We start from the raw sequence: 56,773 nt of genomic DNA, 5'->3' as shown, positions 1-56,773 counted from the left end.
CGTGTGGGAGCCGGGCGAGCACAACGGCACCTTCCGCGGCAACAACCCCGCCTTCGTCACCGCCACCGCCGCCCTGGAGACCTACTGGACCGACGCGTCCGTCATCGAGAAGCAGACCCGGACCCGGGGCGAGCAGGTCGAGCAGGCACTGATCTCCATCACCGAGGAGAACCTCGCCGACGTACGGGAGTACCGCGGACGCGGGCTCGTCTGGGGCCTGGACTTCCACGACACGACACGGGCCGAACGGGTCGCCCGCCGCGCCTTCGAACTCGGGCTGCTCGTCGAGACGTCCGGGCCGGAGGGGCAGGTCGTCAAGTTGCTGCCCGCCCTCACCATCACCCCCGACGAGCTGGACGAGGGCCTCAGCATCCTCGCCCGCGCCGTCCGCGAGACCACCTGACCCGCCCCCACCACGACCCCTCACCCCTCACCCTCACCCTCACCGACCGAACACCCCCGATCCAGGAGGCAACGCACCGTGATCGTCCGTTCGTTCAAGGAGATCCAGGACACCGACCGCCATGTGAAGGCCGCGTCCGGCACCTGGGAGAGCAAGCGCATCGTGCTCGCCAAGGAGGGCGTCGGCTTCTCCCTGCACGAGACCACCGTCTACGCGGGAACCGAGACGACGATGTGGTACGCCCACCACATCGAGGCCGTGCTGTGCGTCGAAGGGGAGTCGGAGCTGACGAACGAGGAGACCGGGGAGAAGCACTGGATCACCCCCGGCACCATGTACCTCCTCGACGGCCACGAGCGGCACACCCTGCGCCCCAAGACCGACTCCCGCTACGTCTGCGTGTTCAACCCGCCGGTCACCGGCCGGGAGGACCACGACGCGAACGGCGTCTACCCCCTGCTCACGGACGAGAAGGCGGCCTGAGATGGCGACCGCGAGGGCCAAGCCCGTCTTCCGCACCCCGACCCCGGACGACGGAATCAAGGTGTGGGAACTGGTCGAGAACACCCCCGGCCTGGACTCCAACAGCCCCTACGCGTACGTCCTGTGGTTCCGCGACTTCGCGGACTGCTCGCTGGTGGCCACCGTCGACGACGAGATCGTCGGCTTCCTCACCGGCTACCGCCGTCCCGAGGAACCGGAGACCTACTTCGTCTGGCAGACCGCGGTCAGCCCGCGGCACGGCATCCCGTTCCTCGGCGTGAAGCTCTTCGAGGAGGCGGCCGAGCGGCAGCGCGCCCGCGGAGCGCGCTTCGTGGAGGCGAGCGTGTCCGCCGAGAACCGTTCCATCCTCATGGTGCTGCGGCAGTACGCCCGCCGCCGGGCGGCCGACATCACCGAACAACTGCTCTTCCCCGGCGACCTGCTGGGCGAAGGCCATCACGACGAGATCCTCCAGCGCATCGGGCCACTGGCCGCCGAGGAGCCGGCCCCGACCCTCCGGCCCGACGCCGACACCCTCCCCTCCCCCGCGAAGGAGACCGCCGCATGAGCACCACCGTGCGTCCCGACCTGTACCCCACCCGCGTCGCCGGCGAAGCCGTCCCGCAGCCGCGGGTCGACCCCACCGTGTGGGGCCAGGGTCCCGGCCCGCTCGGCACGGAACAACTGGCGTCCTACGAGTCCAGCGGCTACCTGGTCCTCGACAACCTGCTGTCCGCGGACGAGGTCGAGACCTACCGTGACGAGCTGCAGCGCCTGGGCCGGGACCCGCAGCTGCGCGCCACCGAGCGGGTCGTGCTGGAACCGGACTCCGACCGGGTCCGCTCGGTGTTCGAGGTCGAGAAGGTCAGCGAGGTCTTCGCCCGGCTGCTCTTCTCCTCCCGGCTCACCGACATCGCCCGGCAGGTGCTCGATTCGGACGTCTACGTCCACCAGAGCCGGGTCAACTACAAGCCCGGCTTCGGCGGTGCCGAGTTCGACTGGCACTCCGACTTCGAGACCTGGCACGCCGAGGACGGCATGCCCCGGCCCCGCGCGTTCAGCGTCTCGATCGCGCTGAGCGAGAACCACCCGTTCAACGGACCGCTGCTGGTCATGCCGGGCACGCACAAGACGTTCATCCCCTCGGTCGGGGAGACGCCGCCCGACTTCCACAAGGAGTCGCTGCGCGTGCACCGCATCACCGTCGGTTCCCCCGGCCCGGAGCACCTGACGCGGATGGCGGAGCGGCACGGCATCGAGCAGATCACCGGCCCCGCCGGATCCGCGGTGATGTTCGACTCGAACCTGCTGCACGGTTCCAACGGCAACATCACCCCGTTCCCGCGCTCCAACATCTTCATCGTCTACAACAGCGTGGAGAACACGCTGGAGGAGCCGTTCGCCGCGCCCAAGCCGCGTCCGCAGCACCTCGGCAACCGCGAGTTCCGGCGCTAGCCGTCCGTTCAGTTCCCTCGCGTGGGGCGGCCGTTCCCGGCCGCCCCACGCCGCGTCATGCCGCGGTACCGGGTCCGCGGAAGGTGGCACGGTAGGCGCTGGGCGAGGTACCCAGCGCCGCGTGGAAGTGCTGCCGCAGATTGGCGGCCGTGCCCAGCCCCGCCTGCTCGGCCACCTGCTCCACCGGCAGATCCGACTCCTCCAGCAGCTCCCGGGCCCGCTCCAGACGCTGCTGGGTCAGCCAGTTCATCGGAGTGGTGCCGACCTCGTCCCGGAAACGGCGGGTGAAGTTCCGTACGCTCATGGCCTCCTGGGCGGCCAGCTGCCCCAGGGTGATCGGCTCGCCCAGCCGCTTCAGGGCCCAGCCGCGCGCCGCGGCGGTCGACGGCGACGACGGCTCCGGCACGGGTTGCCGGACGAACTGCACCTGCCCGCCCTCCCGGTGCGGGGGTACGACGGTGCGGCGGGCGACGTCGTTGGCGACGGCCATGCCGAAGTCACTGCGGATCATGTGCAGGCACAGGTCTATCCCGGAGGCGCAGCCCGCCGACGTCAGCACCTCGCCGCCGTCCGTGTACAGCACATCCGCGTCCAGCTCCACCTGCGGGAACAGCCCCGCGAAGCGGGCGGCGTAGCGCCAGTGCGTCGTGGCGACGTGCCCGTCGAGGAGGCCGGCGGAGGCGAGGACGAAGGCGCCGGTGCAGATCGAGGCCACCCGGGTGCCCGGCCTGATCCGGGCGAACGCGTCGGCGAGCGGCCCCGACAGACCGGGCTGCTGCTGCTCGTAGTCGTCGTAGGAGGACAGCACGATCACGGTGTCGGCCTGCGCCAGTGCCTCGGGCCCGTGGCCGACGTTGAGGGTGAAGTCCCCGTCGGTGCGGACCTCGCCGGGCCCGAGGGCGCAGGTCACGACCTCGTACAGGGGCTCTCCGTCCGCGGACGCCCCGGCCCGGGCCTGTCCGAACAGCTGGTGGACGATGCCCAGTTCGATGGGCAGGGTCATCTGGCGGGCCAGTACGGCGACGCCGTGACGTGCGGGGTGCGAGAAGACTGTCCTGTCCGGCATGGCCACATTCTTGCGCATCATGGCCATCCAGACACTCGCTGGGTGATCGGGATCCGGACAGGCTGGAAGCATGGTTCAGCACGCGCAGACCCCTGTGACCTCACCCCCCACCACCGCGCCGGCCGGCTCGCGTCCGGCGGGGCGCCGGGCGTGGGCCATCGCCGTCGTCGCCGGCGCGGCCATCGTCACCGCCGGTGCCTTCACCACCGTCCCGGGCCTGCTGGTCACCCCCCTGCACCAGGAATACGCCTGGGACCGCGGCCAGATCGCGCTGGCCGCCTCCGTCAACATGGTTCTCTTCGGCTTCACCGCCCCGTTCGCCGCCGCGCTGATGGAACGCGCCGGCATCCGCCGCGTGGCAGCCGGTGCCATGCTCCTCATCGCCGCGGGCGCCCTGCTCACCAACGCGATGACCGCGCCCTGGCAGCTGACCCTCTACTGGGGCGTGCTGATCGGCCTGGGCAGTGGCTGCCTGACCATGACCTTCGCCGCCCTCGTCACCAGCCGCTGGTTCGTCCACCGACGCGGCCTGGTCACCGGTGCGCTGAGCGCCTCCAGCCATCTGGGCCAGCTGCTCTTCCTGCCGCTGCTCGCCTGGGCGGTCGACCACTACGACTGGCAGCCCCCCGTGGTCACCCTCGCGCTCGCCGCCCTGACCGTGTCGGGCCTCGTCGCGCTGTTCCTGCGCGACCATCCGGCCGACGTCGGCGCGCGGCCGTACGGAAGCGAGGAGTTCGTCGCCAAGCCCGCTCCCGCGCAGGGCGCCGCCCGCCGCACCGTGACGGTCCTCCTCGCGGCCGCCCGGACCGGCACCTTCTGGCTGCTGGCCGGCATGTTCGTCATCTGCGGCGCCTCCACCAACGGGATCATGTGGAGCAACTGGGTTCCGGCCGCCCACGACCACGGCATGCACGCCACCGTCGCGGCGTCCATGCTGTCCCTGATCGGTGTCTTCTCCGCCCTGGGCGCGGCCGTCTCGGGCTGGCTCACCGACCGTTTCGACCCCCGGCGGCTGCTGACCGTCTACTTCACCGTCCGCGCGCTCACCCTGCTCGCCCTGCCCCTGGTCTTCACCGCCTCGGCTCAGCCCTCCATGATCGCCTTCGCCGTCGTCTACGGTCTCGTCGACGTCGCGACCGTCCCCCCGGTCATCGCCCTCAGCCAGCGGACCTACGGTGACGACGGCCCCATCGTCTTCGGCTGGACCAACTCCGCCCACCAACTGGGCGCCGGCGTCTCGGCGTTCCTGGGCGCCACCGCACGGGACGTCTTCGGCAGCTACGACACGGTGTGGATCACCCTCAGCGCGGTCTGCCTCGTGGCCGCCCTGCTGGCCATGGTGGTCCGGATGTCCGACGGCGCCCGCGGACTCGCCCCGAAGGCCGAAGCCGCGCGCTGACGCCGGCGCCGTCAGGCGGCCCGGCGCGGCTCGTCGCCCTCGGCCGTGGTGTCGGGCAGCCGGGCCGCGAACTCCTCGAGCCAGCCGGTGAACTCGGGGCCGAGGTCCGGGCGGGCACAGGCCAGGCGTACCACCGTGCGCAGATAGTCGGCCTTGTCACCGGTGTCGTAGCGCAGCCCCTCGAAGACCACCCCGTGGACGGTGCCGCCCGCCGCCAGTTCCCGCAGGGCGTCGGTCAGCCGGATCTCGCCGCCGCGGCCCGGCGGGGTGCGCTCCAGGACGCCGAAGACGGCCGGATCGAGGACGTGGCGGCCGATGACCGCGTACCGGCTCGGCGCGGTTCCGGGTACCGGCTTCTCCACCAGTCCGGTCACGCGGACCACGCCGTCCTCGCCGGCCGGTTCCACCGCCGCGCAGCCGTAGCGGTGGAGCTGCGCCGGGTCGGCCTCCATCAGCGCGACCACACTGCCCTCGTACCGGTCACGGACCTCCAGCATCCGGCTCAGCAGCGTCTCGCGCGGGTCGATCAGATCGTCGCCGAGGAGGACCGCGAAGGGCTGGTTCCCGACGTGGTGCCGGGCGCACAGCACGGCGTGGCCGAGGCCCAGCGGGTCGCCCTGCCGGATGTGGTGGATGTCGGCGAGCCGCGCCGGGTCCCGCACGGTGTCCAGCCGCACGGTGTCACCCTTGGCCGCCAGCGCCTGTTCCAGCTCGAAGGCGTGGTCGAAGTGGTCCTCGAATGCGCGCCATGCCGGGGCACCCGGATGAGAGAACCCCCGGAGCGGCGTGGGAACCCGCTGTGGGCGCGCCCCGGCCGCGGCCCCGGAAGCCGGAGAGCACGGATGTCGTCCGACGGCCATCGCACCGCCGTCGCAGGGAAGTTGAACCGCCGGAACGGACACGCCACGGGGATACCGCCGGTAACCATTGAGCGGTAAACCGGATGTGCCCGGCGGGGCATTCCGACTTCTTGTTTCCTGTGAGTCGTTTGTGCCAAGGTGAGCCTCCCGCAGGAGGGCAAAGGCGGACCTCGACGTCCATGCCGGCCCTTTGGGTAGGCACCCATCAGGCACTGCTTTTCCGATCAGGCACCGCTTTCCGACAGGACGGCCCCGTGCATGCGGACCTGCGGCTGGAAAGGAATCGGTTCCGTGCAGTCCCCCCACCCCCCACGCCCGCCACATCCGCCCCCGCCCGGCCCGGCCGGCGAGTCCGATCGCCACCTCGTCGCCCTGCTGAGCGGCCCCGGTGACGGTCATCACCACGCCGTCGCCCAACTGCTCGCCCGGCACTGGCGGGCCACGCGCGACTACGCCGTCGTCTGCCTGGCCACCGCCACACCGGCTGCCCAGCTGGTGGCCACCGCCGCCTTCCACCGGGTCCTCGGCGGCACGACGGGCGGAGTCCTGGGGGTCGCCCTGCGCCCGCACCTGCTGGTCGCCGTCCGTGACGTCGTCCGCGCCTGGGCCGCGGACGACGCGGCCCGCGTCGCCCTGCCGGAATTGCACAAAACCACCGGTGGTCGCGGGCTGCGCGCGACAAAACCCGGCCCGCCGGAAAACAGGCGGATCGCCGCCCGCGCATTCCGGGCCCTGCCCGGCGCCTCGCAATGCCTTCTCTGGCACACGGAGGTGGAAGCCGAACCCATATCCATACCGGCGGGTCTGCTGGGGGTCGACGTGGCCACCGCGACGACCGCCCTGGAACAGGCGCGTGAGCAATTCCGCGCCGGTTGTGTACGCGCCCACGGCGAACTCGCGCCCACCGAGGAATGCCGCTTCCACAACCGGATCCTCGACGTCCCCATCCGCCGTGGCAGCGCCCCGCTGCCGGACGGGCGGCGGCACCTGACGGTCTGTGGCCACTGCCGGCACGCCGCCGAACAACTCGGTCACTTCGACGGCGGCCTGCCCCTCCTGCTCGCCGAGGCCGTGCTCGGCTGGGGCGCCCGCCGTTACCTCGACTCGCGCCCCGGACCCGGACCACTCGCGTCCGGGCCGGGTGCCCCGGCCGCCGGCACCACGCGGCCCGGGGGCGGCGGGGGCGGTCGGGGTGCCGCGTTCCGGAGGCGCGCCGGAGAAGGGGGCCGGTGAGCGGGGAGGCCGGGGGAGCGGAGGGCTTCAAGGGCCGGGGGCGGCGAGTGCCCCCGCGCCGCGCGTCGAACGGCGCCGAGTGTCCCCGCGCCGCTCGCCGAACGGCTGCGAGTGCCCCCGCGCCGCCCTGGCCGTATCCCGTCGGCCCGGTTCGCGCCACCGGGGCGACGCCATGGGGAATTTACAGACCGCGCCCGGATGTCCCGGCGCATGGCGCGAGCGCGAGTGCCGGACGAGGCGAGCGTACGGTTTGACACGCTTGTAGCGGTATGTCGTGCGAGGGTGGACGGCCCTCCCTGCGCGCCTGCGCAAGGGAATCGCTGGATTTACCGCGCCTTGCGACGAATTCGACGGGCTGGCCGAATCAGCGCCACCGTACGGGGAAAGGCTGCGGCGTTATTGACCCGCGAGTAATGACCTCGCTAGTTTCCGGTGCCCCGCACCAGAGTGTCTCGCCGCGCATACCCCCCACCGTGCAGTCTCGCCGATCGTGCCGGAGCATCATGACCTCCCCTGTGCGTGCCCATGACCTGATCCTGTGTCTCACCCCGTTCGGAGAACCCGACGCCGGCCTCGCCGCCGCCGCCTCCGCTGCCGGCGCGCTCGGCGTCCTGGACCTGGGCGCCGGCGACCGAAGATCCCGTGAACAGCTGTCCCGGTTGAGACGGGCGGCACCGGGCGCCTTCGGCATCCGGGTCACCGGGCGCTGCGCCCTCACACCCGCGGAGCTGGGCGGCCCCGTGGACACCGTGGTCCTCACCCCCGACGCCACCTGGAAGCCCCATGAACTCCCATCCGAAAGCCGGGTGTTGGCCGAAGTCACCGACCTCCGGCAGGCCCGGGCGGCCGTGCGCGCCGGTGCGCGGGGGCTGATCGCCCGAGGCGGTGAGAGCGGCGGCCGGGTCGGTGAACTGAGCACCTTCGTCCTGCTGCAACAGCTCCTGGCGGACCCGGAGTCGAGCGGCGTCCCCGTATGGGCCTGCGGCGGCATCGGCCCGCGCACGGCGGCGGCCGCCGTGGCGGGCGGGGCCGCCGGTGTCGTCCTCGACAGCCAACTGGCCCTGCTGGCCGAGTCGGAGCTGCCCGAGGCGGTCCGGTCGGGCTTGCGCTCCCTGGACGGCTCGGAGACCGTGGTGCTGGGCGGGCACCGGGTACTGCGGCGACGCGGACCCGATGCCCCCCAGCCGCCCGCCGACGACCCCGAAGCGGTCGCGGCCCTGCTGGGCGCCCGCGAACCGCGTGGCCGGCTGCTCCCGGTGGGCCAGGACGGCTTCCTCGCCGCCCGGTTCGCCGAGCGGTGGCGGGACGTCCGCGCAGTCGTGCGCGGGCTCTCGGCGGCGATACGGGAGGCGACCGGAACGCCGGTGCCGACGCCTGCCGCGGATGCGGCAGCACCCGGGGCGGCGGTGCCGACGCCGTCCGCGGGCACGGCCCCGGACCCAGGCGCCACGATGCCGACGCCACGCCCGGACACGGCCCTGCGGCCCGGGGCGGCCATGAGCCGTGCGCTGGGGACCCGGCTGCCCGTGGCCCAGGGACCCATGACGCGGGTCAGTGACCAGGCCGGATTCGCCGCCGCCGTGGCCGAGGACGGGGCGTTGCCCTTCCTGGCGCTGGCCCTGGCCGACGGTGAACGCACCCGCACGATGCTCACCGAGGCGCGCGCCGTGCTGGCCGGCCGGCCGTGGGGTGTCGGCGTGCTCGGCTTCGCTCCGGAGGACGTCCGAGGCGCCCAGCTGGACGCCGTACGGGAGCTGCGGCCCACGCACGCGATCATCGCGGGCGGCCGGCCCGCCCAGGCCGCCGCGCTGGAGCGGGCCGGGATCCGCACCTTCCTGCACGTGCCGTCGCCCGGACTGCTGCGGCAGTTCCTGGACGCCGGCGTGCGCCGGTTCGTGTTCGAGGGGTCCGAGTGCGGCGGGCACGTCGGGCCCCGGGCCTCGTTCCCGCTCTGGGAGGCGCAACTCGGCGTTGTGGCGGACTTCCTGGCGGACGCCGAGGACGGGACGGCGCGGCGGCTGGAGGTGTTCTTCGCGGGCGGCGTCCACGACGAGCGGTCCGCGGCGATGGTCGCCGCCCTGGCCGCCCCGCTCACCGCGCGGGGGGCCGCCGTCGGCGTACTCATGGGCACCGCCTACCTGTTCACCGAGGAGGCCGTCGCCCGCGGTGCGGTCCGTCCGCTGTTCCAGCGGCAGGTCATGACCGCCACCGAGACCGCTCTGCTGGAGACCGCGCCCGGTCACGCCACCCGCTGCGTGCCCAGTCCCTTCACCCGGAACTACCGGGAGCGGGAGGCCGCGCTACGCGCGCAGAACGTGCCCGACCGGCAGGTCTGGGAGCAGCTCGAACGACTCAACGTCGGCCGGCTGCGCATCGCCAGCAAGGGCGTCTCGCGCGCCGACGACGGGGAGCTGCGGGACGTCGACGAGGAACGGCAGCTCGACGACGGGCTGTTCATGGCGGGCCAGGTCGCCGTCCTGCGCTCGGCGCCCACCACGGTGGCGGACCTGCACCGCGCGGTCACCGACGGCGCCGCCGACTTCCTGACCGCACGGGCCGCACAGGCCCCCCAGGTCACACCGACCGCGCCGGCCGCACGCCTCTCGGGAGCCGCGACGGCGGCACGAGCCGCTCGGACCGCGGACACCGCCGCGCAGGCCCCGCCTGCGCCCCCGCCGCTCGACATCGCGATCGTCGGCATGGCGTGCATGTTCCCCCAGGCACCCGACCTCGCCGCCTTCTGGGCGAACATCGTCGCCGGACGCGACGCCGTCACCGAGGTCCCGCCCGACCGCTGGGACCCCGACGTGCACCACACCGCCGGCACCACCGCGTCGAAGTGGGGCGGGTTCCTGCCACCCGTCCCCTTCGATCCGCTGCGCTACGGCATCCCGCCCGCCTCCCTCGGCAGCATCGAACCCGTCCAGCTGCTCTCCCTGGAGGCGGCCCGCAGGGCACTGGACGACGCCGGATACGGTGAGCGGGGGCGCGCGTTCGACCGGTCCCGCACCTCCGTCGTCTTCGGCGCGGAGGCCGGCAGCGACCTGTCCAACGCCGTCACCCTGCGTGCCGTCCTCCCGTCGTACTACGGCGAGGTCCCCGACGGACTGGAGGAGCAGCTGCCCCGGCTCACCGAGGACTCCTTCCCCGGCATGCTGGCCAACGTCATCTCCGGCCGGATCGCCAACCGCCTGGACCTCGGCGGCGCCAACTACACCGTCGACGCCGCCTGCGCCTCCTCCCTCGCCGCCCTCGACGTGGCCTGCAAGGAACTCGTCTGCGGCACCAGCGACGTCGTGCTGTGCGGCGGCGCCGACCTGCACAACGGCATCAACGACTACGTCCTGTTCTCCTCCGTCCACGCGCTCTCCCCGACCGGCCGGTCCCGCGCCTTCGACGCCGCCGCCGACGGCATCGCCCTCGGCGAGGGCGTGGCCTGTGTGGTCCTCAAGCGGCTCGCGGACGCCGAACGCGACGGCGACCGGATCTACGGTGTGGTCAAGGGCCTCGGCTCCGCCAGCGACGGCCGTTCCCTCGGCCTGACGGCACCCCGTCCCGAGGGCCAGCGGGCCGCGCTGCAACGGGCGTACCGCAACGCCGGTGTCCCGCCCGCCGCCGTGGGCCTGCTGGAGGCGCACGGCACCGGCACCGTCGTCGGGGACCGCACCGAACTCGGTGTGCTCGGCGAGGTGTTCGCCGAGGCGGGCGCGACGGCCGGCGGCTGCGTGCTCGGCTCGGTCAAATCGCAGATCGGGCACACCAAGTGCGCCGCCGGACTCGCGGGCCTGATCAAGACCACCCTGGCGCTGTACACCGGCGTCCAGCCGCCCACCCTCCACCTGGACCGGCCCAACCCGGCCTGGGAGGAGGAGAACAGCCCGTTCGTCTTCCACACCCGCGCCCGCCCCTGGGCCGCGCCGGCCGCCGAACGCTTCGCCGGGGTCAGCGCGTTCGGCTTCGGCGGCACCAACTTCCACGCCGTACTGGCGGCGTACGGTGACGCACCGCCGCCCCGGCAGACGCTGGACGCCTGGCCCGCCGAGCTGTTCCTGTTCCGGGGGCGGGACCTGGCGGCGGCCCGCCGGGAGGCCGAGGAGATCCTCCGGGCCGCCGAGACCCCCGGCAGCCCCTGGCGGCTGCGGGACCTCGCCCTCGCGGCGGCCCGCCGCGCCGACACCTCGCACGAACCGGTACGGGCGGCGGTCGTGGCCCGGGACACCGGGGAACTCACCGGGCAGCTGCGGCGCGTCCTGGCCGGGGAGCACGACCCCGGCGCCGGGCTCCACCTCGCGGACCCGGACGACGCCCGCGACCACCCGGACACCGCCGACGGCCGGCTCGCCCTCCTCTTCCCCGGCCAGGGCAGCCAGCGCACCGGCATGCTCGCCGACCTCCTGATCACCCTGCCCGAGCTGCGGCACTACCTGCACCTCGGCCGCGCCCACGCGGACCGCCTCTTCCCGCCGGCCGCCTTCGACGACACCGCCCGCGAGCGCCACCGCGCCGCCCTCACCGACACCCGGACGGCCCAGCCCGCCCTCGGCATCACGGGCCTCGCCGCCCACGCCTTCCTCACCTCGGCCGGCGTCCGACCGGACCTGGCCGCCGGACACAGCTACGGCGAACTGGTCGCCCTCGCCGCGGCCGGCGCGCTCGACCCGGAGACCCTGCTGGAGCTGAGCGCCGAGCGGGCCGCCGCGATCCTCGCGGCGGCCGGCGACGAACCCGGCACCATGGCCGCCGTGGGCGCCCCCGCCGAGGCCGTCGCCCATGCCCTGCGCACGGCCGGGGCACCCGAGTCCGTCGTCGTCGCCAACCGGAACTCGCCGGAGCAGACGGTGATCTCGGGACCCACGGCGGACGTCGACACCGCCGTACGGGCACTGCGCGCGGCCGGGTTCGGCGCGCGCCGCGTCCCGGTGGCCTGCGCCTTCCACAGCCCGCTGGTGGCCGCCGCGGGGGAACGGTTCGCCAAGGTGCTCACCGACAAACCGGTCCGGGCACCCGAGTTCCCCGTGTGGTCCAACCGCACCGCCGCGCCGTACCCGGCGGACCCCGACGCCGTGCGTGCCGGACTCGCGGCCCAGATCGGCGCCCCGGTGGCCTTCGCCGCGCAGATCGAGGCGATGTACGAGGCAGGGGCCCGGATCTTCGTCGAGGCGGGGCCGGGCACCGTCCTCACCCGGCTCGTCGGCCAGATCCTCGGCGACCGCCCGCACCGCACCGTCGCCTGCGAGCCACGGGCCGACAGCGGCCTGGCCGGCTGGCTCGACGCCCTCGCCCGACTCGCCGTCGCCGGGCAGCCGGTGCGTACCGCCTGGCTCTTCCGCGGCCGTGACGCCGTCGACGCGCTGCGCACCCCCGCGCCGAAGCGGCCCGGCTGGACGGTCGACGGACACCTCGTCCGCACGGCCGACGGAGCACTCCTGCCCGGCGCCCTGGCGCCGGCCCGACGCGTCGTGGAGACCACTGTGACGAGCGACCAGCCGAACGGCGCCCCGGCCGACCGGGACGCGCTGATCTCCGAATTCCTGCGCACCAGCCGGGAGATGATCGCGGCCCAGCGGGACGTGCTGCTCACCTACTTCGGCGCGACGGGGGTCTCGGGCGCGGCGGGGGCCGCAGACGCCACGGGTGCGACGGGTGTGACGGGTGCCATGACACCGGGGCCCGTCGTGCCTTCCGCGCCTCTCGCGTCTCCCGCGCCGCTTCCGGCCGTGCGGCCCGCCGAGCCGGTACCCCTGCCCTCCGCCGAGCCGCGGGCGCCCCGGCCGACCGAGGCGGAAGCGACCGTCGACGTCGAACGAGTCGTACGGGAGATCATCAGCGAACGCACCGGCTATCCCCTCGACATGATCGAGCCCGACCTGGACCTGGAGGCCGACCTCAGCATCGACTCCATCAAGCGGGCCGAGATCGCGGGCGAACTCGCCCAGCGCCTGGGCCTCACGGGCGGCGCGGAGCTGCTGGACGACGCGGAACTGGAGGAACTGGCCAAGGCGCGCACGACGGCGGCGGTGACGCAGTGGCTCACGGCACGGAGGGACACGGCCACCGACCACAGCGCGCACCCGGCACGGGACAGCGCCGAGGAGCCGACCCGGGCGGCCATCGGTACGGACATCCCCCTCGGTGTCGCCCCCCAGCGCTACGAGCTGCGCCCCGTACCGCTGCCGGACCCGGACCCGGCCACCGGCCTCGCCGGGAAACGGTTCGTGGTCGTCGGCGACGGCGACGGCGGTGACGACGACCACACCGGCGCGGCGGCCGTGCTCGCGGCACGGCTCGCCGCTCACGGCGCCGACGCCGTGATCCTCGACCGCGGTCACCTCCTGAGCGCGGCCGACGGCCCGGTCGACGGCGTCGTGTACCTGGCCGCGCTGCCCGGCCCGGACCTCCCGGTGCTGCCGGACGCCTTCCCCGTGCTCCGCGCGGCGCTGGCGTGCCGCCCCCGCCTGCTGCTGGCCGTGCGCGCCGCCGACGGCGCCGGAGCGCTGCGGTCGGCGGGCCTGGACGGGCTGTTCCGCAGTGTGGCCCGCGAATACCCGGACCTCCTCGCCCGGGTGCTGGCGGTGGACGACACCCGTCCGGCAGCCGTCACCGACGCGGTGATCGCCGAACTGCACGCCCCGCAACCGGCCCCCGTCGTGCGGCGCACGGCCGCCGGCCGCCGTCACGGCCTGGAGCTGGTGCCCGCGCCCCTCGGCCCGCTCGGCACCACCGGTGCCGGGCCCGCCGGAGACGGAGCGGCGGAGGCCGCCGCGCTCGGACTCGACCGGGACTCCGTGATCCTGCTCGTCGGCGGGGCCCGGGGGATCACGGCGAGGTTCGCGGCCACGCTCGCCGCCGCCTCCCGGTGCCGCCTCGAACTGCTGGGCCGTACCCCCGCACCCACCGCCCCCGAACCCCCGCACACCGCCGCCGCCCGCACCCCTGTCGAACTGCGGGCCGCGCTCGCCGCGGGCCCCGGCGCCCCGCAGCCCGCCGAGATCAACCGGACCGCCGAACGCGTCCTCGCCCAGCGGGAGGTCACCGCCACGCTCGCCGAACTGGCCGCTCTGGGCAGCCCGGCGCGCTACCGCTCGGTCGACTTCCGGGAGCGGGACGCCGTCCTCCAGGCCGTCAAGGAGATCCACGCCGAACACGGCCGGCTCGACGGAGTGGTCTTCGCCGCCGGGGTGATAGAGGACCGGCTGATCGCCGAGAAGACCCCCGAGTCCTTCCAGCGGGTCTACGGTACGAAGACGGCCGGGGCCGGCGCCCTCTTCGCCGCCCTGGACGACCTGTCCGCCGCACCGGCGTTCACCGTGCTGTTCGGCAGCGTCGCCGCCGTCCTCGGCAACCGGGGGCAGGCCGACTACGCCGCCGCGAACGACGCCCTGGAGGCGCTCGGCGCCCAGCGGGCCGCGCGCACCGGCCGGCGCACACTGACCGTCCACTGGGGCCCCTGGGCGCCGGCCGACGGCCACACCGGCATGGTCGGCGCGGAACTCGGCCGCGAGTACGCCCGGCGCGGCGTCTCGCTCATCGATCCGGACGAGGGCACCGCGGCCCTGCTCCGCGAACTGGCCTGGGGCGACCCGGCGGTCCGCGCCGTCGTCTACACGGCGTCGGGCTGGTGAGATGCCGCAGCCTCAGACACCCGTCGCCATCGTCGGGATGGCGGTGCTGCTGCCCGGCGCCCCCGGACTGGACGCCTACTGGCGCAATCTGCGGGACGGCACCGACGCCATCACCTTCGTCCCCGCGCACCGCTGGGACGCCGACTACTACCACCCCGGCTCGGCCACCGGCCCCGCCGTCGCCGGCCAGGTGTACTGCCGGCGCGGCGGATTCGTCGACGGACTGGCCGAGGTCGAGGTCACCCGCCACGGCATCATGCCCGCCTCGGTGCCCGGTACCGAGCCGGACCAGCTGATCGCCCTCGATGTGGCCGCCGCCGCGCTCGACGACGCGGGCGGCACACAACGGCTGCCCGAACGGCACCGGGTCGGGGTCGTCCTGGGCCGCGGCGGCTATCTCACCCCCGGCCTGGCCCGGCTGGACCAACGGGTGCGCACCGCCCACCAACTCGTGCGCACACTGGGGGAGTTGCTGCCCGACCTGGCACCCGGGCAACTCGACCGCGTCCGTGCGGCGTTCACCGAACGGCTCGGCCCCGACAGCCCCGACGCCGCGATCGGCCTCGTGCCCAACCTCGCCGCCTCCCGCATCGCCAACCGTCTCGATCTGCGCGGCCCCGCCTACACCGTGGACGCGGCCTGCGCCTCCTCCCTGGTCGCCGTCGACCAGGCGGTCACCGCGCTCACCGCCGGCCGCTGCGACCTGATGCTGGCCGGGGGAGTGCACCACTGCCACGACATCACCCTGTGGAGCGTCTTCTCCCAGCTGCGCGCCCTGTCCCCGTCGGAGCGCATCCGTCCCTTCCACCGCGACGCCGACGGCATCCTCATCGGCGAGGGCACCGGCGTCGTCGTACTGAAACGGCTCGCGGACGCCGAACGCGACGGCGACCGGGTGTACGCGGTGATCCGCGGCACGGGCGTGGCCGGCGACGGCCGTACGGCCGGGCTCGTCTCGCCCGATCCGGGCGGGCAGACCCGGGCCGTGCGCCAGGCGTGGCAGGCCGCGGGACTCGACCCCGCCGCACCGGACTCGGTCGGCCTGCTGGAGGCGCACGGCACGGCCACCCCCGCCGGTGACAGGGCCGAACTCACCACACTGGCCGAGGTGTTCGGACCGCCGACGGACCGGGGCCGGGGCCGGGACGTGGGGCCGGTGCTCGGCTCGGTGAAGTCGATGATCGGCCACACCATGCCGGCGGCCGGTGTGGCGGGCCTGGTCAAGGCCGCGCTCGCCCTGCACCACCGCACCCTCCTGCCCACCCTCCACTGCGACGACCCGCACCCCGCCCTCGCCGCCACCCGCTTCCGGCCCCTGGACCGGTCCCGGCCCTGGGAGGCCGGCACCGCACAGCCGCTCCGCCGGGCCGCGGTGAACGCCTTCGGGTTCGGCGGCATCAACGCACACGTGGTGCTGGAGGAGCCACCACCCCGACGCCCCACCCGAACCGGCAACGCCGGTCACCCGGTGTCGGGGGCCGAGGGTGTCGATCATCCAATGCCGGGGGTCGGGGGTGTCGAGGCCTCGACCTCGGCCGGTTCCGCTCCCGCCTCAGCCCCAGCCTGTACCACCCCCGCCTGTCCCGCCCCCGCGCGCGTCGCCGGAGCCGAGCGCGTCCTGCTGCTCGCGGCCGACGACGTGCCCGGTCTCGTCGCTCTCCTCGGTGCCGACGATTCGGCCGTGCTCGCCGCCGGGCTCGACCCCGCCCGGCCGCACACCGATGCAGGTCCCGTCCGGCTCGGTGTCGTGGACCCGACCGCCAAGCGGCTCGCCCTCGCCCGACGCGCGGTGGCCAAGGGCGGCGCCTGGCACGGCCGCAGCGACGTGTGGTTCCGGCCGGCGCCCCTGCTCGGCCGCTCCGGCGGCAGGCTGGCGTTCGTCTTCCCCGGCCTGGAGGCCGACTTCGCGCCCCGCACCGACGACATCGCCGCCCACTTCGGTCTGCCCCCGGTCTCCGGCCCCGGCCCGGACGTCCGGGTCGGCGACATCGGACGGCACGGCTTCGGGGTCGTCGGCGTGGGCCGGCTGCTGGACCAGGCCCTGCGGCGCATGGGTGTCGTACCGGACGCGGTCGCCGGGCACAGCGTCGGCGAATGGACGGCCATGGCCGCGGCCGGGCTGTACTCGGCCGCGCAGGTGGACGCGTTCATGGCCGGTTTCGACCCGGACTCGGTCACCGTCCCCGGCCTCGTCTTCGCCGCCGTGGGCACCTCCGCCGCCCGCGTCCGTGCCGTGCTGGCCGGCTCCGGGGCGGGCTCCGGGATCGTGCTCTCCCACGACAACGCGCCCCGCCAGTCCATGGTCTGCGGCCCCGGTCCGGCGGTGGAGGAGTTCGTCCGGTCCCTCCGTGCCGAGGGTGTGCTCTGCCAGGTGCTGCCCTTCAGATCCGGCTTCCACACGCCGATGCTCGAACCGTTCCTCGCCCCCATCCAGGAGGCCGCCGACCGCTTCCGGCTCCATCCGCCGACCGTGCCGGTGTGGTCGGGCACGACCGCGGCACCCTTTCCCCGGGACGAGTCGGCCGTGCGCGAGCTGTTCGTGCGGCATCTCCTGGAGCCCGTCCGGTTCCGCGAACTGACCGAGGCCCTGTACGCCGCCGGCCACCGCGTCTTCGTCCAGACCGGCCCCGGCCGGCTGACCTCCCTCATCGGCGACACCCTCGGCGACCGCGATCACCTGGCCGTCGCGGCCAACTCGCCCCACCACAGCGGCCTCGGCCAGCTCCGGCGCACGGCCACCGCGTTGTGGACCGCGGGGGCGGCCGTGGCACCGGCGGGACCGGCTGGGGCACCGACGGGGGCGACCGTGGCGTCGGCGGGACCGGCCGTGGCACCGGCGGGACCGCCCCGGGCCCGGACGTCCTCACCCCCGGCCCCGGCGGCCCGTCCGGTTGGCGCCCGTCCGCCCGTCCGCCTCGACCTCGGCAGCGCCCTGGTGTCCTTGGACGGACCGACCCGCGACGCGCTGCGCGCGCAACTGGGGGCAGGAGAGCGGCACGTACGGCCCGCCGTGGCCCTCCCGGCGACGGAAGTCCCGACGGACGTCCCGGCCCTCTCGGCGACAGAAGTCCCGACGGACGTCCCGGCCCTCTCGACGACGGAAGTCCTGGCCCTCCCGGCCACAGAGGTGCCGGCTCTCCCCGTGACGGCAATCCCCTCATACCAAGCCGAGTCGGCCGCCCGCTCCGTCACCACACACGCGCTGGACGACCTCGCACAGCGCCACCCGGCCGCGGCCGAACTCACCGCCCTGCTGAGGGAGACCGCGGACACGGCGGCGGAGCTGATCGCCGCGAGCCGTCACCCCGGCGGCCCCACCACCACGCTTCCCACGGTCCCCACCGCACCCCCGTCCACCGTCCTCCCCGCAGCCGCACCCCCCGCTCCCGCCCCCACCACCCCCGCCGTCCCCGCCCCCACCACCACGACCCTCCACGTCTCCCCCCGGTCCATGCCCCACCTCCTGGACCACTGTTTCTTCCCGCAGCGCCCCGGGTGGCCGGACGTGGCCGACCGGTGGCCGGTCGTGCCGGCCACCACGATCGTCCGGCACATGATGGACGCGGCGGAGCACGCGGCCCCCGGTCTGCTCGCGGTCGCCGTGCACGGCGCCCGGTTCGACCGGTGGCTCACCGCGACGCCGCCCGTCGACGTCCCCGTCACCTTCGGCCCGGCGCCCGGCCACCCGGACCGGGTCACCGTCACCTTCGGCCCCACGGCCCGCGCCGTGGTCGAACTCGCCCCCCGGCACCCGGCCCCGCCCCCTCCCGGCTCCCTCCCGGACGCCCCCGAGCGCGTCCCCGAGCACACCGCGGCCCAGCTCTACCGCGACCGCTGGATGTTCCACGGCCCGCGGTTCCAGGGCCTGACCGAGCTGACCGCGATCGGTGAGCGGCACATCCGCGGAGTGATCACCGCACCCGCGGCCCCCGGTGCCCTGCTCGACAACGTGGGCCAGCTGCTCGGCTACTGGATCATGGCGACCCGTACCGAGCGGACCGTCGTCTTCCCGGTGCAGTTACGGGAGGCCCGGTTCCACGGAACGCACCCCGCCCCCGGCACCGCGGTCCACTGCCTGCTGCGGATCACCTCGCTCACGGACACCGTGCTGGAGGCGGACGCGGAGCTGACCGCCGGCGGCCGGGTCTGGGCCCGGCTGACCGGCTGGCAGGACCGCCGCTTCGACAACGATCCCACCACCCGGCCCGTCGAACGCTTCCCCGAGCGCCACACCCTCTCCGCGGCCCTGCCCGGCGGCTGGGCCCTGGTGCACGAGCGGTGGCCGGACCTGGCCTCACGCGAGCTGATCATGCGCAACTCGCTGGGCGGCGCCGAGCGCGCCGAGTACGCCGGCCGCCCGCCGCGCGGCCGGCGGCAGTGGCTGCTCGGCCGGATCGCCGTCAAGGACGCCGTACGGCAGTGGCTCTGGCAGCACGGTGAGGGGCCCGTCTTCCCGGCCGAGATCCGGGTCCGCAACGACGGACTCGGCCGCCCGTACGTCACCGGGGTCCACGGCCGCTCCCTGCCCGAGCTGGACGTCTCGCTCGCCCACCGGGCCGAGGCGGGGGTGGCGATCGTACGGCCGCACACCCCGCGGCCCGGTCCCGGTATCGACATCGAGGAGGTCACCGAGCGCGACCCGGCGACCCTCACCACCGCTCTCGGCCCGGCGGAACTGCGGCTCCTGCGGGGCCGGTGCGCGGACGGCGGGGACCCGGAGGCACTGTGGTTCACCCGCTTCTGGGCCGCCAAGGAAGCGGTCGCCAAGGCCGAGGGCGTCGGCTTCGGCGGCAGGCCACGGGACTTCGCCGTACTGCAGGCCGCCCCGGACGGCAGCCGCCTGCTCGTCACCGGCCGCCTGGAACGCGCCTACACCGTGCGCTGCGCACCGGTGACCAACCCGCCCGCCCTGCCGGACCGCCGCTATGTGGTGGCCTGGACGACCGGGCCCGGAGCCGACGACGGACCACACGACCCAGCAGCCGAGGAGTACGCCCGATGAACCCCACCCAGCCGGCCCCGGCGCAGCCCACCGCCGACACCGTGCTCGCCGACCTCTCCGGCATGCTCCGCACGGTCCTGGCGGAGTACGGCGACGACGACGTGGTGATCGGCATGTCCACCACCTTCAACCGCGACCTGGAACTGGAGAGCATCGACCTCGTCACCCTCGCCGGCCTGCTGGAGGAGCGGTACGGGCAGCGGGTCAACCTCGCCGAGTTCCTGGCCGGCATGGAGTTCGACGAGATCATCGAGCTGACCGTCGGCCGGCTCGTGGAGCACGTGGTGTGGAGCCTGAAGACCACCCAGGCGGGCTGAGCCGTGGCGATGCTCGACGCCGGCGGCATCCGGCTGCACGTCCAGCGGACCGGCCCCACGGACGGCCGCGGCCCGCACGCCACCATCGTCCTGGTGCACGGGCTGCTCACCGACAGCCTGGCCAGCTACTACTTCACCGTCGCGCCCGCGTTCGCGGCGGCCGGACTCGACGTCGTCATGTACGACCTGCGCGGCCACGGCCGCAGCGAGCGCCCGCCGCACGGCTACACCCTGGACCACAACATCGACGACCTGGCGGCGCTCCTCGACCGGCTGGCCGTCACCGGTCCCGTGCACCTCGTCGGCAACTCCTACGGCGGCACCATCGCCTTCGGGTACGCGGCCCGCCACCCCGGCCGCGTGGCCAGCCTGACCCTGATCGAATCCGAGCCGGCCACCGCCGCCTGGGCCGCGAAACTCGGCCGCATCCTGCGCCGGGTGGTGACCGAACTCGCACACAACGAGCCGGACGCCGTCGCCTGGATCACCGCCCACCGCGGCCACAACACCGCCCGCCTCGCCAAGGGCGCGGCCCGGCTCGCCCGCGAGACCACCCTGGGCCGGGACATCCCCGCCAGCAGGGTGCTGACCGAGGCGCAGATCAGAGCCGTACGCTGCCCGGTCCTCGGCGTGTTCGGCGGCGACTCGGACCTCGCGGACCAGGTGCCCGTGCAGCGGGAGCTGCTGACGGACTTCCGCGCGGTCGTCCTGCCGGGGCACGAGCACTCGGTCCTGGTCGAGGCGCCCGGCACGGTCGGCGGCCACATCCTGGACCTCGTCCGGACGGGGGCGGGCGTCCGGTGAGCCGCTTCCTCTTCGTCGTCCCGCCGCTCACCGGGCACATCAATCCGGCCGTGGGCGTCGCCGACCGGCTCACCGCCCGCGGGCACCGCGTGGCCTGGGCCTGCGCCGACCCGGCGCTGGTGCGGCGGCTCGCGGGCACGGACGCCGTGGTGTTCGCGTGCGCGGGGCCGGTACCGGGCGCCCCGGGAGTCGTACGGCCGCCGGACCTGCGGGGCGCGGAGGCACTGCGGTTCCTGTGGGAGTGGTACCTGCTGCCGCTCGCCGACGCGATGGCACCCGGGGTCCGCGCGGCCGTCGCGGCGGTCCGCCCCGATGTGGTCGTCGCCGACCAGCAGGCGTTCGCCGGTGCCCTGGTGGCCGAGCGCCTCGGGCTGCCCTGGGCCACCTCCGCGACCACCTCCGCCGAGTTCAGCGGCGCCTACGACGGCCTGCCCAAGGTCGCCGACTGGCTCCGGCAGCGCCTGGCCGAGCTGCGCGCCCGGATCGGGGACCCGGCCGGTACCGCCGACCCGCGCTCCTCACCGCACCTGCTGCTGGTGTTCAGCACGCCCGAACTCATCGGCCCGCAAGCGCCGTCGGCACCGCACATCCACTACGTCGGCCCCTCGCTCGCCGGCCGCCCGGCCGGGCCGGGCTTCCCCTGGGAGCGGCTGGACCACGGCCGGACCAAGGTCCTGGTCACCCTCGGCACGGCCAACGCGGACGCCGGCGGCCGGTTCCTCGCCCAGGCCCTGGCCGCGCTGCGGGACCGCGCCGACCGGATCCAGGCGGTGATGGCCGACCCGGGCGGCACCCTGCCCGTGACGGCGGACGACAAGGACCTGCTGATCCTGCCGTCCGTGCCCCAGCTCCCGCTCCTGCGACGGATGGACGCCGTCGTCTGCCACGCCGGCCACAACACCGTGTGCGAGGCGCTCTGGCACGGCGTCCCGCTCGTCGTCGCGCCCATCAGGGACGACCAGCCGGTGGTGGCGGGCCAGGTCGTGGACTCGGGCGCGGGACTCCGGGTCAGGTTCGGCCGGGCCACCGCCGCCCGGCTGGGCGAGGCCCTCGACACCGTCCTGCACGACCCCGCCCACCGGGCCGCCGCCGCCCGGATCCGTGCCGCGTTCCGTGCGGCGGGCGGCGCCCGGACCGCGGCGGCCCACCTCGAACGAATGGCAGCGGAGAGCCGATGAGCGACGCCCGAGACACGACCGCCCGCATCGCCGCCCTGCGTCCCGCCTACCAGGCCGACCTGGACGCCGGCACCGACCGCTTCCTCGCCCCCCGGCGCACCACCTGCCCCTGGTGCTCGTCCGGCCGGCTCACCCCCCGTCTGCACACCACCGACCTGCTCCAGCACAAGCCCGGCCGCTTCACCCTGGACGCCTGCGCGGACTGCGGCCACATCTTCCAGAACCCGCAACTGACCCCCGAAGGACTGGAGTTCTACTACCGGGACTTCTACGACGGCCTGGGCGAGCAGCGGATGAGCGGCACCTTCGGCGGGCGCGGCGCGATGTACCGGGGCCGGGCCGAGGCGATGCTGCCCCATGACCCCGCGCCCAAGACGTGGCTGGACGTCGGCACCGGTCACGGTCACTTCTGTGCCGCCGCCCGCACCGTCCTGCCCGGCACCGCCTTCGACGGGCTCGACTTCACCGACGGAGTCGAACTCGCCGCGCGCGAGGGCCGCGTGGACCACGCCTACCGCGGCGCCTTCCCGGAGCTGGCCCCCGACCTCTCCGCCCGCTACGACGTGGTGAGCATGTTCCACTACCTGGAGCACAGCACCGACCCGGACCGCGAACTGCGCGCCGCCCACGAGGCCGTCCGCCGCGGCGGCCATCTCCTCATCGAGGTGCCGGACCCGGAGAGCCGCTACGCCCGGCTCCTCGGCCGCTGGTGGCTGCCCTGGCTCCAGCCGCAGCACCTGCACTTCATGCCGGTCGCCAATCTGCGCGGCAAACTCACCGACCTGGGGTTCACGGTGGTCGCGGAACAGCACGCCGAACCCCACGACCCGGTCGACCTGCTCGCCGCCGTCTGGCTCGCGCTCGACCACACGGCCCCGCGCGAGGACGCGCCCTGGCTCCGGGAGACGCCGGGGCGCCTCCGGCGCGCCCTGCGCACCACGCTCCTGCTCGCCGGCGTCCCCGCGCTCCTCACCGCCACGGCCCTGGACCGCTTCGCGCTGCGCTCCTTCTCCCACCGCCTGGGACTGTCCAACGCGTACCGCTTGGTGGCCCGCCGCGACTGACTCGCCCCGGCACCGGAGCCGGGGGACGAGCGGGAGAGCCAGGCCCACCGGGCCACCGGAACGCATCCCGGCGAGGTCCGCATGGACACAGCCAGGGGCACCTCGGCCCCACCCGAGTCGGGCGGCCGGGTGAGCGGACACCCCGGCTACAACACCTTCGCGCGGATCAGCGCCGACAGCACCAGCGCCCCCGGCAGCAGCGGCACCCAGTCGGTCAGCACCCGGTACCCGATGACGGTCGCCGTCGCCACCGCGGGCGCGGCGCCGAAGCAGATCAGCGTCCAGACCAGCGCCGCGTCGACCGCGATCCCGCCCGGCGCGGGCACCGCTCCGACGGCCGTGCCCGCGGCCAGCTGGGCGAGCACGACCTGGTCCCACGGGAGCCCGAGCCCCAGCGATGCCCCGACACAGGCCAGCGTGCCGGCCTGCACCAGCGGGACCGCGACCGCTCCACCCCACAGGGCGCACACCCGAGCGGGCGTCGTGTGCACCACGCGCGCGTCGGCCAGCGCGGTGCGCAGCAACCCGGTCACCGGCCGCCGCAACGGCCGTACGACCGTCAGCAGCACCCCCGCCACGGCGACGGCCCCTCCCGCCACGACGGCGAGCGGCACCAGCAGCCGTTCGTCCGGTACGAGGTCCCCCAGGCGCCGCCAGGCCGGCGAGGCCGCCAGGAAGCCCAGCAGCACCAGCGTCTTCGCGGCGAACCTGGCCAGCGAGTACAGCCCGATCGACGCGGTCGCCCGCTCCAGCGGCACACCCCGGCCGCGCAGGAAACGCAGGGTGACGGCGTGCGCACCGAGCCCGCCGGGCAGCACGTGGTTGGCGGCACCGGCGGCGAACTGCGAGGCCAGCAGCAGCCCCGGCGGCAGCCGGTCGGGCAGCGCGCCCTGCCGGACGCAGGAGGCCGCCACCCAGCTCAGACAGGTGAGACCGGCACCGGCGAGCAGCCACCCCGGGTCGGCCGCGACCAGCCGCCGGGCCCCCTCGCAGAGGACGGGCCGGTTGGCCGCGGCCCAGCCGGCGGCGAGCAGCAGCGGAGCCAGGCACAGGGCCAGCCGTACCGGCCGGGCCGGCAGACGCGACACCGGTCGGTCCCGGGCCGGGACCCCGGGACCGGGGGCAAGGGTTTCCGGACCGGGGACAGGGGGCTCGGGACAGGGGCGGGCGACAGGGGGCAGCGGGCGGAACGGGGACGGTGAGGACACGGGGACGTGGTCCTTCCGCGGCGGTCCCCGCGCGGGGACCTGGGGGAAGCGGGCCGGGCGATACCGCGTGGGAGCCTTCCCCTCCCGCGTGACACGGGGATGTCCGGAAACACAAGGCGTGGGGGCGGGACGGTGCCGCCCGGCGGACACGGGCGAATCGCCGTTCACGGCCGACCAGGTAGCCTTCCCTTGGGGCGCGCTTTACATGCGAGACCCGCAAGCCCGCGAGCAGGCTCGGCGACAGGGGAGGAACCCGCGGTGCACGTCCAGGAATGGCTCGACTCGGTGCCATCGGCCGCCGTCTACGCCGTGGTCGCGCTGGTGATCGGTCTGGAGAGCCTGGGCATCCCCCTGCCGGGGGAGATCGTCCTGGTCTCCGCGGCGCTGATGTCCTCCCAGCACTCGGGTGTCAATCCGATCGTCCTGGGCGCCTGCGCGACCGCCGGCGCCGTGATCGGCGACTCCATCGGGTACGCCATCGGCCGCAAGGGCGGACGCCCCCTGCTGGCCTGGCTCGGCAAGAAGTTCCCACGCCACTTCAGCGAGGGCCATGTGGCCACCGCCGAGCGGTCCTTCGAGAAGTGGGGCATGTGGGCGGTCTTCTTCGGCCGTTTCGTCGCCCTCCTGCGCATCTTCGCCGGCCCGCTCGCCGGCGTCCTGCACATGCCGTACTGGAAGTTCCTGATCGCCAACGTTCTCGGCGGCATCTGCTGGGCCGGCGGCACCACGGCCGTCATCTACTACATCGGCGTCGTCGCCGAGGACTGGCTGAAGCGCTTCTCGTACCTGGGCCTGGTCGCGGCCGTCCTGATCGGCCTGACCTCCCTGCTGATCCTCAAGCGCAAGGCCAGGAAGGCCCAGACCGAGCGGCGAGAAGCAGAACCGGTGGCCGCCGGGGAGTGAAGCGCCCCGGAAGGGTGCGGGCGACCACGCGCCCGCACCCACCGGCGAGCCCTCCCGCGCCCGCACCCGCCGGTCGCGACCTACTGGTGCACCTCGCGATGCGCCTTCGCCAGGTCGGCGTACAGCGTGCCGTTGAGGGTGACTCCCTCCCGCTCCTCCGCGGTCAGCTCCCGCTTCACCTTCGCCGGCACCCCCGCCACCAGCGAGCCCGGCGGTACGACCATCCCCTGCGGCACCAGGGCCTGAGCCGCGACCAGCGATCCCGCCCCGATCACCGCACCGTTGAGCACGGTCGCCCCCATGCCGATCAGGCAGTCGTCCTCCACGGTGGCCCCGTGCACCACCGCGTTGTGCCCGATGGACACCCGTTCCCCGACGGTCACCGGGTAGCCGGGGTCGGCGTGCAGGGTGACGTTGTCCTGCACGTTGGCCTGCGCGCCCACGGTGATCCGTTCGACGTCACCGCGCACCACGGCCCCGTACCAGACACTGGCCCCCGTGTGCAGCGTGACGTCCCCGATCACGGACGCCGTGGGGGCCACGAACGCGTCCGGAGCGACCCGCGGCTCCTTGCCCCCGATGCCCACGATCAGCGCCTGCTGTGTCATCACCGTCTCCTCGCATCCGTACGTTTCCCGCACGGTACGACACCGGGTGGGGCAAAGATCACAGCAGCCCACTCTCTCGCCGGTGACAACCGGTGAGTAACGTGAGCCCGTGCCGAAGCGCAAGAACACGTTCTCATCCTGGCGGCGGGGCCTCGCCCAGCGAGCCGTGCACGCGGCCTGGTCCTGGGCGCGGCGCGCCGGGTCGGTCACGGCCGAGCACCCCGCGGGGTTCCGTTTCGGCGCGATCGGCGAAGCCACCCGGCTGGCCTTCCCGCTCGGCACGGTCTTCGGCGAACCCTGGATCCGGCTCGGCTCCCACTGCATCATCGCCGAGCAGGTCACCCTCACCGCCGGCCTGATGCCGGACCTGGACCTCGGTCCGGACCCGATCCTGCGCGTCGGCGACGGAGTGGTCCTCGGCCGCGGCAGCCATGTCATCGCGGACACGACGGTCACCATCGGCAGCGACTGCTACTTCGGCCCGTACGTCTACGTCACCTCCACCAACCACTCCTACGACGACCCGCACCAGCCCATCGGCAGGCAGTGGCCGCGGATGGAGCCGGTCGAGATCGGTCCGGGCTGCTGGATCGGCACCGGCGCGGTGATCCTGCCGGGCGCGCGGATCGGCCGGAACGTGGTCGTGGCGGCCGGTGCGGTGGTGCGGGGCACGGTGCCCGACCACGCGGTGGTGGCGGGGGCGCCCGCCAGGGTCGTACGGCGCTGGACGCCCGAGGACGGCTGGCAGCCACCGCTGCGGACCCCCGCCCCGGTGCCGATCCCGGACGGCACGACACCGGATCAGCTGCGCGCCCTGGCGGACCTGGACGAGGAGGGCGCGGCCCGGCTCGCCGCGCTGGAGTCCGACGGCTGAGCCGAGCCGGTTCAGCCGGTGGCCAGCAGCAGCGTGCCCAGCAGGGCCAGGCCCGCACCCGCCGCCTGGACCGCGCGCAGCCGCTCGCTGAGGAAGCCGCGCGCGGCCAGCGAGGTCACCACCGGATACAGCGAGGCGAGCACGGCGGCGACGGTGACCGGGCCGCTCCGGGCGGCGATCGCGTAGGTGCCGTTGGCCGCGACGTCGGCCAGCCCGACGAAGGCCAGCGCGGGCAGCGAGGCCCACGGGAAGCCGCCCTCCGGAACGGCCGTCCCGCCGCGCCGGACCGAGACGGCGAGCGCGGCCCCGCCCACCGCGATGTTCGTCAGCCGCTGCACGAACAGTGCGAGGAACAGTCCGGTGACGTTGGTCGAGGCCTCGGCGATCAGCGCGAACACCGTGCCGAAGCCGAGCGCGGCGGCCAGCGTGAGCAGGATCGTGCGCCGCTGCGCGGCGGCGCCCCGCAACTGCGGTCCGCCGGCGAGCACGACCCCGGTGACGGCGACCGCGATGCCCGCGACCTGGAGCAGCCCCGGCCGTTCGCCGAGCACGAGACCGACGCCGACCGGCACGGCGACGCTGAGGGTGGCGAGAGGGGAGACGACGCCCATGGGGCCGAGCGCGAGGGCCTTGTAGAAGGAGAGCAGGGCGATCGGTCCGACCAGGCCGGCCGCGAACGCGAACCAGAGCCGGGGCCCGGCCTCGCTCCAGCCGCCCGTGGCGAGCACGATCGCGCCCAGGACGGCCGCCGCGATCGACTGGGAGACGACCACCACCGTCAGCGCCGGGGTACGTCGTGTCAGCAGGCCGCCGCCGAAGTCGGCCAGCCCCCACAGGAGGCTGGTGGTCAGGGCGAAGAATGCTGTCACGGCCGGCCTCGCAGTACAGTTCGGTGAACGATCGGGTGCACCTCACCGTAGTTCAGTGCATTGAACTGAGCTAATCAAAATATTGAACTTCCCGGATATTGGACACAACGTGTCGGACCTCGAACTCCTGACCCAGTCCCTGGCGCGCAACGTCAAGCACTGGCGCTCGGTGCGCGGCTTCACGCTGGACGTGCTCGCCGCCCGGGCCGGTGTCAGCCGCGGCATGCTCATCCAGATCGAGCAGGCCCGGACCAACCCCAGCATCGGCACGGTCGTCAAGATCGGCGACGCCCTCGGCGTCAGCATCCCCACGCTCCTGGACTACGAGCAGGGCCCGAAGGTCCGCGTCGTCCCCGCCGACCAGGCCGTGCGGCTGTGGCACACCGAGGCCGGCAGCTTCAGCCGGCTGCTCGCGGGCACGGAGGCGCCCGGGCCGCTGGAGATGTGGGACTGGCGGCTGATGCCGGGCGAGAGCAGCCCCTCCGAGCCGCACCCCGCCGGCACCGTCGAGCTGGTCCATGTCACCGCGGGCGAGCTGACGCTCACCGTGGAGGGCACGGAGTACCTCGTCCCGGCGGGCGCGAGCGCCTCCTTCGAGGCCAACGTCCCGCACTGGTACGGCAATCAGGGCGACGTGCCGATGGAGATGGTGATGGCCGTGTCCGTACCGCCCGTGTCCTGACGGCGACCGCCCGCGCTCTGAGACGCCGGTACGGCGGCCGGCCGGATCTTGCTAGCGTGCGGCCATGCGCGCACCCATCGGAGACTTCGACACCGCCACCCCCGCCCCGGACTGCCTGGACGAGCTGACCGCCCCCGTCGCCGACGCCGTGCGCGACTGGCAGGGTACGGTCCCCGCCGACCGGATCCTGTACGTCGACACCGATCCGCGCTGGGCCGACACGGCCGTCTTCGTGGAGCACTACGGCCGCGAGCTGCTGGAGCAGTCCGCGAACTGCGTGGTGGTCGCCGGCAAGCGCGCCGGTGCGACCTCGCTCGCCGCCTGCGTGGTGCTGTCCACCACCCGGGTCGACGTCAACGGTGCCGTCCGTCGCCAACTCGGCGCCCGCAAGGCATCGTTCGCCTCCATGGAGACGGCTACCGGCGAGACCGGCATGGAGTACGGCGGCATCACCCCGGTCGGACTGCCCACCGGCTGGCCGCTGCTGATCGACTCGGCCGTCGCCGACCTGCCCTACGTCCTGGTCGGCAGCGGCCGTCGGCGCGGCAAGCTCCTGGTGCCCGGCAAGGCGCTGGCCGAACTGCCCGGCGCGGTCGTGCTGGAGGGGCTGGGCGTCGCCTGACCCTCAGGGTGCCGCGTGGTGGGCCAGTGCCAGATGCGGGTCCGCCTCGCCCGGGACCGGTGCCGGGTCGGCGTGCACCAGGGCGGCCGTCAGCCGCGGTACCGCGTGCAGCAGGGCGTGCTCGGCCTCGACGGCGATCGCGTGCGCCTGCCGTACCGTCGCCTCGCCGTCCACCACCACGGCGAGTTCGGCCCGCAGCCGGTGCCCGATCCAGCGCAGCCGCAGTTCGCCCACCTCCCGCACGCCCGCCACCTCGCGCACCGCGCGTTCGGCCCGGTCCACCAGCGCCGGGTCGACGGCGTCCAGCACCCGCCGGAACACCTCACGCGCCGCGTCCCGCAGCACCAGCACGATCGCGGCCGTGATCACCAGTCCCACCACCGGGTCGGCCGACCGCAGGCCCAGTGCCGAGCCGCCGGCGCCCAGCAGCACGGCCAGCGAGGCGAAGCCGTCGGTACGGGCGTGCAGTCCGTCGGCGACGAGCGCGGCCGAGCCGATCTCCCGGCCCACCCGGATCCGGTACCGGGCCACCCACTCGTTGCCGGCGAAGCCGAGCAGCGCGGCCAGGGCGACGGCCGGCACCTGCGCGACCGGGCGCGGGTCGAGCAGCCGCCCGACGGCCACCCACGCGGCGAAGGCCGCGGACGCGGCGATGGTCAGCACGATGGCGAGCCCCGCGAGATCCTCGGCGCGGCCGTAGCCGTAGGTGAACCGGCGGGTCGCCGCCCGCCGGCCCAGCGCGAAGGCGATGCCGAGAGGGACGGCGGTCAGCGCGTCCGCCGCGTTGTGCACGGTGTCCCCGAGCAGCGCCACCGACCCGGACACGGCCACCACGCCCGCCTGCGCCAGCGCGGTCGTCCCGAGCACGGCCAGCGACACCCACAGCGCGCGCATCCCGCGGGCCGAGCACTCCAGCGCCGGGTCGACCTTGTCGGCGGTCTCGTGGGAGTGCGGGGTGAGGAGGTGGGCGAGGCGGTGGGCGAGACGGGGCAGGGCACCGGGGGAGCGGGTGCGGTGGCCGTGCCCGGGCCCCTGCACGTGGTCGTCGTGCCCGTGCTCGCGGTCGTCGTGCCCGCGCCCGTGCTCGTGCTCGCGGTCGTCGTGCCCGTGCCCGTGAACGCGGCCGTGGTCGTCGTGGTCGGGTGCGTGTTCCCGCCGGTGTTCCGTGCCGCCGTGCGGAAGCCCGTGCGCGGGTCGTTCGTCGGGGTGCCGGTCGCTCACGTCGATCCCCTTCCGGTGTGCGGGAGTGGACGCAGGGCGCCCACGGAGCAATTATGTGCGTATGAGCGCACGCATGCACCTGTCACCTGCGCATCATGCGCACCCGCGCAGCCCGGGCGATGCGCGGTTCGCGCTCGCCGCCGAACTCCTCTCCCTGCTGGGCGACCGCACCCGCCTCGCCCTGCTGCACGCGCTGACGGCGGGCGAGGCCGACGTCACCACGCTCACCGAGGCGTGCGGTGCCGCACGCCCGGCCGTCAGCCAGCACCTCGCCCGGCTGCGGCTCGCCGGTCTCGTGGAGACCCGCAAGGAGGGGCGCCGGGTGATCTACTCCTTGCGCCACGGGCATGTGCGCCGGCTGGTCGAGGAGGCCCTGCGGACCGCGGACCACCGCCTCGCCGAGCGGTGAGCCGGGTGGTGCGGCGCCGCACCGGGGGGTCTGGCCGCCGCACCTTCCACGGGGTCCCGCTCAGTAGGTGCCGGCCGTGCCCAGGTACTGCTCGGCGAAGGCCGCCGCCGCGACCGGTGAGGAGAACAGCCGGCGCAGCCGGGCCAGCGTGGTGCCGGCGCGGTAGGGATCGCCGCAGGAGGCGCCGTGGTAGATCTCCGAGAGCCACTGCGAGAACTCCTGGTAGTCCCACACCCGGCGCAGACACGCCGCCGAGTAGCCGTCCAGGCCCGTGCGGTCGCCTCCGGTGAGGTGGGCGACGAGGCCGTCGCCGAGCAGGAACGCGTCGTTCAGGGCGAGGTTCATGCCCTTCGCGGCGATCGGCGCGACGAGGTGCGCGGCGTCGCCGGCCAGGAAGAGCCGGCCGAACACCATCGGCTCGACGACGTAGTTGTGCATGTCCAGCACCCGCTTCTCCAGCAGCCGCCCCTCCGTCAGCGGCGGTCGGCCCGCCGCGCGCAGGCGCCGCTGAAGCTCGCTCCAGACCCTGTCGTGCGACCAGTTGTCCGGGTCGTCGCCGGGCGGGCACTGGAGGTAGTAGCGGGTCATCTCCGGACTGCGCGGCATGTGCCCCGCGAACCCGCCCGTGTGCATGCCGAACAGCACGCAGTCCGCGGACGGCGGTGCCTCGGCCAGCAGCGCCAGCCAGCCGATGCCGTAGTCGTGCCGGGAGACCCGCGCCCGCGGCGGCAGCGCGGCCCGGCTCGGCCCGCGGGCCCCGTCGCAGCCGGCCACGAAGTCACAGTGCACCAGCCGCCGTTCGCCGGTGTCCGGGTCGGTGTAGGAGACGGCGGGCCGGTCCGACTCCAGGTCGTGCAGGCGGACGTCCCGCACGCCGAACCGGATCTCCCCGCCGCGCACGTCGGCGTACTCGCGCACGAGATCGGTGACGAGCAGGGGCTGCGGATAGATCCAGTGGTGACGTCCCGTCAGTTCGGCGTACGGGAAACGGTGGCTGTGCCCGTCGAAGCGGAACTCGCACGCGGCGTGCCGCTCCGCACGCTCCCGCAGGTTGCCGGCCAGGCCCCGTCGTTCCAGACCGCGCACGGCCCCTTCCTCGATCACCCCGGCGCGGGGCCGCTGCTCGATGAAGTCCCGGCTCTCGGTCTCCAGGACCAGGCAGTCGACACCGGCGGCCCGCAGGATGTTGCCGACGGTCAGGCCGGCCGGCCCGGCACCCACGACGACCACTGGAAAACGGGAGGCGGAAGGGGAGTCGGAGTGGGGGGAAGGAGAGATCACGCGAGCATTATGACGGTGTCCCGTCAGCAGGGCCGACGGGACACCGTGGTTGACGAGCGGAGCGGATCAGTGCGCGGGCATGTCCGTGACCACGACTTCCTCGATGCTGCGCTCGATCGCCTCGGTCTTCGAGGCGGTGGCCCTGGCCCAGTAGTAGATGGCCAGGGAGAAGGCCGCGACGACCAGGATGTCCCAGTACATCGGGATCGTGCCCCGGCCGCCGAAGCCGCCCAGCCAGGAGATCGCGCCCAGGCCGAGCAGGTAACCGGGCAGCCACTGCGCCGCCTTGAAGTCCATCCGGGGGGCGTCCGGCTTCCGCGTCGCGGTGGCGTACCAGGCGTAGGAGCCCAGCAGCACATAGCCGAGCAGGATCGCGAAGCCCAGCCGCCACAGGGTGTCCCAGCCGGCCCAGTAGATGATGAGGTTCGCGACCACGAACGACGCCGGCGAGATGAACTTGCCGAAGGGCAGCCGGTAGGGGCGCTCGTGGTGCGGCAGCCGGTCGGCGAAGACGCCGTAGGCCAGCGGCGCGCCGGCGTACATCAGCACGCTCGCCGAGGTGATGAAGCCGACCAGTTCCTGCCAGCTCGGGAACGGCAGGAAGCAGACCACGCCGGTGACGAACGACATGAGCAGGCCGAACCACGGCACGCCGCGCTTGTCGGTCTTGGCGAACGCCTTGGGCGCGTAGCCGTTCTTGGCCAGGCCGAAGGAGACGCGCGAGGTGGCGGTGGTGTAGATCAGCCCGGTGCCGCCGGGGGAGATGATCGCGTCGATGTAGAGCACCCAGCCCAGCCAGCCCAGGCCCACGAGGGTCGCCAGGCCCGCCCAGGGGCCGCTGATGCCGGCGAAGTCGAGCTTGGCCCAGCCGTGCGCGAACGAGGCGTGCGGCAGCGCGGCGATGAACACGATCTGGAGCAGGATGTAGATCACGGCACCGATCGCCACCGAGCCGAGGGTCGCCCGCGGCAGGTCGCGCTTGGGGTTGCGGCTCTCGCCGGCCAGCTGGATCGCCTGCTCGAAGCCGAGCAGCGCGAAGATGATGCCGCTGGAGCTGACGGCGCCGAGGACGCCCTTCATGCCGAACGGCGCGAAGCCCTCCGAGGTGAAGTTGCTCCCGTGGAAGTTGCCCGCCGCGATGACGAAGATCGCCCCGAGCGGGACGGCGATCTTCCACCAGGTGGCCGCGCTGTTGGTGTGCGCCAGCGCGCGGACGCCGAAGAAGTTGACGCCGACGAAGATCGCCATCAGGGCGACGGCGGTGAGGAATCCGCTGGTCGTCAGTGTTCCGTCGGTGTGCTGCAGGCTCTGGGCCCACTTCCAGTGACCGGCGTAGCCGATCATCGCCTCGACCTCGATCGGGGCCACGGTGGCGGCCTGCAGCCAGGCGAACCAGCCGAACGACATGCCTGCCAGGCCGCCGAAGGCGTAGTGCGGGTAGCGGGCCGTGCCGCCCGCCACCGGGAACATGCCGCCCAGCTCGGCATGGACCAGGGCGAGCAGCACGATGGCCACCGTGCCGATCACCCACGAGATGATCGCCGCGGGGCCGGCCACCACGACCGCCTTCTCGGCGCCGTACAGCCAGCCGGAGCCGATGATGGAGCCGACGGAGGCCCACATCAGACCGATCAGTCCGACATCTCGGCGCAGACCGCCGGACTCCGTCGTGGCCTGTGGCAAGGCGTCGACTTTCGCCATGTCAAGTGGCCTCTCAGTTCGTGAACGCAGAATTAACGAGCAAGGAGGCCACAGGCTAGGAATGTCTTCCGCGTCGGCAAAAGACTGTTTTCCAAATCTTGACCTGGGATCTTGCCTGTCTTGAAGACGGGCTTCACACAGGTCAGAGGTGGCGAGCGAATGTCAATATTCAGCGGAGAATTGTGATGAAGGAGAAGAGTCACACGCTCAGGCGGGGAATTTCGATCGCCGGGCACCGGTCCATGACCATTTCCAGGCCCGCCGCCCGGGTCCGCTCGTACGCGGCCTCGTCCACGACGCCGAGCTGGAACCACACCGCTCGTGCGCCCCTCGCCACGGCCTCCTCCGCCACCGGACCGGCCAGCTCGCTGTTCACGAACACGTCGACCACGTCCACCGCGAAGGGGACGTCCGCGAGGGAGGCGTAACCCCGCTCCCCGTGCACCGTCTCCGCCTTCGGGTGCACGGGCACGATCCGCTTGCCGAACCGCTGGAGGACCTGTGCCACCCCGTACGCGGCCCGGCTCCGGTTCGAGGACAGGCCGACCACCGCCCAGGTGTCGCCCAGCTCGTTCAGGATCCTGCGGACCGTCGCTTCGTCGCCGTACATCGGCTGCCTCCTCGGACTGCGGGGAACTGTGTGCCGTGGCAACATCACCGCGGTGGGTCCGGATTCCCGCCGTACCCCGCCACGCTGTCCGGAATCGGTGCAAGCTGCTGCATACGGCCGCGCGCCCGCCTACGCTCAGCCCGTGCTCCGCATCCTCGACGCCCGAACCGGTGAGCCCGTCTCCGCCGCGCCCGCCCGCCGCGGCCTGACCCGCATCGAGGCCCACGCCTCCGGCCTGGACCCCACCGCCCTGCGGGTGCTGCTCACCGCCGACCTGCTGGTCCGGGCCCTGGAACTGGGCGGCACCCCCGTCTGGACGATCCTCACCGCGCCCCGGGACCAGCCCGAACTGCGCACGGCCGCCACCCACCTCGCCATCCGCCCCTTCGAGGACGGCCGCGACCTCGCGTCGGGACTCGGCGAGGCCCAGGCCGTCCATGTGGCGCACCGGGGCCCGGGGGAGCCCCCGGGGCAGGGGCCGCTGGTCGCGGTGGCTGCCGCGGCATGGGCGGAAGGGACCGGCGAGGCGGCCGGGCGCACGGGGGCCCGGGAGGAGCGGGCCCGCGGCGGTGCGCCGGACGCCGCTGCGGACGCCGTTCCCCCCGCCGCGCTCGCGGCACTCCTCGCCGACCCCGCGGCCCTCCGCCTGGCCCTGCTCGCCGTCCCGCGGAGCGAACCCGTACGGCTGGACCCCGCCGCGCTCGACGCCGCCGCGCGGAGCCTCGCCCGCTGGCGGCGGGCCGTCGCCGGCTGGGCGCGGCGGCCCTCACGGCCGGTCCCCGGCGAGGTGCGCGAGCGGCTGCGCGCCGCCTGGGAGGACGACCTGGACCTGCCCGCGGTGCTCGGCGTCCTGCGCGACGTGGAGAAGGCACCCGGCATCCCGGACGGCGCCCGCTTCGAGACCTTCGCCTACGCCGACCGCCTGCTCGCCCTCGACCTCGCGCGCGATCTCGGGAGCCTGACGTGAACCAGCCGGCGGGCACGGGCCCGCTGCGCCGGCTGGTGGTGCTGCGGCACGCCAAGTCCGCCTGGCCCGAGGGCGTCGAGGACCACCGCAGACCGCTCGCGCAGCGCGGGCTGCGCGACGCCCCCGCCGCCGGGCGCGCCCTCGCCGCCGGCTCCCTGCCCGACCTCGCCCTGTGCTCCACGGCCGTGCGCGCCCGCCGCACCTGGGAGCTGGTCTCCGCCGAGTGGGCCACCCCACCGCCGGTGCGCTACGACCGGCGGCTGTACGCGGCCGACGTGCCGGACCTGCTGGAGGTCGTGCACGAGGTGCCGGCGGACGTGCGGACGCTGCTGCTCGTCGGGCACAACCCGGGCCTCGCGGAGCTGGTGCAGGCCCTGGCCGCGGACGGCCTCGACGACTCGCTGCAGCGGGTGCGGGAGAAGTTCCCCACCTCCGCGATCGCCGTGCTCACCTGGCACGGCACCGGCTGGCCGGCCCTCGCCCCGGGTGCGGCGCTGCTCACCTCCTTCACCGTCCCGCGCGGGAGGAAGACCTAGCCGAGGAGCGTCCCGGCGTTCACATAGGCTGGCGGGATGCAGGACGAGTACCGCACAGTCGCCCGCGCGGGCGTGCACGAGACCGAGATCAACCGCTCCCGCTTCCTGTGCGCCCTCGCCCCGGCCGCCACCGAGCAGGAGGCCCAGGACTTCGTCGCCGCCGTGCGCAAGAAGCACGCCGACGCCACCCACAACTGCTGGGCCTACGTCATCGGCGCCGACGCCTCCGTGCAGAAGGCCAGCGACGACGGCGAACCGGGCGGCACCGCCGGCGTGCCCATGCTGCAGATGCTGCTGCGCCGCGACATGCGGTACGTCGTCACCGTCGTCACCCGCTACTACGGCGGCGTCAAGCTCGGCGCCGGCGGACTGATCCGCGCCTACGGCGGTTCGGTCGGCGAGGCCCTGGACGCGCTCGGCACGATCACCCGGCGCCGCTTCCGGCTGGCCACGGTGACCGTCGACCACCAGCGCGCGGGCAAGGTCCAGAACGACCTGCGCGCCACCGGCCGCGAGGTGCGGGACGTCCGCTACGGCGAGGCCGTCACCCTCGAGATCGGCCTTCCGGACGCCGACGTGGACGCCTTCCGGGGCTGGCTCGCCGATGTGACGGCGGGCACAGCCGGCTTCGAACTGGGCGGCGAAGCCTACGGGGACGCCTGATAATTGCCGCTAACCGGACATAAACTCCCTGTCGGGTGCGGGTCATGACGAGCCGAAACGGGAGTTACCGGCCGTGATGTCGGACCCGGCCGATAGTCTCGGGGCTCATGAGACTGCTGCACACGTCCGACTGGCATCTCGGCCGGGCCTTCCACCGGGTGAACCTGCTCGGGGCCCAGGCCGAGTTCATCGGTCACCTCGTCACCACCGTACGTGAGCGCGCGGTGGACGCGGTGGTCGTGTCGGGCGATGTGTACGACCGCGCGGTGCCCCCGCTCGCCGCGGTCGAGCTGTTCGACACCGCCCTGCATCGCCTCGCGGACCTCGGCGTGCCCACGGTCATGATCTCCGGCAACCACGACTCGGCCCGCCGGCTCGGCGTCGGCGCCGGACTCATCGACCGCGCGGGCATCCACCTGCGCACCGAACCGTCCGCGGCCGGCACGCCGGTGCTCCTCCGGGACGCCCACGGCGACGTCGCCTTCTACGGCCTGCCGTACCTCGAACCCGCCCTGGTGAAGGACGAGTTCGCCGTCGACAAGGCCGGGCACGAGGCCGTCCTCGGCGCCGCCATGGACCGCGTCCGCGCCGACCTCGCCACCCGCGCGCCGGGCACCCGCTCCGTCGTCCTCGCCCATGCCTTCGTCACCGGCGGCCAGGCCAGCGACAGCGAGCGGGACATCACCGTCGGCGGGGTGGCCGCCGTCCCCGCCGGTGTCTTCGACGGCGTCGACTACGTGGCGCTCGGCCATCTCCACGGCTGCCAGACCCTCACCGAGCGCGTGCGCTACTCCGGCTCGCCGCTCGCCTACTCCTTCTCCGAGGCCGACCACCGCAAGAGCATGTGGCTGATCGACCTGGACGCGGACGGCGCGGTCACCGCCGACCGCGTCGACTGCCCCGTGCCCCGCCCGCTCGCCCGGATCCGCGGCACCCTGGACGACCTCCTCGCCGACCCGGGGCTGGCCCGCCACGAGGACGCCTGGGTCGAGGCCACCCTCACCGACCCCGTCCGCCCGGCCGACCCCATGGCCCGGCTCACCGAGCGCTTCCCGCACACCCTCAGCCTCGTCTTCGCCCCCGACCGCGCCCCGGACGACCCACGGGTGTCCTACGCCCGCCGCCTCGCGGACCGCACCGACCAGCAGATCGCCGAGGACTTCGTCGCCCATGTGCGCGGCGCCGGACCCGACGCGCACGAGACGGCCGTGCTCCGCGAGGCGTTCGACGCCGTGCGCGCCGACGCCGCCGTACGGGAGGTGGCCCGGTGAGGCTGCACCGGCTCGACATCACCGCCTTCGGCCCCTTCGGCGGCTCCCAGACCGTCGACTTCGACGCGCTCTCCGCCGCCGGCCTGTTCCTGCTGCACGGCCCCACCGGCGCGGGCAAGACCTCCGTCCTGGACGCCGTCTGCTACGCCCTGTACGGCACCGTCCCCGGTGCCCGGCAGAGCAGCCAGGGCATGAACCTGCGCAGCGACCACGCCCAGCGGGGCACCCGCACCGAGATCCGCCTCGAACTGACCGTCGCCGGACGCCGGCTGGAGATCACCCGGCAGCCTCCCTGGGAGCGGCCCAAGCTGCGCGGCAAGGGCATGACGGTCGACAAGGCCCAGACCTGGCTGCGCGAGTACGACGCCCGGACCGCCGCCTGGAAGGACCTCAGCCGCTCCCACCAGGAGATCGGCACCGAGGTCGAACAACTGCTCGGCATGAGCCGCGAGCAGTTCTGCCAGGTCGTCCTGTTGCCCCAGGGCGACTTCGCCCGGTTCCTGCGCGCCGACGCCGAGGCCCGGGGCCGGCTCCTCGGCCGCCTCTTCGACACCCAGCGCTTCGCCGACGTCGAGAAGCGCCTCGCCGAACGCCGCCGCGCCACCGAGGCACGCGTGCGTGAGGGCGACACCGCCCTGCTCGCGGACGCCCACCGCATGCAGCAGGAGGCCGGCGACGCCATGGAGCTGCCCGAGCTGGCCCCCGGCGACCCCGGCCTGGCCGAGGCCGTCCTCGGCGCCGCCGCCGTCGCCCGCAGCACCGCCAGAGAACGCCTCGCCGTCGCCCACTGCCGTCTCTCCGCCGCCGAGTCCGCCCACGCCACGGCCCGGCGCACCCTGGACGACGTCCGTGAACTGGCCCGCGCACAGAGCCGGTTCGCCGAGGCCCGGCAGCGCGCCGAGCGCCTCCAGGAGCGGGCCGGTGCCCATCACGAGGCACGGGAACGCATGGAGCGGGCCCGCAGGGCGGAGGCCGTCGCCCCCGCGCTGGAGCTGCGCGAGGCCGCCGAGGCGGAACACCGCCGGGCCGCCGCGGCCGAGGCACGCGCCCGCGCACTGCTCCCCGACGCCCACGCCGACGCCGGCGCGAGCGGACTCACCGCGGCCGCCCGCCGGGCCGCCGAGGAGCTGGGCGGCCTGGACGCGGCCCGGCGCGCCGAACGCCGGCTCGCCGAACTCGCCGCGGAACGGACCGGACTCGACCGGCAGGAGCGCGCCGACGAGGACGTCCTGCGCGAGGCCGACACCTGGCTCGCCGACTGGGACGGCACCCGCGCGGCCCTCCAGACCCGCATCGACTCGGCCCAGGAGGCCGCCACCCGCGCCGAACAGCTCGCCGTCCAGCGCGCCCCCATGCAGCGGCGGCTCGACGCCGCCCGCACCCGAGACCGGCTCACCGCCGACCTCGCACAGGCCGAGGAGCGCGCGCGTGCCGCCCGGCAGCGCGCCCTCGACGCCCGCGCCCACTGGCTGGAGCTCAAGGAACAGCGGCTCAACGGCATTGCCGCCGAACTCGCCGCCCACCTCACCGACGGCGAACCCTGCGCGGTCTGCGGAGCCACCGCACATCCCGCGCCCGCCCGCAAGGACGCCGGACATGTCGACCGCCGGACCGAGGACAGCGCCCTCGCCGCGAGCCGACGGGCCGAGGAGCAGCACGCCGAGGACGAACGGCGCCTCGGCGTGGTCCGCGAGGCACTGGCCGCCGCCACCGCCGAGGCCGGCGACACCCCCACCGACCGGCTCGCCGCCGAGGCCGGCGAACTGGAGCAGGAGTACGCCCGCGCCCGCCGCGCGGCCTCCGCCCTGCACCCCGCCCAGGAAGAGCTGCGGCGCGTCGAGCAGGAGCGTGAGCAGCGGCTCGCCGACCGCCAGCAGGCCGCCGTACGGGCCGCCTCCCGGCTCACCCGGCGCGACACCCTGGAGCGCGAACAGACCCAGCTCGAAGCCGAGTTGGCACAGGCGCGGGGCAGCGCCGACAGCGTTGCCGCGCGCGCCGCACAGCTGGAACGGCAGGCGGCACGGCTCACCGACGCCGCCGACGCCGTGCGGGCCGCCGAGGACGCCGCCCAGCGGCTGAAGGACGCCGACGCCCGGCTGGCCGACGCCGCCTACCGGGCCCGGTTCGACACCCCGCAGGCCGCGGCGGAGGCCCTGCTGGACCCTGCCGCCCACCGCGAACTGCAGCACCGCCTGGACGCCTGGCAGCAGGAGGAGGCCGCCGTGCGCGCGGTCCTCGCCGAGACCGGCACCGCCGAGGCCGCCCAACGGCCGCCCGCCGACCCGGCCGCGGCCGAACGGACGGCGGCCGACGCGGAACGGCGGCTGCGCGAGGCCGGCTCCGCACGCGACGCCGCCGCCCGCTGCTGCGCCGAGCTGGACCGCCTCTCCGCGCGGGCCGTCCAAGCCGTACGCGGGCTCGCCCCGCTGCGCGAGGAGTACGACCGGGTGGCCCGGCTGGCCGCCCTCACCGCGGGCACCTCCGCCGACAACGAACGCAGGATGCGCCTGGAGTCGTACGTCCTGGCGGCCCGGCTCGAACAGGTCGCCGCCGCCGCGACCGTCCGCCTCCAGCGCATGTCGTCCGGCCGCTACACCCTCGTTCACTCCGACGACCGCACCGGGCGCGGACGCAGCGGACTCGGGCTCCATGTCGTCGACGCCTGGACCGGCCGGGAACGGGACACCGCCACCCTCTCCGGCGGCGAGACCTTCTTCGCCTCCCTCGCACTCGCCCTCGGCCTCGCCGACGTCGTCACCGACGAAGCGGGCGGCGTCCGCCTGGACACCCTCTTCATCGACGAGGGCTTCGGCAGCCTGGACGACCAGACCCTGGACGAGGTCCTGGACGTCCTCGACGCCCTGCGCGAACGCGACCGCAGCGTCGGCATCGTCAGCCACGTCGCCGACCTGCGCCGCCGCGTCCATGCCCAGCTGGAGGTCGTCAAGGGCCGGTCGGGGTCGGCGCTGCGGCAGCGGGGGGCCTAGGGTCTTTCGTTCGGATCAGGCCGGATCAGGGCGCGGTGCCAGGGCCCGCGAGCCCGGCATGATCCAAACGAGAGGCCCTAGCGGCCCCGGCGCTCGGCACCGAGGGCATCCCCGGGAGCGACGGGCCGGCGGGGCAGCGGGGACGAGTACACGACACTGGTGGTCACCGAGCCCAGCGCGCCGATCCTGCCCGCGACCGTCTCCAGATGGGACATCGACCGCGCGGCGACCTTGATGACGAAGCAGTCGTCACCCGTGACGTGGTGCGCCTCCAGGATCTCGGGCGTCGCGGCGACCAGGTCGTGGAACGGCTTGTAGTTGCCGTTCGGATAGCGCAGCCGCACGAACGCCAGGATCGGCAGGCCCAGGCTCTCGGGGTCGACCACCGCCCCGTACCCCTGGATCACGCCCGTCTCCTCCAGCCGCCGGACCCGCTCGGTGACGGCGCTCGGCGACATGGACACGGCCCGCGCCAGCTCGGCGTAGCTGACCCGCCCGTCGTGCTGGAGGACTTCGAGGATGCGCCAGTCGGTGGCGTCCGGGGAATACACGGTCATCCCGGATGGATAGCAGGGGAATCCCCGGCCGGGCAAGGGCAAGCCCGTGGATCGTTCCTTCAGAGAGCGGCCCGTACACCCTAGATTTTCCCTCATGATCACCAAGACCTCCGAGAACCCCGTCCTGCGCGTCGCGCCCGCCGCCCCCGCCGAGGCCGCCGCCTACTTCCGGGCGAGCCTCGCCTTCCACGCCGACGTCTCCGACGTGGCCGCCGCGCTCGCGGCCGGCGGCGACCCCGGTTTCGTCGTCGTGGACTCCCGCTCCACCGAGTCCTGGGACCAGGGCCACGTGCCCGGCGCCGTCCACCTGCCCACCGCGCTCGTCGCCGAGCAGGCCGAACAGCTCCTCGACAAGTCCGTACCGGTGGTGACGTACTGCTGGGGCCCCGGCTGCAACGGCGCCACCCGCGCCGCCCTCGCCCTCGCCGAACTCGGCTACCAGGTCAAGGAGATGCTCGGCGGCTTCGAGTACTGGGCCCGCGAGGGCTTCCCCTACGAGACCTGGCAGGGCCCGGCGCGCCGCGACGCGGACCCGCTCACCGCACCCGTGGCAGGCGAGTGCGGCTGCTGACGGACGGCCGACGTTCGTCTCGCCGGTGCGGCTCGCCCGGCTCGTGCACCGACGGCCGGCCCGCCGCCCCCGTCACGCCCTCAACGCAGGCCCTCGAAGGCGACGCCGAGATGCCGGGGACCGCGCAGGACGGCGTTCGGCCGGTAGGGCGGCGGGTCCTCGATCAGGCGGGGGTTCACCAGCCGCCGGGCCAGCTCGGACAGGGCGATCTGGGTCTCCAGCCGGGCCAGCGGAGCGCCGAAGCAGCTGTGGATGCCACTGCCGAAGCCGAGGTGCTGGATGTCCCCGCGGTCCGGGTCGAAGCGCCCGGGATTCTTGAACCGCTCCGGGTCCCGGTTGCCCGCGGCCAGCATCAGCCAGATCCGCGAGCCCTTGGGAATGGTGACCCCGCGCACCTCGATGTCGGCGATGCACGTGCGCTGCGGTACGAGCTGCACCGGCGGCTCGTACCGCAGCAGCTCCTCCACGATGGTGACGGACAGGGCCGGGTCCTCGCGCAGCCGCTGGAGGATCTCCGGATGGCGCAGCAGCGTGAGCATGCCGTTGGTGATGAGGTTGACCGTCGTCTCGTGACCGGCGATCAGCAGCAGCACCGCGGTGCTGAGCACCTCCATCATCGTCATGGCGCCGTCCGGACCGCGGCTGTTCACCAGGTCGGACAGCAGATCGTCCCGCGGTTCCCTGGCACGCTCCTCGACCAGTCCCGACAGGTACATGCCGAGCTGCACACGCGCTTCCCGCGCCGCCTTCCCCGCCTCGGCGTCCGTGCCCTGGTGCGTCTCCGGGTCCAGGCTCGCCACCAGCGGGTCGACCCAGCCACGGAACCGCGGCTCGTCCTCCCGGGGCACCCCGAGGAGGCGGCAGATCACCGTCACCGGGAAGGGGTAGGCGAACTGGTCGACCACGTCGATCTCGCGCGCGTCCCCGAAGGCGTCGATCAGCTCGGTGACGATCTCCCGCATCTGCCCTCGCAGGTCGTCGATCCGCCGCGGCCGGTGCGGCGGTCCGAAGGCACTGTTGGCGATCCGCCGCAGCCGGTCGTGCTCGGGCGGGTCGAGACGCAGGAAGGACGGCGGCAGCCCGCCCGTCTCCTCCCCCTCGGCGAGCTCGTCGGCCCCGGCGGCGGCCAGATTGGCGGCGTCCGAGCTGATCCGCGGATCGTGGAGGAGGGCCTTGATGTCGTAGTACGAACTGATGATGTAGGGGCCTCCCTCCTCCTCGTGGAGCACCGGAGTGCTGCGGAGTTCCTCGTACACCGGGTACGGGTCGGCGCGGTTCGCGAAGTCGGTGATCCGGCGCAGCATCGAGGTGTGCGGCATGACAGGTCCTTGGGGCGTCGGGCCGGGGCGGCGGTCAGTGGCGGGCGGGGTGGAAGACCAGCTGTTGGTCGGCCGGCGAGTAACCGCTGAGGGTCACCATCGGGCCGTGGGTCGGCAGGGACGGGTCCGGGAAGTCGGCGTCCATCGGCCGGCGGCCCTCGGGACGGCGGTCCAGCGTCGGATGATCCACGGGGAACGGCGCCCCCCGTTCGATCTGCCGCTGGTAGAACTCCAGCCACCGCGTGTTGTCGAAGGTCACGGCGGCCACGATCCGGCCCTGGTGGCCGTAGACGCCGACGAACCGGCGTTCCGCCAGCGAACCCTGCGTGATCATGAGCTGCTCGCCCATGGGCGGCACCCCGACCGACTTGATGTTCACCCCGAACATCGACGACCAGAAGGCCGGCATCCACAGGTGCGGCCGCCGCTCGGCGCCGTGGCAGATCATGTTGTGCGCGGCCGTCTCCGCCTGCGCGACGGCGTTGCCCCAGTGCTCCAGGGACAGGAACTGGTAGCCGAACAGCGCGTGGGGGGAACGGGCCACGTCGCCCGCCACGAAGACGTCGTCCGTGACGATGCCCCGGAAGTCGAAGGCCCGGCAGCCCGCGTCGCACGCGATGCCCCGGGGCCCCGCGCCCAGTCCCGACCCGGTCAGCCACTCGGTGTTCCGCATCGACCCCAGCGAGACCACCACCACGTCCGCCTCGACCACCGTCTCGTCGGACAGATGGACGGCCCGCACCCGGCCCACCGAGTCGCCCTCCAGCGAGGTCACCGTGACATGGGTCCGCAGATCCACTCCGTTCTCGGTCTGGAGGTCGGCCGCGACCGCGCCGACGACCCCGCCGAGCGCCCCCACCAGCGGCGCCCCCGCACGCTCCGCCACCGTGACGGGGAGGCCCATCTCCCGGCACGCCGAGGCGACCTCCGAGCCGGCGAACCCGGCACCGATGACGAACACCCGGCGCGGACCCGCCTCCAGCCGCCGGCACAGCGCCGCCGCGTCCTCACGCGTGCGCAGCAGGAAGACGCCCTCCAGCCGGGCCTCCTCCTCCTTCGGCCACGGCCGGGCCCGGACACCGGTCGCGATGAGCAGCCGGTCGAACTCCACCTCGTCCCCGTCGGCCAGCCGGACCCGCTTGGCCGTCAGATCCAGACCCGTCGCCGCGACTCCGAGACGCCACTTGGCATCGGTCTCCCAACGGTGCGGCAACTCGGTGTGGTGCGGGGACGCCTTGCCCAGCAGCACGGACTTGGACAGCGGCGGCCGGTCGTACGGCTCGTACGGCTCGTCCCCGATCAGGGTCAGCTCACCGGCGAAGCCCTCCGCGCGCAGGGTCTCCGCGGCCCGCAGTCCGGCCAGGGAGGCACCCACGATCACGATCCGGCCCTCGCGCCTGAGCCATTCCACGTGATCAGCGGCCATCGGACGCCTCCCGCGCGGACCCGGCCGCCGGCCCGCCCGTACCGCCCGGACCGTCGGTGGTGATGGCCTGCACCGGGCAAGCGGCGACGGCACGCGCCACCCGCTCGCGCTGCTCCTCCTCCGCGCGCGGGTTGTAGATCAGCGACTCCTCGCCGTGCAGGGCGAAGACGTCGGGCGCGAGGAACGCGCACTGCGCGTACCCCTGGCACTTGTTGAGATCGACGACGAGCCTCATCGACGCTCCGCCCTTCCGGTGGCCAGGTCCGGTGACCGCCACGGCTCCGCGGCGGCTCCGGACGGCGGTCGTCCCCCGCTGGCCAGCATGCGAGCGCGGGCCGGGTGCGCGCGCGCCGGGGCACGCCGATCGGGTGAGCGGGTCCCCGGGGGAGCCGAGGTCGTCAGGCCGCCGCCGGACGGGGGCGGTTTCGACGGCCCACCTTGAGGATGTGCAGGCTGAGCAGCAGGGACCACGCGGGGAAGACGAGTTCCGCCCAGGGCACGTTCGACGAGACGAACAACAGCGTCAGGGCGACGAGGAAGCCCAGGGTCGTGAGCCAGCGCGGCAGGATGCCGAGGCGGTGGCCGATGACCGACATGGAGGACACGAAGACGGCCGCCATCCGCATGGCGTACCCCGTCAACAGCGTGTACGCCAGGTGGCGGCCGAAATCCCAGCCGGCCGGGGACGGGGTCGTGCCCGACGGATGGGACACCACGAGCACGGCACTCGCCGCCGCGGCGGCGCCGAACATCATGGCGGTGAAGACCAGCCCGCTGCCCAGGAGGACCGTCCCGAGGAACTTGTCCTCGACCGCACCGACGTGCGCGCGCACCGCGCCGATGAACCACAGGAAGAAGATGCCCGCGAACGGCACGAGCGCGAGGGCCGTCCGCAGGGCGCCACGCCGCGCGGAGTCCGTGAACCCCTCGGCGCCGGTCGCGTCGGCGCCCTCCGGAATCCCCAGCCTGACCAGGACGATCGCGGCCGCCAGAAGCAGTGCGAAGAAGACTCCGGCCAGTCCCGCGGCGCGCGGTGTCTCCAGAGCCTCCTGTCCCGGCCCCTTCTCCTGCATGCCCGGCCCGCCTCTCCGCATCGGCCCCCGGCACCAGCTAGCCGCCCGGGCCGCGCCCGCGCCACCGGGAGCGGCCGTACGGCCGAGCGCCGCGGCACAGGGCCCGCGCGGGAGCGGACCCGGCGCCGTGGGCGGGGCGTCAGAGCCGAGACAGTTCGTCCACCAGGTCGTCCAGGCCCAGCGAGCCCTGCGACAGCGCCGCCATGTGCCAGGCCTTCAGGTCGAACGCCTCGCCGTGCCGCTCGCGCGCCTTCTCCCGGCCCAGCAGCCACGCCCGCTCGCCCAGCTTGTAGCCGATCGCCTGGCCCGGGATCGTCAGGTACCGGGTCAGCTCGCTCTCCACGTAGTCCGCGGGCCGGCTGCTGTGCGCACCGAAGAACTCCTGCGCCAGGTCCGGCGTCCACCGCTCCCCGGGGTGGAACGGCGAGTCCGCCGGGATCTCCAGCTCCAGGTGCATGCCGATGTCCACGATCACCCGGGCGGCCCGCATCATCTGCGCGTCCAGGTAGCCGAGCCGCTCCTCCGGGTCGGTGAGGTAGCCCAGCTCGTCCATCAGCCGCTCCGCGTACAGCGCCCAGCCCTCCGCGTTGGCGCTGACGATGCCGACCGTCGCCTGGTAGCGGGAGAGGTTCTCGGCGATGTGCGCCCACTGCGCGAGCTGGAGGTGGTGGCCGGGCACGCCCTCGTGGTACCAGGTCGAGACCAGGTCGTAGGCCGGGAAGCGGTTCAGGCCCATCGTGGGCAGCCAGGTGCGGCCGGGCCGGGAGAAGTCCTCCGACGGAGGCGTGTAGTAGGGGGCCGCCGCGCCACCGGGCGGGGCGATGCGCGACTCCACCTTCCGCACCCGCTCGGCGAGGTCGAAGTGGGTCCCGTCCAGCTCCTCGATCGCCTTGTCCATCAGACCCTGGAGCCACTCCCGGACCTCGTCCACGCCCTCGATGTGCCGGCCGTGCTCGTCCAGGTGCGCGAGCGCCACCCACGGCGTCTCGGCGCCGGGCAGGATCTTCTCCGCCTCCTGCCTCATCTCGCCCAGGAGGCGGTGGAACTCGGCCCAGCCGTACGCGTACGCCTCGTCCAGATCCAGGTCCGTGCCGTTGAAGTAGCGGGACCAGCGCGCGTACCGCTCGCGGCCGACCACGTCCGGGGCGCCCTCGATCGCCGGCGCGTACACGTCCCGCAGCCAGTCCCGCAGCTCCACCAGGGCACCGGTCGCCGTGCGCGCCGCCTCGTCCAGCTCCGCGCGCAGCGACTCCGGTCCGGCGGCGGCGAAGTCCTCGTACCAGCCGCGGCCCTTGCCGTCGGTGTCCGTCCACTCGGAGAGCTGGTCGATGAAGGTGGCGGTCGGCCGGGGCGCCGCGAACAGCTTGCGGTCCAGGCCGAGTTCGAGCGAGGCGCGATAACCCGCGACCGCGCCCGGCACCGCGCGCAACCGCTCCGCGATCGCCGCCCAGTCCTCCTCCGTCTCCGCCGGGGTGACCGTGAAGATCTCCCGCACCGCGTGGCCGGGCGTGTCCATGTTGCCGACCTCACGCAGGTGTTCGCCCGCGTCGTGCATGGCGAGCGCGGCGGTCAGCCGCTCCCGCAGCAGCCGCCCGCAGCGCCGCTCCACGTCCGTGTCCGCACCGGGCTGCCGCTCCGCCTCGTCCAGCTTCGCGAGCGTGGCCCGCGCCAGCTCCGCCTGCGCCGCCGCGCCCGCGGGCGAGTAGTCGGGCAGCCTGCTCGAGCTCTCCTTCACACCGAGGTACGTACCGGTGACCGGGTCGAGGGCGATGAGGTCGTCCACGTATGCGTCGGCGACCTGTCGGGGCAGTGGGATCCGGATCTCAGACATGCGGACCATCCTCGTACGGAGAGGATCTCCGCGTCACCCGTGTTCCGGGGGATTCAGCTCTCGGCGTGGCCGGGCGGCAGCAGCGGCCCGCACTCCCACTGCTGGAAGATCAGCCGGGTCTCCACCCGGGCCACCTCGCGCCGCGCCGTGAACTCGTCCAGCACCAGCCGCTGGAGATCGGCCATGTCCGCGACCGCCACATGCACGAGATAGTCGTCCGGCCCGGTCAGATGGAACACCGACCGCGCCTCCGGCAGCGCCCGGATCCGCTCCACGAACGGCCCCACCAGCTCCCGGCGGTGCGGCCGCACCTGCACCGACAGCAGCGCCTGGAGGCCGCGCCCGAGCTTGGCCGGATCGAGCCGCAGCCGGTGCCCGAGTATCACCCCCGAGCGGCGCAGCCGGGTCACCCGGTCCAGACACGTCGACGGCGCCACGCCCACCTGTGCGGCGAGATCGCGGTAGGTCGTCCGGGCATCGTTCTGCAGCAGCCGCAGCAGATGCAGGTCCACCGGATCCAGTACGACAGATTCGGCCATTGGCCGAACGTAACACGGTGTTCGGCTCCCGGGAACCGTCCGATGTTCACCCTTCCGGCATGGACACAGCGAGCACCGGTGCCTACGACGACGTACGCGCCCGATCGAGAGCCCTTGCCACCGAGGCCGTGCACGCCGGCCGTGACGATCTCGCCCGTCAGGGCCTGCACGCCCCGCCGATCGACCTGTCCACCACCTACCCCTCCTTCGACAGCCGCGCCGAGGCCGCCCGCATCGACGCCTTCGCCACCGACGGCGCCGACCCGGTGGGCCCGCCGGTCTACGGCCGCCTGGGCAACCCGACCGTCGCCCGCTTCGAGACCGCCCTCGCCCGCCTGGAGGGCACCGAGTCCGCGGTCGCCTTCGCCAGCGGCATGGCCGCGCTCAGCGCCGTCCTCCTCGCCCGGTCGGCCGCCGGCCTGCGCCATGTCGTCGCGGTACGTCCCCTGTACGGCTGCAGCGACCACCTGCTGACCGCCGGACTCCTCGGCACGGAGGTCACCTGGACCGACCCGGCCGGCATCACCGACGCGCTGCGCCCGGACACCGGCCTGGTCATGGTCGAGTCCCCGGCCAACCCGACCCTCGCCGAACTCGACCTGCGGGCCATCGCCCATGCCTGCGGCTCGGTCCCGCTGCTGGCCGACAACACCTTCGCCACGCCCGTGCTGCAGCGCCCCGCCGAGCAGGGCGCCCGGATGGTGCTGCACAGCGCCACCAAGTACCTCGGCGGCCACGGCGACGTCCTGGCCGGTGTGGTCGCCTGCGACGAGGAGTTCGCGGGCCGGCTGCGGCAGATACGGTTCGCCACGGGCGGGGTCCTGCATCCGCTGGCCGGCTATCTGCTGCTGCGCGGCCTGTCCACACTTCCCGTGCGGGTACGGGCGGCCTCCGCGAACGCCGCCGAGCTGGCCCGCCGGCTCGCCGCCGATCCGCGGGTGGCCCGGGTGCGCTATCCGCGGCTGGGCGGCGCGATGATCGCCTTCGAGGTGCACGGCGACCCGCACGAGGTGATCTCCCGGGTCCGGCTCGTCACGCCCGCGGTGAGCCTGGGCAGCGTCGACACGCTCATCCAGCATCCCGCGTCCATCAGCCACCGCATCGTGGACGCCGAGGACCGGCGCGGGGCGGGCGTGAGCGACCGGCTGCTACGGCTCTCCGTGGGCCTGGAGGACGTGGACGACCTGTGGGCCGACCTCGACCAGGCACTCGCGGAACCCGCCAGGACCCCGGTGCCGCTCGCGGAGGCGGTGCGCTGAGCCGTCCGGAGGCGGTGCGCTGAGCCGTCCGGCGGCGTGCGGGCGGCCCGGCAGGGGGTGCCGGGCCGCGCAGGCGCGGGGTGCTGGGACTGCCGGGTCGGTCCTGTCGGGCCGCCGGGGCGCCGGGTCGGTCCCCTCGGGCCGCCGGGGCGTCGGGTCAGTCCCGGCGGGCCGGGTTGCCGAGGTGCTGTCGGGCGGTGTCGTGGGTCGGCCGGGCGGAGGTCGGTGTGCCGGCCAGTCGGGCCGTGATGACCAGCGTGCCTTCCTCGACCTGGTAGTCCAGGGGCAGCCCGAGGCCGCGCATGGCCGCGACCATGCCGGTGTTGGACGCCTTGGTCACGGCGTACACGCTCTCGCAGCCGGCCTCCACCGCCAGCGCCACCAGCCGGCCGAGCAGCTCACCGCCGACCCCCCGCTGCTGCCAGTCGTCCTCGACCAGCAGCGCGACCTCCGTCTCGTCGCCGTCCCACAGCAGATGTCCGAGGCCGACGATCCGGCCGGAGGCGGTCTGCGCGGCCAGCGTCCGGCCGAAGCGGGGGCTGAGCAGGTGGTTCAGGTAGCGGTCCGCGTCACCGACCGGGCCGTGGTAGCGCAGGCTCAGGGTGTGCGGCGAGCACCGGTCATGCATCGCCCTGGCCGCGGCCAAGTCCCCGGTGTCGACCCGGCGCACGGTGATCTCGTTGCCCTCGGGCAGGGTCAGCACGTCCTGACCGCTCGGGATCCGCGGTCCCAGCCGGCTGTCCAGCTCCACCAGCGCCCGGGCGCGCGCGAACTCGGTGGGGGTGAAGGGCAGATACGGCCGCTCCACCGTGAGCACCCCGCCCTCGGGTGCCGGCAGCCGCATCACGGTGTCCTCCAGGACGCCCTCGACCGGTACCGGCCGCGGGCCGCGGCCACCGCCGGCCGGTGTTCCGGGCAGCGACCGGATCGTGCAGCGCCCCAGCAGCTGGCGCAGTGCCAGGGGCAGTTCAGCGGTGTCCAGGGCGGTGCGGGCCGCCAGGCCGAGCACCCGGGTCGGCGCGTCGACCAGATCGTGGGCGTCGGCCCGCTCGATCCAGGTGGCCGTGCCCCCGGCCAGCGCCACGGCCCGGGTGATGTCGGCCCCCGCCACCGTGGCCGGTGCCCGCAGCAGGAACTCGTCCACCGTGCCGTCGGCCAGCGGGTGCGTCTGCAGGCTCAGGATGTCCACCCGCCGCTCGGCGAGCGCCGTGCACAGGGCGGCCAGCGAACCCGGCTGGTCCTTCACCGTCGTCCGCATCCGCCACAGCGCGCCGGCGACCTCGTCGGCGGTGGGCTGCTCGGACTGCCCGGCCGGCCGCGTCTCGGCGAACGGCCGGGCGTCGGTATCACTGACCGGCGGCGCGTGTCCGTGGCGGCGTGACCACCACACGTGGAATCCCGCCGTCGCGGCGAGCGCGAGTGCCGAGATCATGAGCAGGGCCGGGCCGTCGGGTCCGTGCCCGATCAGGTTGGCCACCGCGTCCGCGACGGCCACGGCCGTGAAGAGCGCGGCGAGTTCGACGACGTCCCGTCGCCAGTGGTGCACGGGCCGCCCGTGCTTCGCCCGGGTCACATCAGGCATGTCTGGAGTCATGCAACCACTGTGCAGGAGGGGTGTTGCGTGATCACGAACTGATTGTGTCCGATGGGTTAAGCATGCTTCCGCCCTCTTTGTTGCGTTTTCTATGGTTGGTGCTCTCAAGGAACCGGCGAGCACGCGCGTCGCGGGCCGGCTCAGGCGGCCACCTCCACCCCCAGGGCGTCCCGCAGCCGCCGCGCCTGGACGACCAGGCGGGAGGAGCCGGCGCGTGCCGCGGTCTCCGCGAGATACGGCACGTCTCCCCGGGCCCCCGACCGCTCGGCGCACTCCGCCGCGACGGCCAGCAGCTCCCCGAGACTCCGGGCCGCCACCGCCGCCTCCTCCGGGCGGGCGCTCGCGAGGCCGGCCAGCGGAACGGGCAGGGCATGGCGAAGTATCTCCCATGTCGTCGCGTTGGCTCCCGTCTCCGCCGCGGTCCGCGCCGATTCGGCCAGCCGTTGCGGCTTCACCGCCCCTCGCCCCACCAGCTCGCCCAGATCCGTGCCCAGCCGGACCATGTCGAGCTGTCCTCGCGCGGCGAGCACCAGCAGGGCGTCCACCGCGGCGAGCCGGTCCTCCTGGTGCCGCGCACCGAGTCCGTACGCCACGCACAGGTGGACGGCCTCGCCCGCCTCGCCGCCCGACTCGGCGAGCAGCGGGAGAACGGCGGCACCGCGGTCCTCCCCGAGGGCCGTCCCGGCCAGGTCGGGCAGCATCCGTGCCGCGACCAGCTCGCGCCGCTCCGGGAGGACGGCGAGCCAGTGCGGGCGTATCGCCTGGTTCCAGTGCATGCAGTGCCAGCGGTCCGAGATCACCGGCAGCGGCCGGCCGAGGCGCCGGAACTCCTGCGGGAAGTCCGCCTGCAGCTCCGGGATCTCACCCGGCTCCACCAGGATCCGCGCGCCCTTGGTCCGGCGCCGCGCCGGGCCGGGAGCGGTGGCGCCCGTACGCAGCCGGTGGGCGAGCCGACCGCCCGGGGTGGGGGTGTCGGCGGTGAGCCAGCGGGCGAGCCGTACGCCCTCCCGGGTGCCGAGCGTCCTCGCCCGCACCGCCGCCTCCTCCGCCGCCGCGGGGTCGTCCCTGCGTACGCGCAGCAGGGCCTGGGCGAAGTCGGCGGCGCCGACCCGGGCGTCCAGACGCCGGTACTCGGCGAGACGGGCCACCAGGTCCGCCGGCTCCAGCAGTCCGGTGCTCCAGGTGGGCGTGGCCAGGAGCAGCGGCAGCGGTTCCGTGCGCAGGCGGTAGGCCACTTCGCGGAGCCGGGTGTCGAAGACCCGGGCGAGCGCGCTGTGCGCGCACTCGTGTTCCTTCGGCCCCTGCCGCACCGCCGCGTGGAGCGTGGCCGTGGCCACCCTGCCGTGCAGGGTGGCGAGGAGCAGGTCGAGGCCGTTCTGGGCGTCGAGGGTGCCGTAGCGGCCGTTGCCGAACATGTCGTCCGTGCGCGGCCACTGCCGGGACGCGTCCGCCCCCCACCAGCGGGCCGCGATCACGGGAACGAGTGCCTCGCGCAGCGCGTCCGGATCCTGGTACGCGTGCCGCACCAGACCGTCCAGCGCCCGCTCGAACGTGCCGACGTCACCGTCGGAGGCCAGCAGCGCCCCCAGTTCCTCGGCCAGTTCCTCCGCCGTCCGCGGCGCGGCATCCAGCCGGACCGGCTCCGGGACGGGAGGCAGCACCTCCTCGAACGCCTCCTCGGAGCCGACCGAGGCGACCCCCAGCGCGGCGGCGGCCCGTGGCCGCAGCGCGGGGGCCAACCGGCCGGCAGAGGCGACGAGTGTGTCCCGCGCCGCCGCGGAGCCGAGCCCCCCGACATGCCGTTCGACGAGCTTGAGCGCCCGCTCCTGCACCTGGGTGTCCTCGTGCCCGAACGCCTCGGCGACCACCGGCAGCAACTCCGCCGCCGTGGCGGGATCGCGCGAGAGCACCTTGCCGAGCAGGACCAGCTGGGCCCGCACGAGCTTCTTCTCCCGGCGGAACAGCAGCCCTTCGGAGGCCTCGGCGAGCTGCCGTGCCGTCAGCTCGCCGGCCAGCGCGAGGGCGGTCAGCACCGCCTGTGCGTGGGAGGCGACCGGGGAGACCGCGTCGCGGGCCAGCGCCGTCCAGTCCGGGACTCGCGCCCGCTCCTCCTCCCGGGTGAGCGCGAGTTCGGTCAGGAACGGCAGGAAGACCCGGTGGTCGGTGGGGCCGCCGCCGCGCAGCAGCCGGGCGACGCAGAGGTCGGCCAGCGCCGCCCGGTCCAGGGCACCTTCCCGGACCAGTGTGGCCAGAGCGCTGGGCCACGGGCCCTGTCCCTCACCGAGCAGCCAGCGCACCTCGCCGACATCGGAGAGGGCGAACAGGCCGCCGACCAGCGCGGTGAGATGCGGCTCCCGGCGCAGCACATCGGTGATCCCCTCCCGGCGCTGTGCCGCGTCGCCGACGTACCGGACCCAGCCGATCACGTAGGCGTCCGTCACCGGCACCGCGCACCCCGCCCGGCCGACCAGGCCCGCCATCAGCTCGAACGGAACGCGCGCGGAGGCGGGGCGCTGGGCCAGCCGGTGCACCACATCGGCCAGCCAGCCCGGGTCCCTGGACTCCAGCGCGCGCAGCAGAGGTTCGGCGGGCGCCTGGCTCCAGCGCAGGTCGCTCGCCGCCAGCCAGGCCGCCGCCGCGGCGGCCCCCGTGTGGCAGGCCGCTCCGGCCAGGTGCAGCGCCGGAAGGATCCGCTCCGAGCGCCTCTCCCACCACGGCACCCCCCGCAGCTCCTTGCGCAGCGCCTTCAGACCGTCGACGGCGGCGCGTCGTTCCCCGGCCGTCATCGCCGTCGCCAGCCGCAGCGTCTCCGCCGTGTCCCCCGCCTGCACCGCCTCCATGAGCGCGGTCATCGCACACCCCCGTCGATCGCCGTGTCCTGTCCCGCCGTGGCACCCCGCCGCACCATCCGCACCGCCAGCGCGTGCTTGCACGGTCCGCGTCCGCCCCGGTACCTCGCCCACCACAGACAGCTGCAGCTGAGCGTCCCCGCCTCGTCCCGCACCCGGTGCGCGTGCCCGTCCTCGGCCGTCACCGTGGCCAGCGGGCCGGCGAGGGTCACCGCACCCGCCGCCACCAGCGCCCGGGCCGAGCGCAGCCGGGGATTGTGCCGCTCGACGCGCTCGGCGTCGTAGGGCAGTTCGCGGTGGAAGTAGGCCGCCTCCGCCGTGTCGTACCCGACGCGGCCCGAGGTGCCCAGGCGGATCAGGGCCGCGCGCACCCTCTCGGGTGTGAGACCCGAGGCCGCCGCCAGACCGGCCACCTCGACGCGGGGTTCCCAGGCCAGCAGCACCGCGATCAGCTCGGCGTCCTCGGCGGCCTCCTCCGTGGCGAGCGCGTCCAGCACGCCGCCCTCGCCCGAGAAGCCGCGCGCGGCGTCGGGGGACAGGGTGAGCGTGAGCCGCATGCCGGGCAGCACGACCTCCCAGGCGGCGGCCGTCGCGGCAGCACCGCCGCCGACCGCGGGACCGTAGACCCGCAGGGCCGTCGCGTGCCGCAGCACCCGCTGGAGTGCCGCCAGCCGCTCCGGGCCCGGCAGACACACCGCGCCCGGCACCGCCCGCGTGGTCGGCCGCAGCCCCCGGCCCGCCGGCACCACCCAGCGCGGCCCGGCCGGTGCCCGCCGTCCACCGCCCGCTCCCGGCAGGCCGCGCAGGAACCGCACCGCCTCGTCCGCCGGCAGTTCCGCCCGCAGATCGAACCCGGCCGCGATCACCTGGGCCTCGGCGAAGCCGCGCAGCCACCGGTCGGGCAGCGGGACCTTCTTCTCCAGCACCGGGCCGTCCAGCGTGGTGACCGCCAGCTCGTCCGGGCCGACCCGCAGATGGAGCGGATCGTCGGTGCCGAGCCGGGACAGCGCCTCGCGCAGCGGGTTGTTGACGTCGACGTTCGTCGTGCCGTGTCCCACCTCGCCGCCGTCGAGGCCCGGGGTGAGCACGTCCAGCCGTGCGTACACCCCGCCGCAGCCGGAGAAGGACTCGAAGCGCAGCCGGTCGCCGTTGCCCGTGACCACCGGGTCGAGCGAGGCGCGCAGCTGCGGCTGGTAGTAGCGCGCCGCCGCCACGTCGGCCACGGCCAGCAGCGCCGCCGCGGCGACCTGAGGCGAGGTCAGGAAGCCCGCGAAGAACCGCGGATGGTCCTCGACACCCGAGGGTGTCGCACCCCGGGACGTTTCCAGACCGAGCCGGCGCCCGTCCGCCGAGGACTGGAGCACGGAGGGTCGCCGATAGGCCACGGCCTGGAGAGATCGCGTCATGGAAAAACCGTAGAGGCGACCACTGACAATCGTCCTGACCTGCGAAAACACCTACCAGAAGGGAAGGTTGGCGGATGCGGGACCGGGCCGCGTCTCCGGGGACGGCGCCGGAGTACGGCACGCCACCGGAGTGCGGCACCGGTCGGGAAGGGCCGGGGCCGGGGTGGGGGCCGGGCGGCCTGGAGGGTGTTGTTACTGGCCGACCCGGCCCGGCTGGAGCGTCTGCGTGAACAGCACGGTGCCGTCCTGCTCCCGCAGCCGTACCGTCAGCTCACCGCTGTCCCCGTCGATGTCGACCTCGCCGAAGAACTGGTAACCGCCCGCGGGCGAGACGTTCGAGGCGGTCGGCGCCTTCACGAACACCCGCTCCGGGCCGAAGGTGGCGTCCAGCGCGCTGGCCGGGAAGGCGCCGGCGTTCAGCGGACCGGAGACGAACTCCCAGAACGGCTCGAAGTCCGTGAACGCGGCCCGGGACGGCTGGTAGTGCTGGGCGGAGGTGTGGTGCACGTCCGCCGTCAGCCACAGCGTGCCGGTGATCCGGCGGTGCTTGATGAACCGCAGCAGTTCGGCGATCTGCAGCTCACGGCCGAGCGGGGTGCCCGGGTCGCCCTGGGCCACCGCCTCGATGTTCGGCCGGTTCTCCGTCGTGTCGGGCACGACGAGACCGATCGGCATGTCGGCGGCGATCACCTTCCACACCGCACGCGAGCGGGCCAGCTCCCGCTTGAGCCACTCCAGCTGCTCACGGCCCATGATGCCCTGCGGGTCGACGGTCTGGTCGTCGGGCGAGTTGGCGTTGCGGTAGGTCCGCATGTCCAGCACGAACACGTCCAGCAGTGGGCCCTGGCGCAGCACGCGGTGGACACGGCCCTCCCGCGCGCCCGGCCGCAGCGTGGAGATCGGGAAGTACTCGCTGAACGCCCGCCGGGCGCGCGCGGCGAGGACGTCGATGCTCTTCTCGGTGTACCGGGTGTCGGAGGTGGCGATCACCTCGCCGGGGTACCAGTTGTTGCGCACCTCGTGGTCGTCCCACTGGATGATCGAGGGCACCTGTGCGTTGAACCGGCGCAGGTTCTCGTCCAGCAGGTTGTAGCGGAAGTTGCCCCGGTACTCGTCGAGGGTCTCGGCGACCTTCGCCTTCTCCTCGGTGGTGACGTTCCGCCAGGTGCGGCCGTCGGGCAGCGCCTGGGTGGCGGCGATCGGGCCGTCGGCGTAGATGGTGTCGCCGCTGCACAGGAAGAAGTCCGGGTCCAGCTTCCCCATGGCGTCGTAGATGCGGTAGCCGCCGAGGTCGGGGTTGATGCCCCAGCCCTGGCCGGCCAGGTCGCCCGACCACAGGAACCGCACGCCGTCGCGGCGGCGCCGGGAGACCGTGCGGAAGGTGCCGGTGACGGGCTCGCCGGTGCGGCGCGGGTCCTCCGGGTCGGCGAGGAGGACGCGGTAGTGGATCTGCTCGCCGGACGGCAGGCCGTGCAGCCGGGTGGTGCCGGTGAAGTCCGTGCCGGCGCCCAGCAGCGGGCCGTGCCATCTGCGCGGGTTGCGGAACGACTCGGTGGCCGAGGTCTCCACGATCATCCGGGCGGGCCGGTCCGCACGCACCCACACCAGGCCGGAGTCGGCGGTCACGTCACCGGTCTGCACGCCCCAGCCCGCCTCGGGACGCCCGGAGCGGGCGAAGGCCGGGGCGGCGCCGAGACCGACGGGCAGGGTCAGGGCCGCCGACGCGGCGAGGGAGCCGCGCAGGACGCTGCGGCGGCCGGGGAGCGGACGGTGTGACATGGCTGCGCCTCCAGGGACGGGACGGCCGTACGGGATCCGGCCGGTGTGCAGAGCCACACCTACTGGCGCGCTGCGGCGCGCACGCGAACCGCAGGTGAACAACCCGCCGTGACTCCGTTCGGCCGAGGCCGCGTTCGTCTCCGACCGGCCGCGCCCGTCCCCGGTCGAAGCCTCGTCGGTTCCCGCTCCGCTCCAGCCGTCTCCGGCCGGGGGCCTGTCGGCTTCCGCTCAGCGGCTGCCGTCCAGGATGACCCGCGCGACCAGCGCCGGGT

Annotated in this window: 45 protein-coding genes (1 of these 45 running past the window's edge); 24 read left to right on the top strand and 21 right to left on the bottom strand. The window is 74.3% G+C overall.

Annotation, left to right across the window (positions count from 1 at the left end; genetic code table 11):
* From ACZ7KF_RS27030 to thpD, 4 genes are all read left to right on the top strand, one after another.
* Positions 1-403, top strand: a 403-nt coding sequence (locus ACZ7KF_RS27030; RefSeq protein WP_471080117.1) for an aminotransferase class III-fold pyridoxal phosphate-dependent enzyme, incomplete at its 5' end; no start/stop codon positions are given.
* Positions 404-481: 78 nt separating this feature from the next.
* Positions 482-886, top strand: a complete 405-nt coding sequence (locus ACZ7KF_RS27025; protein ID WP_225827633.1) for an ectoine synthase — start codon at positions 482-484, stop codon at positions 884-886.
* Between the two features lies 1 nt (position 887).
* A complete protein-coding gene (ectA, locus tag ACZ7KF_RS27020) occupies positions 888-1,454 on the top strand; it encodes a diaminobutyrate acetyltransferase (protein WP_471080114.1) in 567 nt (188 codons plus the stop codon).
* Positions 1,451-2,341 (top strand): ectoine hydroxylase, encoded by an 891-nt coding sequence (gene thpD, locus ACZ7KF_RS27015; RefSeq protein WP_471080111.1) that lies wholly within the window; start codon positions 1,451-1,453, stop codon positions 2,339-2,341. Before ectA ends, thpD begins: the two co-directional genes overlap by 4 nt.
* A 55-nt stretch (positions 2,342-2,396) precedes the next feature.
* On the opposite strand, the gene ACZ7KF_RS27010 is transcribed toward thpD, so the two are convergent.
* Positions 2,397-3,407: a GlxA family transcriptional regulator gene (locus ACZ7KF_RS27010; protein WP_225827636.1), complete on the bottom strand. Its 1,011-nt coding sequence runs from the start codon at positions 3,405-3,407 to the stop codon at positions 2,397-2,399.
* A gap of 70 nt (positions 3,408-3,477) precedes the next feature.
* Between ACZ7KF_RS27010 and ACZ7KF_RS27005 the strand changes: the two genes are divergently transcribed.
* Positions 3,478-4,806, top strand: coding sequence for an MFS transporter (locus ACZ7KF_RS27005; RefSeq protein WP_471080107.1), 1,329 nt, complete (start codon positions 3,478-3,480; stop codon positions 4,804-4,806).
* A gap of 11 nt (positions 4,807-4,817) precedes the next feature.
* Here ACZ7KF_RS27005 and ACZ7KF_RS27000 read toward each other — a convergent pair whose 3' ends face one another.
* Complete coding sequence (locus tag ACZ7KF_RS27000) at positions 4,818-5,666, bottom strand: UTP--glucose-1-phosphate uridylyltransferase (RefSeq protein ID WP_471080104.1); 849 nt, start codon at positions 5,664-5,666, stop codon at positions 4,818-4,820.
* Between the two features lie 291 nt (positions 5,667-5,957).
* Here ACZ7KF_RS27000 and ACZ7KF_RS26995 point away from each other — a divergent pair, with 291 nt between their 5' ends.
* The 7 genes from ACZ7KF_RS26995 to ACZ7KF_RS26965 all read left to right on the top strand — a co-directional run bounded on the left by ACZ7KF_RS26995 (position 5,958) and on the right by ACZ7KF_RS26965 (position 22,886).
* Positions 5,958-6,899: a hypothetical protein gene (locus ACZ7KF_RS26995; protein WP_471080101.1), complete on the top strand. Its 942-nt coding sequence runs from the start codon at positions 5,958-5,960 to the stop codon at positions 6,897-6,899.
* A gap of 503 nt (positions 6,900-7,402) precedes the next feature.
* Positions 7,403-14,521: an SDR family NAD(P)-dependent oxidoreductase gene (locus ACZ7KF_RS26990; protein ID WP_471080098.1), complete on the top strand. Its 7,119-nt coding sequence runs from the start codon at positions 7,403-7,405 to the stop codon at positions 14,519-14,521.
* Between the two features lies 1 nt (position 14,522).
* A complete protein-coding gene (locus tag ACZ7KF_RS26985) occupies positions 14,523-19,523 on the top strand; it encodes a type I polyketide synthase (protein ID WP_471080095.1) in 5,001 nt (1,666 codons plus the stop codon).
* Complete coding sequence (locus tag ACZ7KF_RS26980; RefSeq protein ID WP_471080092.1) at positions 19,520-19,840, top strand: acyl carrier protein; 321 nt, start codon at positions 19,520-19,522, stop codon at positions 19,838-19,840. The genes ACZ7KF_RS26985 and ACZ7KF_RS26980 overlap by 4 nt, the downstream gene beginning before the upstream one ends.
* Before the next feature lie 9 nt (positions 19,841-19,849).
* Positions 19,850-20,644, top strand: a complete 795-nt coding sequence (locus tag ACZ7KF_RS26975) for an alpha/beta fold hydrolase (protein ID WP_471080131.1) — start codon at positions 19,850-19,852, stop codon at positions 20,642-20,644.
* On the top strand, positions 20,641-21,822 hold the full coding sequence (locus ACZ7KF_RS26970; RefSeq protein WP_471080089.1) for a glycosyltransferase: 1,182 nt from the start codon (positions 20,641-20,643) through the stop codon (positions 21,820-21,822). Before ACZ7KF_RS26975 ends, ACZ7KF_RS26970 begins: the two co-directional genes overlap by 4 nt.
* On the top strand, positions 21,819-22,886 hold the full coding sequence (locus tag ACZ7KF_RS26965) for a class I SAM-dependent methyltransferase (RefSeq protein ID WP_471080086.1): 1,068 nt from the start codon (positions 21,819-21,821) through the stop codon (positions 22,884-22,886). The genes ACZ7KF_RS26970 and ACZ7KF_RS26965 overlap by 4 nt, the downstream gene beginning before the upstream one ends.
* 146 nt (positions 22,887-23,032) lie before the next feature.
* On the opposite strand, the gene ACZ7KF_RS26960 is transcribed toward ACZ7KF_RS26965, so the two are convergent.
* Positions 23,033-24,094 (bottom strand): lysylphosphatidylglycerol synthase transmembrane domain-containing protein, encoded by a 1,062-nt coding sequence (locus ACZ7KF_RS26960; RefSeq protein ID WP_471080083.1) that lies wholly within the window; start codon positions 24,092-24,094, stop codon positions 23,033-23,035.
* A gap of 258 nt (positions 24,095-24,352) precedes the next feature.
* On the opposite strand from ACZ7KF_RS26960, the gene ACZ7KF_RS26955 reads away from it, so the two are divergent.
* Positions 24,353-24,997 carry a DedA family protein gene (locus ACZ7KF_RS26955; RefSeq protein WP_471080080.1) on the top strand — a complete coding sequence of 215 codons (645 nt, stop codon included), beginning with the start codon at positions 24,353-24,355 and terminating at the stop codon, positions 24,995-24,997.
* Between the two features lie 80 nt (positions 24,998-25,077).
* Here ACZ7KF_RS26955 and ACZ7KF_RS26950 read toward each other — a convergent pair whose 3' ends face one another.
* Positions 25,078-25,605: a gamma carbonic anhydrase family protein gene (locus ACZ7KF_RS26950; protein WP_471080077.1), complete on the bottom strand. Its 528-nt coding sequence runs from the start codon at positions 25,603-25,605 to the stop codon at positions 25,078-25,080.
* A 109-nt stretch (positions 25,606-25,714) separates the two neighbouring features.
* Here ACZ7KF_RS26950 and ACZ7KF_RS26945 point away from each other — a divergent pair, with 109 nt between their 5' ends.
* Positions 25,715-26,479 (top strand): acyltransferase, encoded by a 765-nt coding sequence (locus ACZ7KF_RS26945; RefSeq protein WP_471080074.1) that lies wholly within the window; start codon positions 25,715-25,717, stop codon positions 26,477-26,479.
* Between the two features lie 11 nt (positions 26,480-26,490).
* Here ACZ7KF_RS26945 and ACZ7KF_RS26940 read toward each other — a convergent pair whose 3' ends face one another.
* A complete protein-coding gene (locus ACZ7KF_RS26940; RefSeq protein WP_471080071.1) occupies positions 26,491-27,348 on the bottom strand; it encodes an EamA family transporter in 858 nt (285 codons plus the stop codon).
* A 109-nt stretch (positions 27,349-27,457) separates the two neighbouring features.
* Here ACZ7KF_RS26940 and ACZ7KF_RS26935 point away from each other — a divergent pair, with 109 nt between their 5' ends.
* A complete protein-coding gene (locus ACZ7KF_RS26935) occupies positions 27,458-28,030 on the top strand; it encodes a helix-turn-helix domain-containing protein (RefSeq protein ID WP_471080068.1) in 573 nt (190 codons plus the stop codon).
* Between the two features lie 64 nt (positions 28,031-28,094).
* Positions 28,095-28,652: a YbaK/EbsC family protein gene (locus tag ACZ7KF_RS26930; protein ID WP_471080065.1), complete on the top strand. Its 558-nt coding sequence runs from the start codon at positions 28,095-28,097 to the stop codon at positions 28,650-28,652.
* A gap of 3 nt (positions 28,653-28,655) precedes the next feature.
* On the opposite strand, the gene ACZ7KF_RS26925 is transcribed toward ACZ7KF_RS26930, so the two are convergent.
* Entirely contained in the window at positions 28,656-29,690 is a 1,035-nt protein-coding gene (locus ACZ7KF_RS26925; RefSeq protein WP_471080129.1) for a cation diffusion facilitator family transporter, read from the bottom strand.
* Positions 29,691-29,934: 244 nt separating this feature from the next.
* On the opposite strand from ACZ7KF_RS26925, the gene ACZ7KF_RS26920 reads away from it, so the two are divergent.
* Entirely contained in the window at positions 29,935-30,282 is a 348-nt protein-coding gene (locus ACZ7KF_RS26920) for an ArsR/SmtB family transcription factor (protein ID WP_471080063.1), read from the top strand.
* Positions 30,283-30,342: 60 nt separating this feature from the next.
* On the opposite strand, the gene ACZ7KF_RS26915 is transcribed toward ACZ7KF_RS26920, so the two are convergent.
* The 3 genes from ACZ7KF_RS26915 to ACZ7KF_RS26905 all read right to left on the bottom strand — a co-directional run bounded on the left by ACZ7KF_RS26915 (position 30,343) and on the right by ACZ7KF_RS26905 (position 33,874).
* Positions 30,343-31,563, bottom strand: a complete 1,221-nt coding sequence (locus ACZ7KF_RS26915; RefSeq protein WP_471080060.1) for a 4-hydroxybenzoate 3-monooxygenase — start codon at positions 31,561-31,563, stop codon at positions 30,343-30,345.
* 66 nt (positions 31,564-31,629) lie between these two features.
* Positions 31,630-33,264, bottom strand: a complete 1,635-nt coding sequence (locus ACZ7KF_RS26910) for an APC family permease (protein ID WP_471080057.1) — start codon at positions 33,262-33,264, stop codon at positions 31,630-31,632.
* Between the two features lie 199 nt (positions 33,265-33,463).
* On the bottom strand, positions 33,464-33,874 hold the full coding sequence (locus ACZ7KF_RS26905; protein ID WP_471080054.1) for a CoA-binding protein: 411 nt from the start codon (positions 33,872-33,874) through the stop codon (positions 33,464-33,466).
* A gap of 142 nt (positions 33,875-34,016) precedes the next feature.
* Here ACZ7KF_RS26905 and ACZ7KF_RS26900 point away from each other — a divergent pair, with 142 nt between their 5' ends.
* From ACZ7KF_RS26900 to ACZ7KF_RS26880, 5 genes are all read left to right on the top strand, one after another.
* Positions 34,017-34,841 (top strand): hypothetical protein, encoded by an 825-nt coding sequence (locus ACZ7KF_RS26900; RefSeq protein ID WP_471080051.1) that lies wholly within the window; start codon positions 34,017-34,019, stop codon positions 34,839-34,841.
* A complete protein-coding gene (locus tag ACZ7KF_RS26895; protein WP_471080048.1) occupies positions 34,838-35,377 on the top strand; it encodes a SixA phosphatase family protein in 540 nt (179 codons plus the stop codon). Before ACZ7KF_RS26900 ends, ACZ7KF_RS26895 begins: the two co-directional genes overlap by 4 nt.
* A gap of 36 nt (positions 35,378-35,413) precedes the next feature.
* Positions 35,414-36,040 (top strand): YigZ family protein, encoded by a 627-nt coding sequence (locus ACZ7KF_RS26890; RefSeq protein WP_471080045.1) that lies wholly within the window; start codon positions 35,414-35,416, stop codon positions 36,038-36,040.
* A 107-nt stretch (positions 36,041-36,147) separates the two neighbouring features.
* Positions 36,148-37,311, top strand: coding sequence for an exonuclease SbcCD subunit D (locus ACZ7KF_RS26885; protein ID WP_471080042.1), 1,164 nt, complete (start codon positions 36,148-36,150; stop codon positions 37,309-37,311).
* Complete coding sequence (locus ACZ7KF_RS26880; protein ID WP_471080040.1) at positions 37,308-40,298, top strand: AAA family ATPase; 2,991 nt, start codon at positions 37,308-37,310, stop codon at positions 40,296-40,298. Before ACZ7KF_RS26885 ends, ACZ7KF_RS26880 begins: the two co-directional genes overlap by 4 nt.
* A gap of 77 nt (positions 40,299-40,375) precedes the next feature.
* On the opposite strand, the gene ACZ7KF_RS26875 is transcribed toward ACZ7KF_RS26880, so the two are convergent.
* Positions 40,376-40,855, bottom strand: a complete 480-nt coding sequence (locus ACZ7KF_RS26875) for an Lrp/AsnC family transcriptional regulator (RefSeq protein WP_471080037.1) — start codon at positions 40,853-40,855, stop codon at positions 40,376-40,378.
* 94 nt (positions 40,856-40,949) lie between these two features.
* On the opposite strand from ACZ7KF_RS26875, the gene ACZ7KF_RS26870 reads away from it, so the two are divergent.
* On the top strand, positions 40,950-41,426 hold the full coding sequence (locus tag ACZ7KF_RS26870) for a rhodanese-like domain-containing protein (RefSeq protein ID WP_471080035.1): 477 nt from the start codon (positions 40,950-40,952) through the stop codon (positions 41,424-41,426).
* Between the two features lie 80 nt (positions 41,427-41,506).
* Here ACZ7KF_RS26870 and ACZ7KF_RS26865 read toward each other — a convergent pair whose 3' ends face one another.
* The 6 genes from ACZ7KF_RS26865 to ACZ7KF_RS26840 all read right to left on the bottom strand — a co-directional run bounded on the left by ACZ7KF_RS26865 (position 41,507) and on the right by ACZ7KF_RS26840 (position 47,614).
* Positions 41,507-42,745 carry a cytochrome P450 gene (locus ACZ7KF_RS26865; RefSeq protein ID WP_471080032.1) on the bottom strand — a complete coding sequence of 413 codons (1,239 nt, stop codon included), beginning with the start codon at positions 42,743-42,745 and terminating at the stop codon, positions 41,507-41,509.
* A gap of 34 nt (positions 42,746-42,779) precedes the next feature.
* Positions 42,780-44,171, bottom strand: coding sequence for an NAD(P)/FAD-dependent oxidoreductase (locus ACZ7KF_RS26860; protein WP_471080029.1), 1,392 nt, complete (start codon positions 44,169-44,171; stop codon positions 42,780-42,782).
* Entirely contained in the window at positions 44,161-44,406 is a 246-nt protein-coding gene (locus tag ACZ7KF_RS26855; protein ID WP_471080027.1) for a ferredoxin, read from the bottom strand. Before ACZ7KF_RS26855 ends, ACZ7KF_RS26860 begins: the two co-directional genes overlap by 11 nt.
* A 163-nt stretch (positions 44,407-44,569) precedes the next feature.
* Entirely contained in the window at positions 44,570-45,244 is a 675-nt protein-coding gene (locus ACZ7KF_RS26850) for a hypothetical protein (RefSeq protein WP_471080024.1), read from the bottom strand.
* Positions 45,245-45,383: 139 nt separating this feature from the next.
* The gene (locus ACZ7KF_RS26845) at positions 45,384-47,075 is read right to left on the bottom strand and encodes a DUF885 domain-containing protein (RefSeq protein ID WP_471080022.1); all 1,692 of its coding nucleotides are present in this window, start codon (positions 47,073-47,075) and stop codon (positions 45,384-45,386) included.
* Positions 47,076-47,128: 53 nt separating this feature from the next.
* Positions 47,129-47,614 carry an Lrp/AsnC family transcriptional regulator gene (locus tag ACZ7KF_RS26840; protein WP_471080019.1) on the bottom strand — a complete coding sequence of 162 codons (486 nt, stop codon included), beginning with the start codon at positions 47,612-47,614 and terminating at the stop codon, positions 47,129-47,131.
* Positions 47,615-47,673: 59 nt separating this feature from the next.
* Between ACZ7KF_RS26840 and ACZ7KF_RS26835 the strand changes: the two genes are divergently transcribed.
* Positions 47,674-48,873 (top strand): trans-sulfuration enzyme family protein, encoded by a 1,200-nt coding sequence (locus ACZ7KF_RS26835; RefSeq protein WP_471080016.1) that lies wholly within the window; start codon positions 47,674-47,676, stop codon positions 48,871-48,873.
* A gap of 157 nt (positions 48,874-49,030) precedes the next feature.
* Here the strand turns inward: ACZ7KF_RS26835 and ACZ7KF_RS26830 are convergent, their stop codons facing one another.
* The 5 genes from ACZ7KF_RS26830 to ACZ7KF_RS26810 form a co-directional block, all read right to left on the bottom strand.
* Complete coding sequence (locus ACZ7KF_RS26830; RefSeq protein WP_471080013.1) at positions 49,031-50,467, bottom strand: GNAT family N-acetyltransferase; 1,437 nt, start codon at positions 50,465-50,467, stop codon at positions 49,031-49,033.
* A 140-nt stretch (positions 50,468-50,607) separates the two neighbouring features.
* Entirely contained in the window at positions 50,608-53,319 is a 2,712-nt protein-coding gene (locus tag ACZ7KF_RS26825; protein ID WP_471080010.1) for a DUF7824 domain-containing protein, read from the bottom strand.
* Positions 53,316-54,722: an SWIM zinc finger family protein gene (locus ACZ7KF_RS26820; RefSeq protein WP_471080007.1), complete on the bottom strand. Its 1,407-nt coding sequence runs from the start codon at positions 54,720-54,722 to the stop codon at positions 53,316-53,318. The genes ACZ7KF_RS26825 and ACZ7KF_RS26820 overlap by 4 nt, the downstream gene beginning before the upstream one ends.
* 192 nt (positions 54,723-54,914) lie before the next feature.
* Entirely contained in the window at positions 54,915-56,501 is a 1,587-nt protein-coding gene (locus ACZ7KF_RS26815) for an alkaline phosphatase D family protein (protein ID WP_471080005.1), read from the bottom strand.
* 228 nt (positions 56,502-56,729) lie between these two features.
* Positions 56,730-56,773, bottom strand: partial view of an alpha/beta fold hydrolase gene (locus tag ACZ7KF_RS26810; RefSeq protein WP_471080002.1) — the 3' end only. It continues 787 nt past the right edge of the window; only the last 44 of its 831 coding nucleotides appear in the window; the start codon falls outside the window, past its right edge; the stop codon is at positions 56,730-56,732.

It is taken from the genome of Streptomyces sp. NPDC038200, assembly GCF_055600785.1.
The sequence above is the reverse complement of the archived record's forward strand: the minus strand, read 5'-3'. Positions and strand labels throughout refer to the sequence as shown.

Excerpts from the sequence above, each read along its gene's own strand:
- ACZ7KF_RS26860 (WP_471080029.1), bottom strand. The coding sequence starts at position 44,171 with ATGGCCGCTGATCACGTGGAATGGCTCAGGCGCGAGGGCCGGATCGTG.
- ACZ7KF_RS26865 (WP_471080032.1), bottom strand. The coding sequence starts at position 42,745 with ATGCCGCACACCTCGATGCTGCGCCGGATCACCGACTTCGCGAACCGC.
- ACZ7KF_RS26965 (WP_471080086.1), top strand. The coding sequence starts at position 21,819 with ATGAGCGACGCCCGAGACACGACCGCCCGCATCGCCGCCCTGCGTCCC.
- ACZ7KF_RS27005 (WP_471080107.1), top strand. The coding sequence starts at position 3,478 with ATGGTTCAGCACGCGCAGACCCCTGTGACCTCACCCCCCACCACCGCG.
- ACZ7KF_RS26855 (WP_471080027.1), bottom strand. The coding sequence starts at position 44,406 with ATGAGGCTCGTCGTCGATCTCAACAAGTGCCAGGGGTACGCGCAGTGC.
- ACZ7KF_RS26980 (WP_471080092.1), top strand. The coding sequence starts at position 19,520 with ATGAACCCCACCCAGCCGGCCCCGGCGCAGCCCACCGCCGACACCGTG.
- ACZ7KF_RS26975 (WP_471080131.1), top strand. The coding sequence starts at position 19,850 with ATGCTCGACGCCGGCGGCATCCGGCTGCACGTCCAGCGGACCGGCCCC.
- ACZ7KF_RS26910 (WP_471080057.1), bottom strand. The coding sequence starts at position 33,264 with ATGGCGAAAGTCGACGCCTTGCCACAGGCCACGACGGAGTCCGGCGGT.
- ACZ7KF_RS26825 (WP_471080010.1), bottom strand. The coding sequence starts at position 53,319 with ATGACCGCGCTCATGGAGGCGGTGCAGGCGGGGGACACGGCGGAGACG.
- ACZ7KF_RS26985 (WP_471080095.1), top strand. The coding sequence starts at position 14,523 with ATGCCGCAGCCTCAGACACCCGTCGCCATCGTCGGGATGGCGGTGCTG.
- ACZ7KF_RS26845 (WP_471080022.1), bottom strand. The coding sequence starts at position 47,075 with ATGTCTGAGATCCGGATCCCACTGCCCCGACAGGTCGCCGACGCATAC.
- ACZ7KF_RS26990 (WP_471080098.1), top strand. The coding sequence starts at position 7,403 with ATGACCTCCCCTGTGCGTGCCCATGACCTGATCCTGTGTCTCACCCCG.
- ACZ7KF_RS26870 (WP_471080035.1), top strand. The coding sequence starts at position 40,950 with ATGATCACCAAGACCTCCGAGAACCCCGTCCTGCGCGTCGCGCCCGCC.
- ACZ7KF_RS26830 (WP_471080013.1), bottom strand. The coding sequence starts at position 50,467 with ATGACTCCAGACATGCCTGATGTGACCCGGGCGAAGCACGGGCGGCCC.
- ACZ7KF_RS27010 (WP_225827636.1), bottom strand. The coding sequence starts at position 3,407 with ATGCCGGACAGGACAGTCTTCTCGCACCCCGCACGTCACGGCGTCGCC.
- ACZ7KF_RS26885 (WP_471080042.1), top strand. The coding sequence starts at position 36,148 with ATGAGACTGCTGCACACGTCCGACTGGCATCTCGGCCGGGCCTTCCAC.
- ACZ7KF_RS26840 (WP_471080019.1), bottom strand. The coding sequence starts at position 47,614 with ATGGCCGAATCTGTCGTACTGGATCCGGTGGACCTGCATCTGCTGCGG.
- ACZ7KF_RS26835 (WP_471080016.1), top strand. The coding sequence starts at position 47,674 with ATGGACACAGCGAGCACCGGTGCCTACGACGACGTACGCGCCCGATCG.
- ACZ7KF_RS26890 (WP_471080045.1), top strand. The coding sequence starts at position 35,414 with ATGCAGGACGAGTACCGCACAGTCGCCCGCGCGGGCGTGCACGAGACC.
- ACZ7KF_RS26850 (WP_471080024.1), bottom strand. The coding sequence starts at position 45,244 with ATGCAGGAGAAGGGGCCGGGACAGGAGGCTCTGGAGACACCGCGCGCC.
- ectA (WP_471080114.1), top strand. The coding sequence starts at position 888 with ATGGCGACCGCGAGGGCCAAGCCCGTCTTCCGCACCCCGACCCCGGAC.
- ACZ7KF_RS27000 (WP_471080104.1), bottom strand. The coding sequence starts at position 5,666 with ATGGCCGTCGGACGACATCCGTGCTCTCCGGCTTCCGGGGCCGCGGCC.
- ACZ7KF_RS26815 (WP_471080005.1), bottom strand. The coding sequence starts at position 56,501 with ATGTCACACCGTCCGCTCCCCGGCCGCCGCAGCGTCCTGCGCGGCTCC.
- ACZ7KF_RS26905 (WP_471080054.1), bottom strand. The coding sequence starts at position 33,874 with ATGTACGGCGACGAAGCGACGGTCCGCAGGATCCTGAACGAGCTGGGC.
- ACZ7KF_RS26820 (WP_471080007.1), bottom strand. The coding sequence starts at position 54,722 with ATGACGCGATCTCTCCAGGCCGTGGCCTATCGGCGACCCTCCGTGCTC.
- ACZ7KF_RS26875 (WP_471080037.1), bottom strand. The coding sequence starts at position 40,855 with ATGACCGTGTATTCCCCGGACGCCACCGACTGGCGCATCCTCGAAGTC.
- thpD (WP_471080111.1), top strand. The coding sequence starts at position 1,451 with ATGAGCACCACCGTGCGTCCCGACCTGTACCCCACCCGCGTCGCCGGC.
- ACZ7KF_RS26950 (WP_471080077.1), bottom strand. The coding sequence starts at position 25,605 with ATGACACAGCAGGCGCTGATCGTGGGCATCGGGGGCAAGGAGCCGCGG.
- ACZ7KF_RS26920 (WP_471080063.1), top strand. The coding sequence starts at position 29,935 with ATGAGCGCACGCATGCACCTGTCACCTGCGCATCATGCGCACCCGCGC.
- ACZ7KF_RS26930 (WP_471080065.1), top strand. The coding sequence starts at position 28,095 with ATGCGCGCACCCATCGGAGACTTCGACACCGCCACCCCCGCCCCGGAC.